General features: G+C 60.6%; 53 protein-coding genes (2 of these 53 only partly in view). 21 read left to right on the forward strand and 32 right to left on the reverse strand.

Going from position 1 to position 56,716, the window contains the following annotated elements:
• On the forward strand, positions 1-661 hold the 3' portion of the coding sequence (locus ACO6TG_RS15265) for a zinc-dependent alcohol dehydrogenase family protein (RefSeq protein WP_422373980.1). The gene continues 380 nt to the left of window position 1, outside the view; the window shows 661 of its 1,041 coding nt (coding positions 381-1,041); the start codon falls outside the window, past its left edge; the stop codon is at positions 659-661.
• Positions 662-688: 27 nt separating this feature from the next.
• On the opposite strand, the gene ACO6TG_RS15270 is transcribed toward ACO6TG_RS15265, so the two are convergent.
• From ACO6TG_RS15270 to ACO6TG_RS15295, 6 genes are all read right to left on the reverse strand, one after another.
• A complete protein-coding gene (locus ACO6TG_RS15270; RefSeq protein WP_422373981.1) occupies positions 689-1,666 on the reverse strand; it encodes an ADP-ribosylglycohydrolase family protein in 978 nt (325 codons plus the stop codon).
• Positions 1,667-1,747: 81 nt separating this feature from the next.
• Positions 1,748-3,274: a YifB family Mg chelatase-like AAA ATPase gene (locus tag ACO6TG_RS15275; protein ID WP_422373982.1), complete on the reverse strand. Its 1,527-nt coding sequence runs from the start codon at positions 3,272-3,274 to the stop codon at positions 1,748-1,750.
• Between the two features lie 116 nt (positions 3,275-3,390).
• Positions 3,391-3,858, reverse strand: coding sequence for a GNAT family N-acetyltransferase (locus tag ACO6TG_RS15280; RefSeq protein ID WP_422373983.1), 468 nt, complete (start codon positions 3,856-3,858; stop codon positions 3,391-3,393).
• A 77-nt stretch (positions 3,859-3,935) separates the two neighbouring features.
• A complete protein-coding gene (locus ACO6TG_RS15285; RefSeq protein ID WP_422373984.1) occupies positions 3,936-4,166 on the reverse strand; it encodes a hypothetical protein in 231 nt (76 codons plus the stop codon).
• Between the two features lie 112 nt (positions 4,167-4,278).
• Positions 4,279-5,472, reverse strand: coding sequence for an MFS transporter (locus ACO6TG_RS15290; protein ID WP_422373985.1), 1,194 nt, complete (start codon positions 5,470-5,472; stop codon positions 4,279-4,281).
• Positions 5,432-6,475 carry a hypothetical protein gene (locus ACO6TG_RS15295; protein ID WP_422373986.1) on the reverse strand — a complete coding sequence of 348 codons (1,044 nt, stop codon included), beginning with the start codon at positions 6,473-6,475 and terminating at the stop codon, positions 5,432-5,434. Before ACO6TG_RS15295 ends, ACO6TG_RS15290 begins: the two co-directional genes overlap by 41 nt.
• Before the next feature lie 159 nt (positions 6,476-6,634).
• Between ACO6TG_RS15295 and ACO6TG_RS15300 the strand changes: the two genes are divergently transcribed.
• A complete protein-coding gene (locus ACO6TG_RS15300; RefSeq protein WP_422373987.1) occupies positions 6,635-7,543 on the forward strand; it encodes a LysR family transcriptional regulator in 909 nt (302 codons plus the stop codon).
• Between the two features lie 67 nt (positions 7,544-7,610).
• On the opposite strand, the gene ACO6TG_RS15305 is transcribed toward ACO6TG_RS15300, so the two are convergent.
• Both ACO6TG_RS15305 and ACO6TG_RS15310 read right to left on the reverse strand, forming a co-directional pair.
• Complete coding sequence (locus ACO6TG_RS15305; RefSeq protein ID WP_422373988.1) at positions 7,611-8,846, reverse strand: ABC transporter substrate-binding protein; 1,236 nt, start codon at positions 8,844-8,846, stop codon at positions 7,611-7,613.
• A gap of 334 nt (positions 8,847-9,180) precedes the next feature.
• Positions 9,181-9,981, reverse strand: a complete 801-nt coding sequence (locus tag ACO6TG_RS15310) for a LytTR family DNA-binding domain-containing protein (RefSeq protein WP_422373989.1) — start codon at positions 9,979-9,981, stop codon at positions 9,181-9,183.
• A gap of 80 nt (positions 9,982-10,061) precedes the next feature.
• On the opposite strand from ACO6TG_RS15310, the gene ACO6TG_RS15315 reads away from it, so the two are divergent.
• Complete coding sequence (locus tag ACO6TG_RS15315; RefSeq protein ID WP_422373990.1) at positions 10,062-11,165, forward strand: linear amide C-N hydrolase; 1,104 nt, start codon at positions 10,062-10,064, stop codon at positions 11,163-11,165.
• Positions 11,166-11,232: 67 nt separating this feature from the next.
• Positions 11,233-12,054, forward strand: coding sequence for a cyclase family protein (locus tag ACO6TG_RS15320; RefSeq protein WP_422373991.1), 822 nt, complete (start codon positions 11,233-11,235; stop codon positions 12,052-12,054).
• Here ACO6TG_RS15320 and ACO6TG_RS15325 read toward each other — a convergent pair.
• From ACO6TG_RS15325 to ACO6TG_RS15345, 5 genes are all read right to left on the reverse strand, one after another.
• Positions 12,038-12,505, reverse strand: coding sequence for a GNAT family N-acetyltransferase (locus ACO6TG_RS15325; RefSeq protein ID WP_422373992.1), 468 nt, complete (start codon positions 12,503-12,505; stop codon positions 12,038-12,040). The two genes, ACO6TG_RS15320 and ACO6TG_RS15325, sit on opposite strands and share 17 nt — an antisense overlap.
• Before the next feature lie 81 nt (positions 12,506-12,586).
• A complete protein-coding gene (gene polA / locus ACO6TG_RS15330; protein ID WP_422373993.1) occupies positions 12,587-15,571 on the reverse strand; it encodes a DNA polymerase I in 2,985 nt (994 codons plus the stop codon).
• A gap of 104 nt (positions 15,572-15,675) precedes the next feature.
• Positions 15,676-16,143 carry a RidA family protein gene (locus ACO6TG_RS15335; protein WP_422373994.1) on the reverse strand — a complete coding sequence of 156 codons (468 nt, stop codon included), beginning with the start codon at positions 16,141-16,143 and terminating at the stop codon, positions 15,676-15,678.
• A 113-nt stretch (positions 16,144-16,256) separates the two neighbouring features.
• Positions 16,257-17,288: an acyltransferase family protein gene (locus tag ACO6TG_RS15340; RefSeq protein ID WP_422373995.1), complete on the reverse strand. Its 1,032-nt coding sequence runs from the start codon at positions 17,286-17,288 to the stop codon at positions 16,257-16,259.
• A 124-nt stretch (positions 17,289-17,412) separates the two neighbouring features.
• Positions 17,413-17,925, reverse strand: a complete 513-nt coding sequence (locus tag ACO6TG_RS15345; RefSeq protein ID WP_422373996.1) for an FxsA family protein — start codon at positions 17,923-17,925, stop codon at positions 17,413-17,415.
• Positions 17,926-18,168: 243 nt separating this feature from the next.
• Between ACO6TG_RS15345 and ACO6TG_RS15350 the strand changes: the two genes are divergently transcribed.
• From ACO6TG_RS15350 to trpS, 7 genes are all read left to right on the forward strand, one after another.
• Positions 18,169-18,897 carry a Tim44/TimA family putative adaptor protein gene (locus tag ACO6TG_RS15350; protein ID WP_094073150.1) on the forward strand — a complete coding sequence of 243 codons (729 nt, stop codon included), beginning with the start codon at positions 18,169-18,171 and terminating at the stop codon, positions 18,895-18,897.
• Between the two features lie 2 nt (positions 18,898-18,899).
• Entirely contained in the window at positions 18,900-20,126 is a 1,227-nt protein-coding gene (locus ACO6TG_RS15355) for a murein transglycosylase A (protein WP_422373997.1), read from the forward strand.
• Position 20,127: 1 nt separating this feature from the next.
• Positions 20,128-20,697: a Smr/MutS family protein gene (locus ACO6TG_RS15360; protein WP_422373998.1), complete on the forward strand. Its 570-nt coding sequence runs from the start codon at positions 20,128-20,130 to the stop codon at positions 20,695-20,697.
• Between the two features lie 4 nt (positions 20,698-20,701).
• Complete coding sequence (locus tag ACO6TG_RS15365) at positions 20,702-21,073, forward strand: helix-turn-helix domain-containing protein (protein WP_422373999.1); 372 nt, start codon at positions 20,702-20,704, stop codon at positions 21,071-21,073.
• Positions 21,074-21,350: 277 nt separating this feature from the next.
• The gene (locus ACO6TG_RS15370; RefSeq protein WP_422374000.1) at positions 21,351-24,185 is read left to right on the forward strand and encodes a [protein-PII] uridylyltransferase; all 2,835 of its coding nucleotides are present in this window, start codon (positions 21,351-21,353) and stop codon (positions 24,183-24,185) included.
• Positions 24,186-24,216: 31 nt separating this feature from the next.
• Positions 24,217-25,779 (forward strand): murein biosynthesis integral membrane protein MurJ, encoded by a 1,563-nt coding sequence (murJ, locus tag ACO6TG_RS15375; RefSeq protein ID WP_422374001.1) that lies wholly within the window; start codon positions 24,217-24,219, stop codon positions 25,777-25,779.
• 120 nt (positions 25,780-25,899) lie between these two features.
• Positions 25,900-26,979, forward strand: a complete 1,080-nt coding sequence (gene trpS / locus ACO6TG_RS15380) for a tryptophan--tRNA ligase (protein WP_422374002.1) — start codon at positions 25,900-25,902, stop codon at positions 26,977-26,979.
• Between the two features lie 228 nt (positions 26,980-27,207).
• On the opposite strand, the gene ACO6TG_RS15385 is transcribed toward trpS, so the two are convergent.
• The 10 genes from ACO6TG_RS15385 to modA form a co-directional block, all read right to left on the reverse strand.
• On the reverse strand, positions 27,208-28,809 hold the full coding sequence (locus tag ACO6TG_RS15385) for a TRAP transporter large permease (RefSeq protein ID WP_422374003.1): 1,602 nt from the start codon (positions 28,807-28,809) through the stop codon (positions 27,208-27,210).
• A 6-nt stretch (positions 28,810-28,815) separates the two neighbouring features.
• Positions 28,816-29,523, reverse strand: a complete 708-nt coding sequence (locus ACO6TG_RS15390) for a TRAP transporter small permease (protein WP_422374004.1) — start codon at positions 29,521-29,523, stop codon at positions 28,816-28,818.
• A 99-nt stretch (positions 29,524-29,622) separates the two neighbouring features.
• Entirely contained in the window at positions 29,623-30,627 is a 1,005-nt protein-coding gene (locus ACO6TG_RS15395; protein WP_094073157.1) for a DctP family TRAP transporter solute-binding subunit, read from the reverse strand.
• Positions 30,628-30,881: 254 nt separating this feature from the next.
• Positions 30,882-31,796 (reverse strand): RNA polymerase sigma factor SigJ, encoded by a 915-nt coding sequence (gene sigJ, locus ACO6TG_RS15400; protein ID WP_422374005.1) that lies wholly within the window; start codon positions 31,794-31,796, stop codon positions 30,882-30,884.
• Between the two features lie 15 nt (positions 31,797-31,811).
• Entirely contained in the window at positions 31,812-32,243 is a 432-nt protein-coding gene (locus tag ACO6TG_RS15405; RefSeq protein ID WP_422374006.1) for a carboxymuconolactone decarboxylase family protein, read from the reverse strand.
• A gap of 155 nt (positions 32,244-32,398) precedes the next feature.
• On the reverse strand, positions 32,399-33,733 hold the full coding sequence (locus ACO6TG_RS15410) for a sigma-54-dependent transcriptional regulator (RefSeq protein ID WP_422374007.1): 1,335 nt from the start codon (positions 33,731-33,733) through the stop codon (positions 32,399-32,401).
• Positions 33,734-33,743: 10 nt separating this feature from the next.
• A complete protein-coding gene (locus tag ACO6TG_RS15415) occupies positions 33,744-35,528 on the reverse strand; it encodes a sensor histidine kinase (protein ID WP_422374008.1) in 1,785 nt (594 codons plus the stop codon).
• A 47-nt stretch (positions 35,529-35,575) separates the two neighbouring features.
• A complete protein-coding gene (gene modC / locus ACO6TG_RS15420) occupies positions 35,576-36,688 on the reverse strand; it encodes a molybdenum ABC transporter ATP-binding protein (RefSeq protein ID WP_422374009.1) in 1,113 nt (370 codons plus the stop codon).
• Positions 36,681-37,388 carry a molybdate ABC transporter permease subunit gene (gene modB, locus ACO6TG_RS15425; RefSeq protein WP_422374010.1) on the reverse strand — a complete coding sequence of 236 codons (708 nt, stop codon included), beginning with the start codon at positions 37,386-37,388 and terminating at the stop codon, positions 36,681-36,683. Before modB ends, modC begins: the two co-directional genes overlap by 8 nt.
• Before the next feature lie 49 nt (positions 37,389-37,437).
• On the reverse strand, positions 37,438-38,196 hold the full coding sequence (gene modA, locus ACO6TG_RS15430) for a molybdate ABC transporter substrate-binding protein (RefSeq protein WP_422374011.1): 759 nt from the start codon (positions 38,194-38,196) through the stop codon (positions 37,438-37,440).
• Between the two features lie 172 nt (positions 38,197-38,368).
• Here modA and ACO6TG_RS15435 point away from each other — a divergent pair, with 172 nt between their 5' ends.
• Both ACO6TG_RS15435 and ACO6TG_RS15440 read left to right on the forward strand, forming a co-directional pair.
• Positions 38,369-38,782 carry a GNAT family N-acetyltransferase gene (locus ACO6TG_RS15435; protein WP_422374012.1) on the forward strand — a complete coding sequence of 138 codons (414 nt, stop codon included), beginning with the start codon at positions 38,369-38,371 and terminating at the stop codon, positions 38,780-38,782.
• A gap of 81 nt (positions 38,783-38,863) precedes the next feature.
• On the forward strand, positions 38,864-39,331 hold the full coding sequence (locus ACO6TG_RS15440; protein ID WP_422374013.1) for a DUF1203 domain-containing protein: 468 nt from the start codon (positions 38,864-38,866) through the stop codon (positions 39,329-39,331).
• Between the two features lie 109 nt (positions 39,332-39,440).
• On the opposite strand, the gene ACO6TG_RS15445 is transcribed toward ACO6TG_RS15440, so the two are convergent.
• Entirely contained in the window at positions 39,441-40,088 is a 648-nt protein-coding gene (locus ACO6TG_RS15445; RefSeq protein ID WP_422374014.1) for an MSMEG_1061 family FMN-dependent PPOX-type flavoprotein, read from the reverse strand.
• A 247-nt stretch (positions 40,089-40,335) separates the two neighbouring features.
• On the opposite strand from ACO6TG_RS15445, the gene ACO6TG_RS15450 reads away from it, so the two are divergent.
• Positions 40,336-41,181: an isocitrate lyase/PEP mutase family protein gene (locus tag ACO6TG_RS15450; protein ID WP_422374015.1), complete on the forward strand. Its 846-nt coding sequence runs from the start codon at positions 40,336-40,338 to the stop codon at positions 41,179-41,181.
• Between the two features lie 4 nt (positions 41,182-41,185).
• On the opposite strand, the gene ACO6TG_RS15455 is transcribed toward ACO6TG_RS15450, so the two are convergent.
• The 3 genes from ACO6TG_RS15455 to ACO6TG_RS15465 all read right to left on the reverse strand — a co-directional run bounded on the left by ACO6TG_RS15455 (position 41,186) and on the right by ACO6TG_RS15465 (position 44,702).
• The gene (locus ACO6TG_RS15455; RefSeq protein WP_422374016.1) at positions 41,186-42,079 is read right to left on the reverse strand and encodes an AEC family transporter; all 894 of its coding nucleotides are present in this window, start codon (positions 42,077-42,079) and stop codon (positions 41,186-41,188) included.
• Positions 42,080-42,222: 143 nt separating this feature from the next.
• Entirely contained in the window at positions 42,223-43,317 is a 1,095-nt protein-coding gene (rsgA, locus tag ACO6TG_RS15460; RefSeq protein ID WP_422374017.1) for a ribosome small subunit-dependent GTPase A, read from the reverse strand.
• A 185-nt stretch (positions 43,318-43,502) separates the two neighbouring features.
• A complete protein-coding gene (locus ACO6TG_RS15465; protein WP_422374018.1) occupies positions 43,503-44,702 on the reverse strand; it encodes a citrate/2-methylcitrate synthase in 1,200 nt (399 codons plus the stop codon).
• A gap of 50 nt (positions 44,703-44,752) precedes the next feature.
• Between ACO6TG_RS15465 and ACO6TG_RS15470 the strand changes: the two genes are divergently transcribed.
• Entirely contained in the window at positions 44,753-45,862 is a 1,110-nt protein-coding gene (locus tag ACO6TG_RS15470; RefSeq protein ID WP_422374019.1) for a citrate synthase/methylcitrate synthase, read from the forward strand.
• A gap of 180 nt (positions 45,863-46,042) precedes the next feature.
• Here ACO6TG_RS15470 and ACO6TG_RS15475 read toward each other — a convergent pair whose 3' ends face one another.
• Entirely contained in the window at positions 46,043-46,792 is a 750-nt protein-coding gene (locus ACO6TG_RS15475) for a tellurite resistance TerB family protein (RefSeq protein ID WP_422374020.1), read from the reverse strand.
• A gap of 142 nt (positions 46,793-46,934) precedes the next feature.
• Between ACO6TG_RS15475 and ACO6TG_RS15480 the strand changes: the two genes are divergently transcribed.
• Positions 46,935-47,489, forward strand: a complete 555-nt coding sequence (locus ACO6TG_RS15480) for a hypothetical protein (RefSeq protein ID WP_422374021.1) — start codon at positions 46,935-46,937, stop codon at positions 47,487-47,489.
• Between the two features lie 47 nt (positions 47,490-47,536).
• Here the strand turns inward: ACO6TG_RS15480 and ACO6TG_RS15485 are convergent, their stop codons facing one another.
• Positions 47,537-48,004, reverse strand: a complete 468-nt coding sequence (locus tag ACO6TG_RS15485; protein WP_422374022.1) for an Lrp/AsnC family transcriptional regulator — start codon at positions 48,002-48,004, stop codon at positions 47,537-47,539.
• A gap of 127 nt (positions 48,005-48,131) precedes the next feature.
• Between ACO6TG_RS15485 and hppD the strand changes: the two genes are divergently transcribed.
• Positions 48,132-49,244: a 4-hydroxyphenylpyruvate dioxygenase gene (gene hppD, locus ACO6TG_RS15490; protein ID WP_422374023.1), complete on the forward strand. Its 1,113-nt coding sequence runs from the start codon at positions 48,132-48,134 to the stop codon at positions 49,242-49,244.
• A 570-nt stretch (positions 49,245-49,814) separates the two neighbouring features.
• On the opposite strand, the gene gshB is transcribed toward hppD, so the two are convergent.
• The 3 genes from gshB to hrcA all read right to left on the reverse strand — a co-directional run bounded on the left by gshB (position 49,815) and on the right by hrcA (position 52,995).
• Complete coding sequence (gene gshB, locus ACO6TG_RS15495) at positions 49,815-50,759, reverse strand: glutathione synthase (protein WP_422374024.1); 945 nt, start codon at positions 50,757-50,759, stop codon at positions 49,815-49,817.
• Between the two features lie 327 nt (positions 50,760-51,086).
• On the reverse strand, positions 51,087-51,890 hold the full coding sequence (locus tag ACO6TG_RS15500; RefSeq protein WP_422374025.1) for a HesA/MoeB/ThiF family protein: 804 nt from the start codon (positions 51,888-51,890) through the stop codon (positions 51,087-51,089).
• Positions 51,891-51,945: 55 nt separating this feature from the next.
• Positions 51,946-52,995, reverse strand: a complete 1,050-nt coding sequence (hrcA, locus tag ACO6TG_RS15505; RefSeq protein WP_094073178.1) for a heat-inducible transcriptional repressor HrcA — start codon at positions 52,993-52,995, stop codon at positions 51,946-51,948.
• 195 nt (positions 52,996-53,190) lie between these two features.
• Between hrcA and rph the strand changes: the two genes are divergently transcribed.
• The 4 genes from rph to phaZ form a co-directional block, all read left to right on the forward strand.
• Positions 53,191-53,904: a ribonuclease PH gene (gene rph, locus ACO6TG_RS15510; RefSeq protein ID WP_094073179.1), complete on the forward strand. Its 714-nt coding sequence runs from the start codon at positions 53,191-53,193 to the stop codon at positions 53,902-53,904.
• A 12-nt stretch (positions 53,905-53,916) separates the two neighbouring features.
• Positions 53,917-54,558: an RdgB/HAM1 family non-canonical purine NTP pyrophosphatase gene (gene rdgB, locus ACO6TG_RS15515; protein ID WP_422374026.1), complete on the forward strand. Its 642-nt coding sequence runs from the start codon at positions 53,917-53,919 to the stop codon at positions 54,556-54,558.
• Between the two features lies 1 nt (position 54,559).
• Positions 54,560-55,723 (forward strand): radical SAM family heme chaperone HemW, encoded by a 1,164-nt coding sequence (hemW, locus tag ACO6TG_RS15520; RefSeq protein WP_422374027.1) that lies wholly within the window; start codon positions 54,560-54,562, stop codon positions 55,721-55,723.
• A 322-nt stretch (positions 55,724-56,045) separates the two neighbouring features.
• On the forward strand, positions 56,046-56,716 hold the start of the coding sequence (phaZ, locus tag ACO6TG_RS15525; RefSeq protein ID WP_422378889.1) for a polyhydroxyalkanoate depolymerase. The gene runs 862 nt beyond the window's last position; 671 of the gene's 1,533 nt are visible here — the first part of the coding sequence; it begins with the start codon at positions 56,046-56,048; its stop codon lies off the right edge, out of view.

Consider the following 56,716-nt stretch of genomic DNA (forward strand, 5'->3'; position numbering starts at 1 on the left):
GGACCTCAATCTGGTCGCGTTGCCGGAGGGAATGAGTTTTGCAACGGCCGCAAGCCTCGGTTGCCGCTTTGCAACGTCTTTCCGCGGCGTGGTCGATCAGGGCCGGGCCTCCGCTGGTGAATGGGTCGCCGTTCACGGCTGTGGTGGCGTTGGCCTGTCGGCCATCATGATCGCCAACGCGGTTGGTGCCAATGTCATCGCTATTGATATTGCTGATGACAAACTGGCGCTTGCAAAGGACCTGGGGGCGGTCGCCACCCTCAACGCCGCGTCGATCCAGGATGTGGCCGAGGCTGTCATGGAGGTGACCGGTGGCGGCGCTCATCTGTCGATCGACGCGCTGGGTCACCCGACAACCTGTTTCAACTCCATCCAGAACCTCCGCCGCCGCGGCCGTCATGTCCAAATCGGACTGATGCTGGCTGACCAGGCAACGCCAGAAGTGCCGATGGCCAAGGTGATCGGCTGGGAACTGGAAATCCTCGGCAGCCACGGCATGCAGGCCCACCGGTATGGGGCTATGCTCGACATGGTCAGAACCAGGAAACTGAAACCCGACCGTCTTGTTGGCCGGGAAATCAGCCTGGAGGAGTCGATTGCGGCGCTGACCGAGATGCACCGGTTCGAAGGTGTGGGGGCGACGGTGGTGACGCGGTTTTAGGCGGGCTGCCTTGTGGTGAGTTGCCTGCTAGGCCGAAGCAGCCCGGATGCCTACCAGTCTGTCGGCAAGATCAAGTGCATCAACAGGCCAGTATTCCTCCGGTCTGGGATGTGCGGTGGCGCTGTTTTCATCGGGCCGGCACGACAGGACGGCATCGCGCCATTGCGCCGGAATGCTGCCCTCTCCCTGCAACGATCCCAGCAAGGCGCCCGCAATTGCCGCATTTGTGTCGGTATCGCCACCGCTGCCAACGGTCCAGACAACCACGTCCTCCAGTGCGCCACCTGACAGCAGATGAAAAAACGCGTTCTGAAAGGCCGTCAGCACCCAGCCCATCTGATTTTGAAAGTCCTCGGGCGGGCCGCGACGAGCCGCTTCCAGGCGATCCCGAACCGGAGCTGCGCCTGACCGGTATTTCGAACCTGACGCCGCATGCTCATGGGCGGCCTGCCACATATCCGCACTGTCACCACCTGCAATGCCGATCGCAATCGCGGCGGCATAGGCCGCATTTGCAGACTGGCAGACCGGATGAGGATGGGTCAGAAGAGCATCCTTCGCTGCGATCCTGGCGGCCAGTCCGGGATCAGCGTTTGCAAAGATGCCTGCCGGGCTGATGCGCATCAAGGCACCGTTGGCCTGGCTTCCCGAGGTTGCACGGCGCCCGGCCGAGATAGCCTCAAGGCCGCTAGAGGTGGTGTAGCCGATATCAAAGGGGTCTGACTGCAACCAGCGCACATAGGCGTCAGCGACAAGCCTGGTGTCAAACCTGCCGGCCGCCACCAGACTGCGCGCCAACGCGAGCGCCATCTCGCTGTCATCGGTTGGCTGTCCGGCAATCAGGTTCCAGGTCCCGCCATCCTTGAGTGTCCGGACACCATCCGGATAACGGTCAGCAATTTCGTAGGAATCCTTGAACTCCACCGCAGATCCGAGGGCATCACCGGTGAGTTGGCCAAGGAGACAGCCCCTGGCGCGTTCCTTGATTTGATCATCGACGCTCAAGTTGGACACTTTCTGAAAGTTCAATCCGAGAGGAGGACTTCATACCGTCGATGACGGATCTCCTCCATCAAAAACAAAGTCTTACGCCGCGCGCCGGGTCATGTCCTGCCCCCGATAGCTCATGGCCTCCGCCAGATGAATGCGCCCGACCTGCTCCAGACCGTCGAGATCGGCAAGGGTGCGGGCCAGTTTCAGAACCCGGTGATAGCCGCGGGCGCTCAAGGCGAGGCGTTCGGCGATGTCGCGCAGAAACGCAAGACCCTTGTCGTCCGGCTGGGTGATTGTCTCGACAGCGGAAGCCGGTGTCTGGGCGTTGGTGCGGCAGGCAAGGCCCAGTTTGAAGAACCGGTCTTCCTGGATCTTGCGCGCGGCGGCGACACGTTTCGCAACATCGGCGGAGCTTTCACTGGCCGCCGGACCGATCAGGTCCGCTGCGGTGACGGCCGGCACCTCGATCCGGACATCGATCCTGTCGAGCAGCGGGCCGGAGACCCGGGCCTGATAATCGGTGACGCAGCGCTCACCGCGCCGGCACTGGTGGCCCGGGGTTCCCGCATGACCACAGCGGCAGGGGTTCATGGCCGCAACCAGCTGGATCCGTGCCGGGTAGGTCACCCGGTGATTGGCCCGGGCGATCACGGCTTCACCCGATTCCAGTGGCTGGCGCAGACTGTCGAGCACCTGCGGATTGAACTCGGGCAACTCGTCGAGAAACAGCACGCCGTTATGGGCAAGGGAAACCTCACCCGGGCGGGCCTTCAGACCGCCGCCCACCAGCGCGGCCATGGAGGCGGAGTGATGCGGTGCCCGGAACGGCCGCCGGTCGGTCAGCTTGCCTTCTGCCAGTTCCCCGGCGAGTGAAGCGATCATCGAGACTTCCAGAAGCTCGCGCGGGGTGAGGGGCGGCAGGATCGAGGGCAAGCGGCTCGCCAGCATGGACTTGCCGGAACCGGGCGGTCCGGTCATCAGGAGGTTGTGGCCACCTGCCGCGGCGATTTCCAGCGCGCGCCGGGCGGTCTCCTGGCCCTTGACCTCGGCAAGATCCGGCAAGGGACCGGGATCACCCTGCAGGCGCGCCACCGGGCGGGTGAGCACTTGCGTGCCCTTGAAATGGTTGGCGAGCTGGATCAGCGAGCGCGGCGCCAGAATGTCCATGTCCGCGTCGGCCCAGGCGGCTTCGCTGCCGCTGGCTTGCGGACAGATCAGGCCCTTGCCGAGCGCCGTTGCCCCCATTGCGGCGGGCAGGACACCGGCGACCGGTGCCAGCGTACCGTCAAGACCGAGTTCTCCAAGAACCGCATATCCGTCCAGGAATTCTGCCGGAATGGCGCCGATGGCGGCCATGATGCCAAGTGCGATCGGCAGGTCATAATGGGAGCCTTCCTTGGGCAAGTCCGCAGGTGCCAGATTGACGGTGACCCGTTTGGCCGGCAGGGCCAGTCCGGAGGCCGACAGGGCCGCCCGCACCCGTTCCCGGCTTTCAGCGACCGCCTTGTCCGGCAGGCCGACCACATTGAAGGCAACGGCACCGGGGCCGACATGAACCTGAACATCCACGGGCACGGCTTCGATGCCCTGAAACGCGACCGTTGTGACCCGGCTGACCATGATTGCCCTCTACCAGAAGATGCAGGTCAGGCAAGCATATATTTATGATACGAGCAAGAACAAAGATGGAACGATGTGATTGCCGCTGCTCGTTTCAGACGAGATGCGCCAACTGTTCAACTCGGCACGAGGGTCAGGCACTTGCCCGTTGCCGTTGGCAGATCCCGCCAGGTTCGAAAGCCCATGGCGGAATAATAGCCGCGACCAGACAGATTGGATTTGCCGATGGTCGCGTCGATTTTGGTCAGGCCGGCCTGCTTTGCTGCATCGAGTGTCCGGGTAAACAGTAGCTTGCCGATGCCGGTGCGGCCAGAGCACAGTTTGACATAGGTTCCGATAATGCCCCACCCCGCCGGGACATCGTAGTCGTTTGCCGGCCTGGCGATTTTCAGGGACTGGAACCCTTTCAGACCGCCGTCTGGGGCGACCGCGACAGTGCAGGCAACCGAATCCGGGTGCTCGACATAATGTGCCAGCACGTGCCCTGGATCTCCCGGGCGATCGCTTTGCCAGGAGTGCAGAATTTCAGAGAGAATATGGCTCATGGCCATGGCGTCGGCAGACACAGCCGGACGGACAATCATCGCGAGAACAACACACCAGTTTGGAACGCCCGTCGGACGACGAAGCGGAGAACAATAAAGTTACTTTGCGCCTTGCTTTACGACACCAGAACGCGCAGGTCACGTTTGCGCTCAAAGGGCCTGTCGGCGTGGGCGAGCACTTTGTCGAGATAGGCGGGAACCTCGAAATCCTCGGACGGCGACAGCCTGTTGGCCTCCAGCCAGTCCGACACCAGCTCGAGCAGCCGGTCCGGGTCTTTTTCAAACATGGCCCGGCACAATTCCATGTCGAGATGGCTGCCTCTGGCGGCGGTTTGGGCGATAATCATGGATCCGTTCACAATTCTTCAATCAATCAGAGCGTGCTGCAACCATGCATGCAATTTTTGGGAAATGCCAGCAAATAGCGGTTATGTGGGTAAATCCCACCATAACCACCTGTTATGCCGGAGCCGGTCTTCCACTCGCCGTGTTCACCAGGGCCAGTGCGCAGCAGATCAGCCCGGCGCCGAAAAACAGCATGGATTGCCCGGTGACCGGTATCAGGAAACCGCTCAGCACCGGCCCGGCGCCCTGCCCCAGTGAGATCAGAAAGAAGGTGAACCCGAAGCCGATGGAGGGTGCGGCCCGGAAGATCCGCATGCTCCACATGCCGAACAGGGCCGTCATGACGATGAAACCTGCACCAAAACAGGCCGCGGACAAAAACATGCCGAGTGTGCTGGCGGCCAGCAGCGGCAACGTGCCAATGGCGCCGCCGACGAGAAACGCCAGGAGCTTGTATGCCCGGCCAAGACCCCATCGGTTAACCAGCCCGCCGGCAAAACAGCCCGTGACGCCCGCAATTCCGAGCACGATCCAGAACAGGATGGCGTCACGCGGGTTGCCGGTCAGCGTTGTGAGGAGATCGACAGCATAGGTCCAGTAAACGGCCGTCACGATGCCGAACAGGAAGGAGGAAATGAAGAGGGCCCGGGCAGAGCGCTCCAGCAGGATCCAGAGCGAAACTTTTCTGGGGCCGGTTTCCAGATGGGGGCTCCGCCGCGGCAACGTAAAGCCGTTCCAGAAAGTGATAACAAGCGCCAGGCCGGCAAAAACCAGCCAGGCCAGTCGCCAGTCGCCACCGGCATAAAGCGCAAGGGGGCCGGCAAAGGCGACCCCGAAACCCGTGCCGGAATTGATCCAGGCATAGACCACGTTCTGGCGGCTTTGCTCCGTGTGTCGCACGATCACATCGGAAAAAGGCGGATAGGCAAGGCCCGGGCTCGTACCGGCGATGAAGACGCCGAGCGCCAGAAAGGCCGGAGTGGGCGACCAGGCGATCAGCGCCATGCCAGCCGCGGCGGCACAACCACCCAGCAGAATGGGCAGGCGCGGCTCGAACATGGTCGACAACCACGAACCGGCAAAGGTCGCCGCCAGATATCCCAGATAGGAAAGGCCTGCGATCAGACCGACCAGTTCCGGCGTTAATCCGAATTCGAGACGGATATCCGGCAGAAACAGGCCGAAGCAGTACCGCGCGAGCCCGTAGGTGACGGCGACAATGGCAAGGCCCGCGGCGGTCAGTCCCCGGGTCTGCCGCTGGTTCATCTCATATCCGGCGGGAGAGCTGGAAGTGAAGTGTTTGGTCATCCGTTGCGCTCTCGCCGATGATCGTGAAACGGCCACTCTCCTCACGGTAGTGACGGTACTGCTCGAGAGTGAGTTTCAGGCAGAAGTTGGAGACATGCAAGTTTCTTGCATTGATTGAACCGGCAAATTCCTCTGCCAGGATAGCCACTTGCGCAGTTTGCCCGTCGCGAAAGGAAACCGGCAGCAAAAAGAAACGGTTAAGTGTCGGCAAATTGCGGTCGACAGCCTGCTCGAAGGCAATACGGGAAAAACGTTGCATCGCCGGATGGGCATAGAAACTCGAAATCCTGTCGACCTGTCCCGTCTGGTGAAGCTGGCTCTCCGACAGCAGCAGGTCTCCCGGACGAGCGATTCCGGCAAGCCAGTCGTTGACGACGAACGGATCATCGTTGCCTTCCTGAAAACCCAGCATGGTGATCAGCGCTGCAGGGGCTGCTTCACCAATGATATCCGCAAGGTGCACATCCTCGAAGGAGGCCGTCACAAAGGTCAGCTCCGTGCCGGGCAGGATCAATTCAAGCGCGGCTTTCATCGGGTCGGCTGACTTCGGATTGATATCAACAGCGACATAACGGTCTATGGTGACACCCATGCGGATCAGGGTCTTGAGGATGAAGCCCGTTTTCACGGGTTCAGGACCAAGTTCGACATAAGTCAGGCGTCTGCCGGAAAAATCCTTTGCGACGCGGGCGCAGCTGTCTTCAAGCGCGTCCCGGAAAGACCGCCCGTCCTCCCTCAGCCGGCCAAGAGTATCTGACGCGATCCCGCCTTCATTGAGCTGCCGCATCAGATGAAACACTTCGTCCAGATGATCCGTTGACGTCTCTCTGGACCCGGCATTGGTGTATTTCACCCGATTGTCCTGGGTCAGGATGCGATCAAGACTGAATTCGGTATGTGCGGCGATGGCCAGGTGAACTTTTTGCTGCAAGGAGATTTTTGAGAAAACCGGCTGCTGGTCGGGCCGTTGCACCGGCTGGTCAAAGGAAAACGCTAACGTCATGGCGGATACCCGTTTTGACAAGGAGACTCCCGGATTACGGGATTTTTCACTCTTTCCTAAATTTATAATTGAAGCGCATCATAATGGAACGTTATGCTTGCCGCGCGCTGGAGGGCAGGACAATCCAACAGGAGACAGCGCTGGAACGGAGGCAGGGACGTGACAATCGGCCGTTTTAACATTGAGTTGCTGGAAGCCTTTGTCGCTGTTGCCGAAGCCGGCAATGTCACGCATGCGGGAACCAAGCTCAACCGGACACAGCCCTGTGTCAGCACACAGTTGCGCCGGCTGGAAGACCGGGTCGGCAAGCCGCTGATCGAGCGCAATGCGCGTACCATGAACCTCACCCCGGCCGGCCGGATCCTGTATCAGCACGCAACAGAAATCCTGCGGTCACATGAAGAGGCGCGGCTGCGCCTGTCGGCGCCGGAACTCACCGGAACCGTGCATGTCGGCCTGCCGGAGTGGTATGCCACAGGCCAGTTGCAGTCGATCTTCTGCAATTTCGTGCGCATTCATCCGAATGTGAAACTGGAAATGACGGTTGCCGACAGTGCCACCTTGCACGAGATGCTTACCAACAACGAGATCAACCTGGCCATTGCGCTCGTCACCGGATCCAAGACATTGCCGGACGGCGTGGTGGAAGAACCGCTTCATTGGGCGGTTAGTGACGATTGCCAGCTGACCGACCCGTTGCCGCTGATCCTGTTCCCCGAGCCCTGCCCGTTCCGGGAGATCGCCTTCAGCGCGCTCGCCCGCGCCGGACGTCAGTGGTATGAGCGGATCACGACGACCAGTGTCGCGGCGGCACAGGTCGCGGTCCTGTCTGGAGCCGGCATCTGCTGTCTGCCCTCCGGCGCAATCCAGGAAGGTGTGAAACTGCTCAAGGAGCAGGACGGTTTCCCGAAACTGCCGGCCACCCAACTTGCCATCTACACCCAGTCGACCTCCCAGTCGCCGATCGTTGACTACCTGGAAGAGCATCTCAACGACCTGCTTCAGAATGCGATCGCGCCGCGATCTGCCCTTGCAGGCAAGAAATCGCCGGACCTGAGGGTGGTCTGAAGCACCTGACCGCTCAGCGCGGGCCTGCATCTTGAAAATGGAGTTTGAGCCAGCAGGGAGCCGGAGCTCAGTCGATCACGGTTAGGTCGGACGGCTCGGAAAGAGCTGCCGTGGTGCTTTCCCGGTAGAATTGCCGTCTCGCGGCTTCCAACTCTGCCAGCGTCGCGTCAATGTCGCCCGTTTCCATGAAGTCCGTGAAGACGACAGTTGCCTTGTCCGCCATCCCCTTCGGCGTGTCCCGATCGAAAAACTGGGCGACGCTGTCGGCGGCTTGAAGCAGCTTGGAACCTTCCTCGATAAACGGGTCGCTGGCGATGGCGGAAAACCTGTTGGTCGGAATGGTTTTCAGGCGCGTGTTCATCTCTTCCTGGATGTCGGCGCGGGCCATGAAGGCAAGAAACTTGCGGGCCGCTTCCTTGTTGTTGCTCCGGGCGGGAATAATGAAAATATCGGTCGGTGCGTCTTCGGCCCGCGGAACATCGTTGATTTTCGGGAACGGAAAGAAACGGAAATCGGACTGGTACCGAGGCGGCATTTCACCGGTGACAAAGTTGCCGAACAGGCCGGTCCCTGCCATGTCACGGTAAAGATAGGGCAGCGGGTCGCGCCAGTTCATTGTCCGGTGGGTGGCAGCCTCGATAAAGCACTCAGCATCGAGAAGCTGTTTCCAGTGTTCGAAGACGACCCGAACCCTGGTGTCCTTGAAGCTGATTTCTCCGCGCGTCAGGGAGCGATGAAAATCGATGCCGTTGATGCGCAGATCGAGGTAATCGAACCAGGCCGCCGATGGCCAGTGGTAGCGGGTCCCGATGACAATCGGTTCCAGTCCGGCCGACCGCAATTTCGAGCACATGGAAAGCAGATCATCCCAGTCTCGCGGAGGCCGGATCCCCAGGGACTGGAAAACGCTGTTCTTGTAGTAAAAGCCCCAGTGATAGAAGCTGTAAGGCACCCCGTAGACCTCTCGGTCATACGCAACGGTTTCCTGGATTGCAGGTGTGAAAGTTGCCTCAAGACCGTTGTCGACCCAGAAATCCGTGATCGGCTCGACCCAGCCTTTCCGTACATACTGAAAAAGGCGCTCGCCACCCTGCCACTGAATGACATCCGGGGTATCGGTGCCTTCAAACCAGCCATTGAGGCTTTGTTTGTAATCCGCGTCGTGTTTGACGGTCCACTTGATGTCTATGCCGGTCTCGGCTTCGAAACGCTGCCCGTATTCAAAGAACACCGTGCGGCCGTAGCCTCCACCGATAAGCGACACGTTCAGCTGTTCCGCATCTGCCGGAAGAGATGCCAACATACAAAAAGTCGCAAGTAGAGCCGCGCGCACTGCCAAGGTGCTGTCCTCCGCAAAACCGGTTTTATATCTGGGATGCGCCACAAATAGGCATTATTTAAATCAGGTCAAGTTAATCTGGGAAAAACATGGCAGATATGCAATTTCTTCAAAGGTAAATTTTGATCTCGTACTCAATACCGGGTCGAAGAAGGCTTGAAATGATTTTATGAAAACAAAGTATCGATAATTTTAACCAGGCTCTTGCCAAAAAGCGCCGTAAAGTAACTCTTACGAACGGCGCCTGCAGGTGACCCGGGCTGTCGCTTTTCGATCAGGAGCGTATTTGCCGGCGCTTTTATTGCTCCTGCATCAGTGCCTGTTTTACGGCGGCGCTGAAGGTGCGTCCTATGGGCACAAAGGTGCCGCCGTTGAGCACGAGGCCCGCCCGTTGATCCTTGCGCATGCGCCCGGCAACGGCATGCAGCGCCACCCAATGAGAGCGGTGGCATTGCAGGCCCGGTTCCAGCGATGCTTCGGCGATTGCATCCCGGAAGCGCATGGCGATCAGGGCTTTTCCATTTTCCGTGACCACCTCTACGTAGTGATCCTGCGCGCTCAATCGCAGAATGCGGCCGCGCATGGCCACCGGAAGGCGGTCGAGCAGCAAGGGCCTGGCGTCGCGTTGCTCTTTCCCCTCGGACGTGTCCGCGACCGAAGAAGGCGCCGCCAGGTGAAACAGGACGGCAATACTGCCGAGAACGGCAACACATTGCAGATATAGAACCGGCAGATGACCCGAAAGCGGGTTGAAGCCGAAGGTCAAGCTTATCAGGGCTACCATCAGGCAGACCGGCACGGCCGCGAGAAAGGCGATTGCAGCCAGTTCGAGCCAGACGGGAACACCCTGTCTGCGCAAAGCGCGTTCCAGGCCGGATGTCGCGGCGTGGCCGATGCCGGCAGTGCCGAGGACAATCGCTGCCCAATAGACCAGCCTCTGCACGGGTGGAAAGATGTCATAGGTGCCAAAAGGACCGACCAATCCGGCCAGGCCAGCGAGCGTTGCGAGCAACAGGACGCTTTGCCGCGACAGAAAGGGGGCGATCAGGTCCAGCAGCATCTGGCGAACAAGTCTGTTGTTGGCGAATGTTTGCTGCACTTGGCGAAATCCTCCTTGGAACCGCTGGACCCACGGCACATGTCTGAACTTCAGATTAGCGTATGACATACGAGGAAACCATGGATGTTCCAGTTCGGCGGCTCAAACAACGGGTCCGCGCCCTTGCGGTGTTTTGCCTTGCCATTGCTGTCCCGGTAACCCAGGGCATGGCCTGTTCCACCGTCGCCTTTCCGGCGCAGACCACGCCCCTGCTCAGTTACAATTTCGATTTTGCCGAAACCGGCGCGGGCTATCTCATCTTGAATCCGGCAGAGATCCGGCGTCAGTCCGTTTTGGAGGCGGCGCCGGCGAAATGGGTGGCCCGTTTCGGCAGCCTCACCGTCAATCAGATCGGGCCCGGCATGCCGACGGCCGGCATGAATAGTGCGGGTCTGGTGGTTACGCTCATGTGGAACGAGGCGGCTGTCTACGGCGGTCCTCAGGCTGCGCCGGCCCTGAGCGAGCTTGAATTCATCCAGTATCTGCTCGACACGTCCGGGTCGGTGGAGGAGGCGCTGGCGTCGCTGGACAGGATCCGCATCAAGGGATTGGTGCCGATCCACTATTTCCTGTTTGACGGCACGGGTGAGGCGGCGGTCGTGACGCCCACGGCAGACGGATTGTCCGTAAACACCGGCGCCGGCTTGCCGGTTCCGGCGCTGACAAATTCCGGTTACGACGTGTCGTTTGCTCACCTCGATCAATACCGGGGATTTGGCGGGGATATGCCCATTCCCGAACGCCAGCGGTCCGGTGAGGACAACAGTCTCGACCGCTTTGCGATCGCCGCCAATGCCATCCGGTACGCCAGAAAAGGCATCACGTCCGCGGAAGCCTTTGGTGTTCTGAACAGGCTGGCCAATCCGGAGACGCGCTGGCAGCTGGTTTTCGAGCCTCAGGCACAGGTGATCAGTCTCCGTGTTCCGCAAATGGCAAAAACCTACGTGTTTGATCTGGCAGGTCAGGACCTTGCCTGCAGGGGTCAACCGGTTGCCGCCGATTTGAGAGATCTGCCGGCTGACCTGAACCTTGAGAATCTGCAGCCGCTCGACCCTGACCAGCTTGCCGGCAGTCTGGAGGAGGTTTTCACGTCCATGCGTCAGACGGCCCATCTGGGCCAACGCGAGATCGCAGGCGGCATCGCGGCCGGGTTGATCGCAGCGGCGAGCTGCATGCCTGAGTAATTCTGCTAGGATTGGCAAGGCCCGGCTCCGAAACGGGCCTGTGCCTTGTCAATTGGAGGGAATTCTCATGTGCGATTTCTGCGTCATCCAGTCCGTCAAGCAACGCATGCTGTCCAGGCGGGACTTCTTCAGGGCAACCGCCGTCGGCGCCGGTGTCGCGACCGCTGCCTCCCTCACCGGCGCCATGCCGGCCATGGCCCAGGCGCCGACAAAGATTTCGGACATGACCCACGAGATGCACCCGACCTTCCCGACCTTCGGCGGTGGTCAGCAATTTGAAATGAGCCGGATCTTCGACATCGCCAAGGACGGCTACAATCTGTTCGAGTTGCGCGTCAACGAACACACCGGCACGCACCTGGATGCGCCACTGCACTTTTCGGCCGATGGTCAGTCCGTTGCCGAAATTCCCGTCGAGAACCTGGTCGCGCCGCTCTGCATTGTCGATATCAAGGCAAAGGCGGCTCAAAACCCGGATGCCCAGATCACCCCGGACGATCTGAAGGCCTGGATTGCGGCCCATGGCGACATCCCGGAAGGCGCCTGCGTGGCCATGAATTCGGGCTGGGATGCGCATGTGAACAGCGACAAATTCCGCAACGCCGATGCGGACGGGGTCATGCATTTCCCGGGCTTTCACGTGGAAGCCACGCAAATGCTGATGGAAGAGGCCAACGTGGTTGGCATCGCCGTCGACAGCCTGTCGCTGGATCATGGCATCTCAAAGGATTTCGCCGTTCACTATAGCTGGCTGCCCAGCAACCGCTGGGGCCTGGAATGCATCGCCAATCTCGATGCCCTGCCCGCCAGCGGTGCCACCTTGATCGTCGGAGCGCCAAAGAACCGCGGCGGCACGGGAGGGCCGTCCAGGGTTATGGCAATGGTGTAAGGCGCTTTCGGGAACCGGTATTTCCCGGTGTTGACAAGGCGTATTTCAGGACGTTCGGATCCGGATGCGGCTGCCGGGTCATGCCGCAGGCCTGCATCACGCGCTCCGAGCGCCAATTGTCCTTGAAGCAGGTCGCCGCAATCGTCACTGCGCCGAGATCGGTGGCCAGGTCGATGATCAGCCTTGCCGCTTCCAGGCCAAGGCCCTTGCCCCACTGATCAGGTTCGAGGAAATATCCGATTTCCACTGTTCCGGGCGAGATCCAGGTAAACCCCGCATCGCCTATGACGACGCTGTCCACACTCGTTTCGACGGCCAGGAAGTACTCCTTCCGGGGGTGAAGGCGCTGTCTGGCGATGAGCGATGCCAGATAAGTCCCGGTCTCCGAAAGGCTTTCGGTTCCCCAGGTCAGGTGCCGCATGACCTCGGCATTGCCGATCCAGCGATGCATGGCTTTTGCATCGTCATGGCGCCACTCCCGCAGGCAAAGGCGCGCGCCATGTCTTTGTGCCGGAAACAGGGCGAGGCTCCCTTAGTGTGCCTCGTCCCAATTGTCCGCCGCCCTTGCATCGACCTGCAGCGGTACGGAGAGTTTCAGCGCCGGATCGCAGGCATTTTCCATGACGTCCCGGATCACCGGAATGGTGGCATCCACTTCGCCCTCCGGGACTTCGAAAATCAGTTCGTCATGCACCTGCAACAGCATTTGCGCAGTGAGTTTGGACGCCGTCAGCCGGTCCTCCATGCGCACCATGGCGCGGCGCAGGATGTCGGAGGCCGAGCCCTGGATCGGGGCATTGATCGCCGCCCGCTCATAGAAGGCCCGCATATTCGGGTTCTTTGTGTTCACGTCCGGATAATGCGCCTTGCGGCCGAAGATGGTGGTGACGTAGCCGTTCGCATGCACCTGTTTCTTGGTCGCTTCCATATAGTCCTTGATGCCGGGGAAGCGCTCGAAATAGGTCTTGATGTAATCGCCCGCCTCACCGCGTGCGATGCCGAGCTGATTGGCCAGGCCAAAGGCCGAGATGCCATAGATGATACCGAAATTGATCGCCTTGGCGCGGCGGCGCACCATCGGGTCCATGCCCTCGATCGGCGTGCCGAACATTTCGCTGGCCGTCATGGCGTGAATGTCGAGCCCGTCGTCAAAGGCCTTCTTGAGCTGTGGAATATCGGCCATATGGGCGAGCACGCGCAACTCGATCTGGCTGTAGTCGGCCGAGATCAGCTTGTGGCCTTTTTCCGCAACAAAGGCCTTGCGGATTTTTCGGCCCGCTTCGGTCCTGACAGGAATGTTCTGCAGGTTCGGTTCGGATGACGACAGGCGCCCGGTGGTGGTCGCTGCCAGCGCATAGGACGTATGGACCCGGCCTGTGGTTGGGTTGATGTAGCCGGGAAGTGCATCCGAATAGGTCGACTTCAGCTTGGAGAGCTGACGCCAGGCAACGATCTTCGACGGCAGTTCATGGCCTTCGGCGGCGAGGTCTTCCAGCACCTGGGCAGAGGTCGACCAGGCACCGGTCTTGGTTTTCTTGCCGCCAGGAAGGCCCATTTTGCCGAAGAGAATGTCGCCGAGCTGCTTCGGCGAGCCGATGTTGAAGTTTTCGCCGGCAAGCTCGTAGATTTCAGATTCCTGCGCCGCCATGCCCTGCGCGAAATCGCCGGACAGCCGCGACAGCATCTGCCGGTCGACGGAAATACCACGCTTTTCCATGCGCGCCAGTACCGGCACCATCGGCCGTTCCAGGGTTTCATAGACAGTCGCCATCCGGTCGCTCGCCAATCGCGGCTTCAGGATCAACCACAGGCGCAGGGTGACGTCGGCATCCTCGGCGGCATAGGCGGTGGCTTTGTCTATGGCCACCTTGTCGAAGGTGATCATCGACTTTCCGGAGCCGCAAACCTCCTTGAACGGGATTGGCTTGTGGTCGAGCCAGCGTTCGGACAATTCGTCCATGCCGTTGCCGCCCTTGCCGGCGTCGACCGTGTAGGACAGCAGCATCGTGTCGTCGAACGGGCTGATATCGATGCCGTAGCGGGTCATCACCAGCCAGTCATATTTGAGGTTCTGCGCGATTTTCAGAACTGCGCGGTCCTCCAGCATCGGCTTCAGCACGTCCAGCGCGTCTTTCAATGGCAGCTGACCTTCCACCAGACCGCCGCCGCCCAGGAGGTCGCCTTCTCCATCGACATGGGCAAGCGGCACATAACAGGCCTTGCCGGGCTCGGTGGACAGCGACAGGCCAACGAGGTCGGCCTGCATGGCGTCGAGCGATGTGGTTTCCGTGTCGAAGGCGACATAGCCCTTCTCGAAGGCTGCGTCGCACCATTCCTGAAGGCGCTCGAGGCTGGTCACGGTTTCATAGGCGCTGGAATCGACCGGGATCGCCCGGATGCTCTCCGCGCGGGCATCGGCAACGGTCTGCGGCACCATCATGCCGTCCGGACTGTCTCCAGCCTCACCAGTCCCGCCCGGGGAGGCCGGCGCTGTGCTGCTCGGCGCGCGTTCCATCAGGCGTCCCTTGTGGTCGGGCACATCCCAGCCGGGCACCTGGAAGTCTGTTGCCTCGACCGCGGCGAGATCAGCACCGGTCTCCTCGGCAATACGTTTGGTGAGCGTGCTGAAGCCCATGGCCTTCAGAAAACCGACCGCTTTCGGTCCATCCATTTCCGTGACAGACAGGTCGCCGACCGGGACCTCCACCGGGACGTCCTGTTTCAGTGTCACCAGTTCCTTGGAAACGCGGGCCTGCTCGGCAAATTCGATCAGGTTTTCCCGGCGCTTCTTCTGCTTGATAGTCTCTGCCTGATCGAGCAGTGTTTCCAGATCGCCGAATTCGTTGATCAGAAGCGCAGCGGTCTTCAGACCGATGCCAGGCACGCCGGGCACGTTGTCCACGCTGTCGCCGGCCAGCGACTGGACCTCAATGACCTTGTCCGGCCCGACGCCGAATTTTTCAAAGACTTCGGGCTCACCGAAAATCTTGTTCTTCATCGTGTCGATCATGCCGACCTTGGGCCCGATCAGCTGCATCAGGTCCTTGTCGCCGGAGACGATGGTGACACGGGCGCCCTGCTCTGCGGCCTGGCGCGCATAGGTCGCGATCAGGTCGTCGGCTTCAAAGCCTGCCTGTTCGATGCAATGCACGGAAAAGGCACGGGTCGCCTCCCGGATCAGGCCGAATTGCGGCACCAGATCTTCGGGCGGGTCCGGACGGTGCGCCTTGTATTCGGGGTAGATGTCATTCCGGAAGGTCTTGGCGGAATGATCGAAGATCACGGCAAAATGTGTCGGCTCGTCGCCCTCTTCCGGAGTCAGACCTTCCTGAAGCAGCTTCCACAGCATGTTGCAGAAGCCGGAAACGGCCCCCACCGGCAACCCGTCCGGCTTGCGCGTCAGCGGTGGCAGCGCGTGGTAAGCGCGGAAAATGAAGGTGGAACCGTCGACCAGGATCAGGTGGTCGTCGGTGGTGAGGGCGGGGGAGGAATCTTGCGTCGACATGGCGCGGATCATGCCCGCACAAGCCTTGTGAGGGAAGGGGTAAAATGAGAACAATTTTGCTGAGCGTCACGGCTCAGAATGACCCTGTTACTGATTGTGCCTGAGCTTACGTTCGCTCAATCTGTGATCCTGAATATGGCTTCGATCTCGACGCTTGCATTGGCAGGCAGGCTGCTGCTGCCGACAGCAAAGCGCACGTGACCCGCCTTGTCCGGCCCAAGGATCTCGGCAAACAGATCAGACGCGCCATTCAGAACTTTGGGATGCTGCGAGAAGCCGGCTTCCGAGTTGATGAACCCACCCAGTTTGATGAGCCGTTCGATACGATCAAGATCTCCCAATGCAGCGCGGGCACGGGCGAGGAGGTTGATGGCACAAAATCGTGCCGCTTCGTAACCGTGTTCGACCGAATAATCCGCGCCGATCTGCCCCGTGATCGGCTTGCCGTCCAGACCGACAGAGATTTGACCCGAAATGTGCAGATGGGATCCGTCGATCAGAAACGGCAGAAAATTGCCAAGCGGCGCCGGCGCGTCGGGCAGGATGATGCCCATCGCCTGGAGTTTGTCTTCAATCTGGCTCATGAATGGCGTCTTCCGGATCGGGATATCGTCGGGCGGGTGAACCGCAGGCTATGCGATTTGCAAAGCCTCCCGCAACCGGCGGACAGTTCCTGTCCGCAGGCTTCAGGCGGAGCTCACTCTGCTGCCTGGGCCTGCCGCTTCTTGCCGAATGTGCCGCTGAGATAGGCCCATTGCGGCCGTCTGAACAGGAACCAGCCGAGATTGGTTTTGACGATCAGCCAGTAGAGGATCATCGGGCTGACGGAGGCCACAATTGTGACGATCAGCGAGGCCGTGCCGATATCGAGGATGCCGAGCTTCAACAGGATGATCCGGCTGACGGCCATCGGGAAGAAGAAGGCGAGATAGATGACGATCGAATTCTCGCCGAAATGACGCAGAAAATCGAGCTGGCCTCCTTTGACGATCAGCGCACTTGTCAAGATGATGGCCCCGGCCCCGGCCGCACCGAGCGCAAGGGCGACCCCGGGCAACCCTGCCCAGCCGAGATAGACCAGGCCGCCATTCACGACACCCCAGCCAAGGAGATAAAGAAGGCTGACGGAGATACGTTCGCGGGCCCAGTCAGCCAGACGGAAGATCTGTGGCGCAAAGATGTAACCTGCGTAGAAATAGACGAAGCGCGAGGCGAATTCGTCGACCAGCAGCCAGCCGGTATGGATCGGTGCCAGCTGCAGAAGCGCAGCGATGGCCAGCATCAGCTGCCAGGGCACACCCCGGTCATGGGCGATCTTGCAGACAAGAAAGAAGATCGGCAGCATATAGATGAACCACAGCGTACCGAAGGGCTGGATGAAGCTGAGGAAATAGAACTCCAGCGCCCCCATGGCGCCCATTTCGCCGGCAAAGACGGGGGCCTTGACCGCGAACTGGATGGTCATCCAGAGCACGTAGAAATAGGCAAAGTGCACGACCTTGCGGTCTAGATAGAGTTTCCAGTCGCGCTGAATGACGTTGGCGAGGAAGAGACCCGAGATAAGGAAGAAATCCGGCATCCGGAAGGGTGCGGCAAAGGCGACCACGGCATGCATCCAGCCTGTTTCCCCGGCGGCGGCTTCGACGCCGAGGACCGAATGCATCATCACGACAAAAATGATGCAGATGCCCTTGGCGGTGTCCACCCAATCGACGCGCTGTGCACTCATTGTCTGCTGCCTTCTCGCCGGTTTCAGACCGGATTTTTCCATAGAACGAGCAGCAGACCTAACCTCAACTGGTAAAATTTACGCATACAGCCAATGTCACGATTTGGTGACCATGGCCCGTAATCTAGGATTTTGCGTTGTCGGAGCCGTCCTGCCAGGGGCTGAGTTGTGCTGGACCGCCGCCTTCGGAGGCAGGATCCTTTTTCTCGGACCAGTCCTCCGCATCCAGATCGACGACGCCTTCCTTGGGCCGCCGCACGCCCTGGCCGCCTTCCACGATCACCACATTGGATTTCGAAATGATGAAGCGCGCCAGAGCTTCACGCACCGGGGGAATGAACAGGAGCAGGCCGATAGCGTCTGTGACAAATCCCGGAATCAGGAGGAAAATGCTGGCCAAAACGATCATGGCGCCCTGCATCACCTCGTTGCCGGGCGACCGACCGGCGTCGAGTTCCTGCTGCATGCGCATCAGCAGCGACAGCCCCTGCTGGCGCAACATGATCGTGCCTGCCACGGCGGTAACCACTGTCAGGAGGATGGTCGGCAGGACGCCGATCAGCCCTCCGATCCAGATAAACACCGCAATTTCGATCAAGGGCAGTAGAAGAATGGCGGCGATAATATAAAGTCCCACGGGACCTCCAGGGTCTGATAAGCTGTCAACTCATGACCTAAGGTAGACATTCAGTCACAAAAATGCGAGCTGCTGCGTTTGGAAAGACAGGGTTGGCAAAGATTCAGTCTTGCTTCAGGGTCTGGATGCTGGTTCAAGAACCCCCTAAATAGGAAGCTGACAGACATTGAAAAATTGCCAGCGCCAATCGAATGAGAGGCTTGTCGCCGCTCACTTGGCTCGGAAGGGTAGCCGGAAGTTACAATGAACGAGATTTTTGACCCGTTGAACCTCCTCCTGATGGGACTTGCGGTCTTCATTCTTTTCAGACTGCGGTCTGTGTTGGGCAAGCGCACGGGCAATGAACGTCCTCCGTTCGACCCCTATTCGAAACCTGAACAGCCCAATGACAGCAACGCTGCCAATGGCCAGGACAATGTGATTCCGCTTCCCAACCAGGGGGCTCAGGATCATGAGCCCGTCGAAAACGGCGTGCAAAGCGGAGAGATTGTCATCGACAAGGTGGCGCCCGCAGGGTCCGCGCTCAACAGCGCGCTGAAGCAGATCCTGTCCGTCGACCGCAGTTTTGAGCCGGAACCGTTCCTGGAAGGAGCCCGTGCCGCCTACGAGATGATCGTCATGGCCTTTGCCGACGGCGACAAGAAGGCGCTCAAGAACCTGCTCTCCAGCGATGTCTATGAAGGCTTTGTAGCTGCCATCGACGACCGGGAAAAACGTGGCGAGACCATTGAATCCACCTTTGTCGGCATTGACAAGGCGGAGATCGTGGAGGCTGCCCTGAAGGGGTCCACGGCGCAGGTGACGGTCAAGATCCATAGTCAGCTGATTTCCGCGACCCGCGACAGCGGCGGCGAAATCGTTGACGGCGATCCGGCCAAGGTCACGGAAGTCGTCGACATCTGGACCTTTGCGCGTGACACCGATTCGCGCGATCCGAACTGGAAACTGGTCGCGACCGAATCTGCAGAATAAGAATGGCACGGATGAGAAGGTTCAAGCGGCCTGGCACCGCCGGCCTTCTTGCCGCCATGCTGAAGGGCGCGGTCATCACCGCGCCGCTTTTCTTTTCAGGAGCCGCTCCTGCCATGGCAACAGGCCTGACGATCCCGGAGCATCTGGAAAAGCGTGCGTTCAAGGACCTTGACGGCTGGCGGTCAGACGACCATCTGGCAGCGCTGAAAAGCCTGATGCGGTTCTGCGGCCGGCCGGAGGCTCTCCGAAAGAGCTCGGCATTTCCGCAGCTTCGCACGGACCATCTGGATCAGCTGTGCAAGGAAGCCGCTGGAACGTCACTGGGATCGCCGGCTGCGGCGCGCCGGTTCTTTGAAGCGCGATTCACGCCTTTCAGGATTGTGCAGCCAGGTTTCATAACCGGCTATTTTGAGCCGGAACTTGCGGCCTCCCGCAACAAGACATCGCAGTATGCCACGCCTCTCCTCCAGAAACCGGACGGTCTGGTGCCGGTGACAGCTGCAAACAGGCCTGACAATTGGCCCGAAGAGCTCAGTCATGGACGTCTGATCGAAGGGATCCTGTCGGAAATGCCGGACCGTGGCGCCATCATGAATGGGGCCCTGGACGAAGAAAATCTCGAACTGGTCTGGCTCGCTGACCCGATCGATGCCTTTTTTGTCCATGTCCAGGGATCTGTTCGCCTGCGGCTGACCGATGGCAGCGTCATGCGGGTCGGCTACGCCGGGAAAACGGGACATCCCTATACCGGTATTGCCCGGCTCCTGGTCAAACGCGGCGAAGGCACGCCGGACGAGTTCACCATGGCCGGCACCAGGGCCTGGCTGAAGGAAAACCCGGACAAGAGGGATGCGCTTTTCAGGGAAAATCGCTCCTACATCTTCTTCCGGGAAGTCACGGATATCGATGCCGGGGACGGACCTGTCGGTGCGGCCGGCTTGCCTCTGACGGCCGGACGCAGCCTTGCCGTCGATCCAGGTCACATTCCCTACGGCGCCCTTGTCTTTGTCGGTTCTGATCTGCCTGATCCTGCCAATGGCACCACTTTCGGGCGGCTGATGGTCGCCGACGACACCGGCTCTGCGATCCGTGGCCCGGCACGCGGTGATGTCTTCGTCGGCTCAGGTGAGGCGGCAGGCACCTATGCAGGTGATATCCGTCACGCTGCCGATTTTACCTTGCTGGTGCCGAATGCGCTTTTGCCAACGGATGACGCGGTGACGGACTGATATGGCGCGGCGGGGGAAAAAGGGGGCATTATCGCCGGAGGACCGGGACCTTTGGGGCAAGGTGGCCCGTACGCTGACCCCGCTCGATGCCGACCGGGCAAAAGACCTGGAGAAGCAGCTTGCGCAGGCTGTCGAGGAAACAGCCGAAAAGCCCGTCGGAAAACCGAAGACGTCAACCGCGATCAAGGCGCCGCCGGCCACCAAACCGCCCAAGGCCCCCTTGCCGCTGCATCAGCTGGAGCACCGCTACCGCCGCAAGGTCGTGCGCGGCGTCAAGGCGATAGATGCCCGTATCGATCTTCACGGTCTTACCCAACACCAGGCGCATGAGCGGCTGAGGGCGTTTTTGTATCGTGCCCAGACACGACGCCATCAGATTGTCCTGGTCATCACCGGCAAAGGCGGTGGGGAAACCCGTGCCTATATGGACGAGCGCGGTGTTTTGCGCAGAATGGTACCGCAGTGGCTGGCGATGCCCGACATGCGTTCCGTGGTTCTGGGCTATGAGGAGGCCCATCCGAGCCACGGCGGCGGTGGCGCCCTTTATGTCCGCATACGCAAAAGAAGGTAGGACCGTGACACCGCTTGGCGCAAAAATCCGGGAACTGAGGGCAAAACGCAATGTGTCGCTGAAAGAAATGGCGGCAGCATTGTCTGTCTCGAGTGCCTATCTGTCGGCGCTGGAACACGGCAAGCGCGGCAAGCCGACCTGGTTCCTTGTGCAGCGGATCATCGCCTATTTCAACGTCATCTGGGATGAGGCAGAGGAAATCCAGCGCTTGGCGGAGCTGTCGGATCCGCGCGTCGTGATCGATACGGCCGGCATGGACCCCAAGGCAACGGAACTTGCCAATCAGCTGGCATTGAAGGTCGGCGGCCTGTCCGAGGAGTCCCTTGCCACTCTCCTGCACCAGCTGCGCGTTGCAGCGGTAAAGGATGATGTTTGAAGACCAGCTGTTTCCAACCATCGGTACCGCGAACAGCACGCTCCAGCCGTTCCGTTCGTCATTGCCGGGCTTGATCCGGCAATCCATGCCATTGTCTTGCCCGTGGCGTTAGCTGAACTTGTTGAGACGGCCCGGCATGACGAAAAGAAACGGCCCTTCCTCGCGGACAGTTCAGAACCCGGCGTCAGGGATGCAAAGGATTTACCTGTCCTTCAACCGCGAACCCTATATAACCTTGCTTCAAGACTGCGCTCCACGAACGGAACTCTTGACCAGCATGAAACTCGCCCAGGAAGACCTCGCCGGACTGATCGATTCAGATGACCTGAGACAACGTTTGTCCGCCCTGACCGCGGTAAATGACGGCGACGGGTCGGATATGAAAGTCCGGGCTGCTGTCCTTGCGGAGCTGAAAAAAGAGGTCAAGTCCACCCGGGACAAGGTTCGGGCAAAGCTGGATGAGGATGGCCGCGGACTGGTCTGCGCCGCACGCCTTTCCTATGTCCAGGACGAACTGATCCGCGTGATCTACGATTTCGCCCTGCGTCATGTCTACCGGATCACCAATCCATCGGCTGCAGAGCGCATGGCCATTGCCGCGGTGGGCGGCTACGGCCGCGGCACTCTGGGGCCGGGTTCGGACATCGATCTTCTGTTTGTACTGCCCTACAAGCAGACCCCCTGGGGCGAGCAGGTCGTGGAGTATATCCTCTACATGCTCTGGGATCTGGGCTTCAAGGTCGGTCATGCCACCCGCAACATCGACGAATGTCTGCGGCTTTCTCGGGCGGACATGACCATACGCACGTCGATCCTCGAGGCCCGTTTCATCTGGGGTGACGAACCCCTTTATGAGGAACTGGTGCAGCGCTTCGACAAGGAAGTGGTGGAAGGCACCAGTTCGGAATTCATAGCCGCCAAACTTCTGGAGCGGGATGAGCGCCATCAGCGCCAGGGCATGTCGCGCTATCTGGTCGAGCCGAACATCAAGGAAGGCAAGGGCGGGCTGCGTGACCTCAACACGCTGTTCTGGATCGCGAAGTATCATTATCGCGTCGAACGTCAGGGCGAGCTGGTCAAGAAGGGTGTTCTGACCCGGTCCGAATATGCCCGCTTCAAGAAATCGGAAGACTTTCTCTGGGCGGCACGCTGTCACCTGCATTTCCTGACCGGTCGGCCGGAAGAGCGCCTGTCCTTCGAGGTCCAGCGCGAGATCGCGATCCGGCTCGGCTACACCCAGCATCCGGGCATGAAGGATGTCGAGCGGTTCATGAAACACTACTTTCTCGTGGCCAAGGATGTCGGCGATCTCACCCGCATCATCTGCGCCGCTCTGGAGGAAGAACATGTCAAGGAACCGCGCGGCAAAGGCCTGAGCGGCATGATGCGCCGTCTGCGCAGCGGCCGTCTTTCGGCAACTGCCAAGCCTGTGGAGGGCGCGTCGGGTTTCGTGGTGGAAAACAACCGCCTCAACGCGGTTTCAGACACGGTGTTCGAAACCGACCCCACCAATCTGCTCCGCGTGTTCCAGATCGCCGACAAGAACGACTACAACCTGCACCCGAACCTGACCCGGCTGATGCGTCACTCGCTGAAGCTGGTGGATGCCGACCTGCGCGCCGATCCGGAAGCCAATCGCTTGTTTCTGTCGATTCTCACGTCCCGGAACACGCCGGAGAAGGTGCTGCGCAAGATGAACGAAACCGGGCTTCTGGGCCGGTTTGTGCCGGAGTTCGGCAAGGTCGTGGCGATGATGCAGTTCAACATGTATCACCACTACACGGTCGACGAACATCTGATCCGCTCGATCGGCGTGCTGGCGGAGATCGAGCGGGGCAATTCAGGCGATGACCACCCGCTTGCAACCGACCTGATCCTGACGCTGCAGAACCGCAAGGTGCTTTATGTCGCCATGTTCCTGCACGACATCGCCAAGGGCCGGCCGGAAGACCACTCGATTGCCGGCGCCCGGGTTGCCCGCAAGCTGTGTCCGCGTTTCGGGCTGAACGATGCGGAAACGGAGACGGTTGCCTGGCTGATCGAACGCCACCTGGACATGAGCACCATTGCCCAGTCACGCGACCTGACGGACCGGAAAACCATCACGGATTTCGCCAACACGGTTCAGTCCCTGGAACGGTTGAAACTGCTTCTGATCCTGACGGTGGCCGACATCCGGGCGGTCGGGCCCGGGGTTTTCAACGGCTGGAAAGGCCAGCTGCTGCGCACGCTCTTTTATGCCACCGAACCGCATCTGTCCGGCGGTCATTCCAAGCTCTCCCACAGCCAGGCAATCGACAAGGCCAAGGCAGAACTTGCCGAAAAGCTCGGCCACTGGAAGCAGAAGGACCGCAACGCCTATCTCAAGCGCCATTACCCGGCCTATTGGCTGCGGACCGAACCGGACCGGTTGCTGGCCCATGCCGAATTGCTGCATGCCGCGGACGCGGAAAAGAAATACCTGGCTCACCAGGTCACCCCGCGCGCCTTTGAAGGTGTCACGGAGCTGACGTTGATGGCGCCGGACCATCCGCGGCTGCTCTCGATCATTGCCGGCGCCTGCTACACGACCGGCGCCAATATCGTCGATGCGCAGATCGACACGACCACAGACGGATTTGCGCTCGACACGATTTTCATCGGCCGGGAATTGCCGGACGATATGGATGAACAGCGGCGTGGTGACCGGATTGCCCGTCTGATCGAGACCACCTTGCGCGGCGACGAAAAGCTGCCCGAGCCGGTCGCCAAGAAAAGCGCCGTGAAGGGGCGCATGAAGGCGTTCAAGGTCGCGACCGAAGTTCTGGTCAACAACGCCCTGTCCGACGATTACACGGTTCTGGAGATTTCAGGTCTCGACCGGCCGGGCCTGCTCTACGACCTGACCCGGTCGATTGCGACGCTCAATCTCAACATCGGCTCCGCCCATATCTCGACCTTCGGGGAAAAAGTGGTCGACGTTTTTTATGTGACCGATCTCACCGGTCAGAAAATTGCCAATATCGGCCGTCAGGAAATCATCCGGGAACGCCTGTCCGATGCGGTCGAAGGCCATGTCGAGCTCGATCCCGCCGCCCCTGCCACGCGTAAAGTCCAGCGTCAGGCCTCCTGATGACCCAGATCGACCTTGGAATCCCGACCGCATGAGTCTCGTGCGCAACTTTGCAACTGTTGGCGGCGCGACTTTGCTCAGCCGCCTGCTCGGTTTTGTGCGCGACGTCCTGCTGGCGGCAGCCGTCGGCGCCGGTCCGGTGGCCGATGCCTTTGTCGTCGCGTTCCGTCTGCCCAATCTGTTTCGGCGCATTTTTGCCGAAGGCGCTTTCAACTCCGCCTTTATTCCTCTGTTCGGCCGGGCGGTCGAGGAACAGGGTGATGAAGGGGCAAAGCGGTTTGCCGCCGAGATCGGTGCGGCGCTTGTGTTTTGCCTTCTGGCATTGACGGCATTTGCCCAGATCTTCATGCCATTGATCGTCTGGGCCCTGTCACCCGGCTATGTCGAGGACCCGGCAAAATACGATCTTACCGTCCTGATGACGCGGATCACGTTCCCCTATCTGATTTTCATGTCCCTTCTGGCCTTTATCGGCGGCATCCTGAACACCTATCGCCGCTTTGCCGCCGCAGCGTTTGCACCGGTCATGCTGAATGTCGTGATGAGCCTCGTTCTGGGCGGAGTCCTCATTGGCGGCGTGGAGCCTGGCCAGACTCTCGGCATCATTCTGGCCGTCGGCGTATCGGTCGGCGGCATGGTCCAGCTGCTGGTCGTGATCATCGACCTGAGGCGGCTCGGGTTCCGTATTCCGGTCTACCGGCCGCGCTATACCAAGTCTGCAAAACGCCTCCTTGCGCTTGGCATTCCGGGCGTGGTTGCCGGAGGCGTCACCCAGATCAACATCACGGTCGGAACGATCATCGCCTCGCTCCAGGACGGCGCGAACGCCCTGCTTTATTATGCGGACCGGCTGTATCAGCTGCCGCTCGGCGTGATCGGCATCGCCATTGGCGTGGTTCTGCTTCCCAGTCTCACGCGCCAGCTGCGGGCAGGGGAAACGGAGGCTTACCAGCACAGTCTCAACCGGGCGCTGGAATTCTCGCTGGTCTTGACCCTGCCGGCAGCTGTGGCCCTTGCCGTTATTCCGCACGAGATCGTCTCCGTCCTGTTCCAGCGGGTCCGTTTCGACGCGACGGCGGTGGACGGTACGGCGGCAGCGCTGATGGCCTTTGCACTCGGCCTGCCGGCCTTCGTGCTCAACAAGGTGTTTTCACCCGGCTATTTTGCGCGCGAGGACACCAAGACACCGATGCAGTTCGCCATAGTCGGCATGGTGGTCAATGTCGGCCTGTCCATCCTTCTGTTCCCTGTGCTGAAACATGTGGGCATTGCGCTCGCCACAACGGTTGCCGGATGGGTGAACACCGCGCTGTTGATCATCGTCCTGTGGCGGCGCGGTCATTTTGCTCCGGATTTCGGCCTGCTTCGCCGGCTCGTTCTGGTCTTCCTGGCGAGCCTCCTGATGGGCGTCAGCGTCCATTTCGCGGCGCTCTATCTGGCGCCCTACCTGAGTGATGCCTGGCTGTCTGTGCGGGTGTTCAGTCTTCTGGGGCTGGTTCTTATAGGCATGGTGACCTTTGCCGTATTCACCCAGCTGAGCGGCGGCTCCGATCTCTTGCGCATGGCGAAAGCGTTGACGCGGCGCAACACCTGAAAATGAAACGCTAATCTCCGCCGTTTCCTGCTTGCATCGGGCCGGGTGCGGGCTTAAACCCGGCGCGCCCAAAGATTCACAGCGCCCTTCCAACCGGCCGCACCAATAAAGGGATTGAAAATGGCGGAGTTCCAGCCCCGTGTCTTCTCCGGCGTCCAGCCGACCGGCAACCTCCATCTTGGCAACTATCTGGGCGCGGTCTCGCGCTGGGTGCCGTTGCAGGACCAGATGCCGACCATCTTCTGCGTCGTCGACAGCCACGCCATCACCGCCGGCTTTCCGGACCCGCATGAGCTTGCCAACGCCACGCGGGAAGTGACCGCGGCCTATATGGCGGCCGGCATCGATCCCAAGAAGTCGATCATCTTCAACCAGTCCCAGGTGCGCGAGCATGCGGAACTGGCCTGGATCTTCAACTGTGTCGCACGCATGGGCTGGCTCAACCGCATGACCCAGTTCAAGGAAAAGGCCGGCAAGAACAAGGAAAACGCCTCCGTTGGCCTGTTCGCCTATCCGAACCTGATGGCGGCTGACATTCTCGCCTATCGCGGCACGCATGTTCCTGTCGGTGATGACCAGAAGCAGCATCTGGAACTGACGCGCGACATCGCGGCCAAGTTCAACAACGATTTTGCCGACCGCATCAAGGAGCTGGGCATCGGCGTTCCGAACCCGACACCGTCTCCTGAGCTGCCGGAACATCTCTATTTCCCGATGACCGAGCCGATGATTGCCGGCCCGGCCACCCGGATCATGTCGCTGCGCGACGGCACCAAGAAGATGTCCAAGTCCGACCCGTCGGACCTGTCGCGCATCAATCTGACCGATGATGCCGAGACCATCGCCAAGAAAATCAAGAAGGCGAAGACCGATCCGGATGCCCTGCCGAGCGAGACCGACGGTCTGGACGGCCGTCCGGAAGCGGACAACCTGGTCGGGATTTATGCAGCGTTGAGCGGCGCCAGCAAGGCCGATGTCCTGAAGGACTTCGGCGGTCAGCAGTTCTCGGCTTTCAAGCCGGCGCTGTCTGATCTGGCCGTTGAAAAGCTCTCGCCGATGACCGACGAGATGCGCCGGTTGCAGCAGGACAAGACCGAGATCGATGCGGTTCTTAAGGTCGGCGCCGAAAAGGCGTCCGAGATCGCCGAACCGGTCCTGAGGGACGTTCGCAAGATCATCGGGTTTCTGGACGTGCGCTAAGGCAGACAGCCCGCATAGAACTGAAAAAGCCCGGCCGTCGTGCCGGGCTTTTTGTTGATCGCGTCCTGTTGTCAGGCCGGGGGCTGCGCTGCTGTTCCGCTCCGGGGTAGCCTCCTGCGAACTTGTCGGCGGCCGGCACCTGAAACTTTGCAAATGCACCGGGAACTTCGGACCAAAAGAAACGGCGGCTCCGGGGAGCCGCCGCAAGGTGCTGGTAGGTAACGTCTTTTATTGGGTTATGATCTCCGGCCCCATGAAGTAATAGGGCAGGAAGGTCGACAGGGCCGGCACATAGGTCACCAGGATCAGGAACAGGAGCAGCACCAGGACGAACGGTGCGGCGGCCTTGACCACCTGGACCAGGCTCATGCCCGTGATCCCCGATGTCACGAACAGGTTCAGCCCGATCGGCGGCGTGATCATGCCGATTTCCATGTTCACCACCATCAGGATGCCCAGATGGATCGGGTCGACGCCGAGCTCAATGCCGATCGGGAACACCACCGGGGCAACGATCAGGAGCAGCCCGGACGGTTCCATGAACTGGCCGCCGATCAGCAGGATGATGTTGACCGCGATCAGGAAGGTGAACCAGTTGAAGCCGGCCTCGACCATCCAGTCGGTGATCACCTGCGGGATCTGTTCCGCCGTCAGCGTGTGCGCAAAGAGCAGCGCGTTGACGATGATGAACATCAGCATGATCGTGGTCTTGCCGGAATCCGACAGCACCTTCTTGGTGTCCCTGTGGAACAGCGCCGGAAAGAAATTCCAGCCGATCAAACCAAGATTTCGGCCCCAGACCTTGCCGCCAACCGCATAGGTGGCCGGCAGGGCGGCGGGTGAAATGCCGTGGCGCAGCAGCGGATACCCGATCAGGGCGGCCAGCAGAATGGCGGCGCTGTCGATCCCGAAGAATGCGGTCCGGTTGGTGAAGGCAAAGGCGAGAGCCGACCAGACGAACATGGCGATGATCGCGTAGGTGATGGTCTTGAAGCCGGCAAGACCCAGCTCGCCATCTGTTTCGCTGACCCAGCCGACGCCTGAAAGCGGGCCCATGTCGCGATAGACAAACAGCGCGATCAGACCGGCATAGACGGCGGCAACGGCTGCAGCTTCCGTCGGCGTGAAGACACCGCCATAGATGCCGCCCAGGATGATGACCATCAGGAACAGTCCGACGGCTGCCTGCGAGACCGAGCTCCAGAGTTCCTTCCATCCGGCCCAGGGCTGCGCCGGCAGCTTCTTGACGCGCGCCATGATGTAGATCGCGGTCATGAGCATCAGGCCGGCAATGATGCCGGGGATGACCCCTGCAAAGAACATGCGGCCGACGGAGACGTTTGTTGCCGCGGCATAGACCACCATCACGATGGAGGGCGGGATCAGGATGCCGAGCGTGCCCGCATTGGCGATGACACCGGCCGCGAATTCCTTGGTGTAGCCAGCATGGCGCATGCCGGCGATGGCAATGGTACCGATGGCAACCACGGTGGCGGGCGAGGAGCCGGACAGGGCCGCAAACAGCATGCAAGCGAACACCGCGGCGATGGCGAGTCCCCCGCGGATCCAGCCAACGGCGTCGATCGAGAAGCGGATGATGCGCCGGGCAACGCCGCCGGTCGACATGAAGCTCGAAGCCAGGATGAAGAACGGGATCGCCAGCAGTGTGAAGTTCTGCGAGGCGTTGAACAGCTGCACCGCCACGGAGCTCATGGAATCATGGCTGAACAGCGCGATATAGAGGACGGCCGAAAGGCCAAGCGAAACGGCAATCGGAACCCCGAGGAACAGAAAGCCGAAGACGAAGATAAACAGAAATGCGGTTTCCATCGGGCCTTAGTCCTTCAAGACGTCTTTGTTCTCGGCAACCAGCTCCTCCGCCTCGTGGGCGGCGATGATGGCTTCCTTCTTGCCGGTCAGGATGAGGAGGAACCCCTGAAGGGCGCGATAGGCCAGAAGAGCAAGGCCGATGGGCAGGATGATGTAGGGCATCCAGCGCGGCACACGTTCCTTGACGCCGAACCACTCCTGGATGAAGCCCGGCCATTTCAGGTCCTCCATGCCGATGGGCACCTTGTAGAACTTGGCGAAATAGGCATAGGCACCACCGGTCGAGCCCTTGTTTTCCAGCGCGAGCAAGCCGCCGAACCAGGTGGCATCGAACAGCAGCACGGCATAAAGAAGCGTCAGTGCAGCTCCGAGCAGCGCCGCCAGACGGTACATGGGTGCGGGCAGAAGCTTGATGACTGCGTCAACGCCGAGATGGGCACCGATCTTGATGCCGTAGCTCATGCCGAACAGGATCAGCCAGGCAAACAGCACGCGGGTGAATTCCAATGCAGCCCCCCAGCCGGAGTTGAAACCGTACCGGGCAACGACCTGGGAAAAGGTCACGAGCGTCATCAGGGCCAGAATGATGGCGATGATGTTCTCATCCAGCGACGCGATGGTCTTTGGCGACACCCTGTCCAGAACGACGTAGAGGCAGAAGAAAACGGCGGTGAGCAAGAGTGGCCAATAGTAGGCCAGGAACTCCGAACCCATGGTCCCCCCCATAGTGAAGCGCTCTTAAACGAGCTTGTTCATGGTATGAGGAAGAAGGCCACAGGGCCTTCTTCCATGTTGTATGTGTCGGGAGTGGGATCAGCTGGCCTTGTTGGAGGCGACAGCAGCGTCGATCACGTCCTGGCCGATGTCGTCGCGGAACTTGTCCCAGACCGGCTTCATGGTTTCGACCCACTCGTTACGCTGTTCCGGCGTCAGGGTGCGGACTTCACCACCAGCTTCGATGATCTTCTGTTTGTTGGCTTCGTTGATGTCGGTCGAACGGGCGTTGTACTCGTCGGTGACTTCGTTGAAGATCGTCAGGAACTGGTCACGCACGTCGCCATCCAGGCTGTCGAGCCATTCCTGGGAGGTTACGGCCAGGTAGGTCAGCAGCTGGTGGTTGGTTTCGGTGGTGCCGTCCTGCACTTCGAAGAACTTCTGGGTGTAGATGTTGGACCAGGTGTTTTCCTGTCCATCCACAACACCGGTCTGCAGCGCGCCATAGACTTCCTTGAACGCCAGTTTCTGGGCGTTGGCGCCCATGGCTTCGATCATGGCCACGGCCACGTCGGAGGTCTGCACACGGAATTTCAGGCCGGCTGCGTCGCTCGGCACCAGCAGCGGCTTGTTGGCGGAGAACTGCTTCAGACCGTTGAAGACATAGCCAAGGCCGACAAAGCCGTAATCGGACATGGCGCCCAGCAGTTCCTGACCCTTTTCACCCTTGGTGAAGGTGGTGACCGCATCCATGTTGGTGAACAGGAACGGCAGGTCGAAGACGCGGTATTTCAGCGTGTAGGATTCGAACTTGGACAGAGACGGCGCTGCGAGCTGGACGTCGCCGAGCAGCAGAGCTTCCATCACCTTGTTGTCGTCGAACAGCTGCGAAGACGGGAACACCTGCATGCAGGCCTTGCCGTCCATTTCCGTGTTGATGCGGTTCGCCAGTGCGGTGGCCATTTCCCCTTTCGGGTGACCCTGGGCTGCAACCACGTGGCTGAATTTGATGATGACTTCACCGTCGCCGCAGTCATCTGCATATGCGGACGGGGCAAAGGCAAAGGAAGCCGCAGCTGCAGCGGCAAGTACAAACTTTTTCATCTGATGTCCTCCCAGACATTTCGAATTGACGGCCGGGTTGGCCGGACAGCGCGGTGGCTGGTCGGCACATCATTGGCAATCCGCGTGCCAAGTGCCGCCTGCTTCTTGAAAAGCGCCGGTTTCTGCAGGTTAACAAAGTCTGAATTCGCGCGCGTCTTGGGAGGAACCCATAGGATATGGGTGGAGTCTGACACATGGCGGATAGGCGATGTGTCGAAATCGACACATCGATGATCAAGAAACGACCCGCACGTCTATTGCCAGAGGGCTCCGCTTTCCGGATCGTGGCGCAAGGGTCTTGCCAGTTGCCTGAGCTTGTCGGGATTGCGGACGACAAGGATGCGATCGATCCGGCCGTCTTCGTCATAACCGAAGGTCAGGGCGGTCACGACGCGCATTTCCTCCAGGACAACCAGTCCGCGCAGCCCGTTGATAAAACAGGGCAGGACCGGGGCACCGCCCCACAGGCGGCGGATAATCTGGGCCACATATTTGGCGACTTCGTCGCGACCCTCGAGCACACGGCCGAGCGCAGCCACCTTTCCACCGCCGTCGGAGTGGAACTGCACTGTTTCCGACAGCAAGCCGCTGAGCTGGTCCGTCGAGCCACTTTCCACCGCGTTCAGGAAGGCCGACAGCATCTGCTGCTGGTGATCGGGCGTCGGCACGAAGCGCGTCGCCGGATTCTGGATGTGTCTGCCGGCCCGTGACACCAGCTGGCGGCAGGCGGTCTCGCTGAGGTCCAGTGCCTGTGCGACATCTTCATAGGGTTTGCCGAAGACTTCCCGCAGCAGGTAGGCCGCGCGTTCCTTCGGGCTGAGCCGTTCCAGCAGCAGCAAAAAGGCCGTTGTCAGCGACTGGGCCCGCTCCAGGTCGATTTCGGGGTCTGACCCGGCGTCGACCTGAAGCGGTTCGGGGATCCACGGGCCGACATAGTCGACCCGTTTCCTGTGCGCCGCCTTGAGCGCGTCCAGACAGCAATTGGAGCAAACCTTTGTCAGAAAGGCTTCCCGATTGGCAATCGAGGCTTTTTCCGTTCCCTGCCATTTCAGAAACGTGTCCTGAACCGCGTCCTCGGCATCTGCCATGGAGCCGAGCATGCGGTAGGCCAGCCCCAGAAGGCGCGGGCGCATGGTTTCGAATGTATCGCTGTCCGGACCTGTCATCATGAAGACCGCCTTCCGTCAGTGGTTGGACACCTGAACCCGGTTCCAGAGGTTGATCATGGCAACGGCAGCTGTGATCGCGCTGATCTCGGCGTCGCTGAAGTGATTGCGCAGATCGGACCTGAGCCACTCGTAGTCCGTTTTCGGGTCAAGACTGGTCAGTGCCTCGGTCCAGGCGAAGGCTGCCTTTTCTGCCGCTGTGAAATCATCGACATGCCGCCAGACCACCACGCGCTGCAGCCGCTCCTGGGTCTCGCCGTCGGTCAGGGCTTCCTCTGTGTGCATCTTGACGCAATAGGCGCACTGGTTGATCTGCGAGGCGCGCAGATCGATCAGGTGCCGCAGTTTCGGCTCCAGTTCCGCCTTGCCGATCGCACCGCTTGCGGCAACGAAGCATTTCACGATGTCCGGGACGTTCTGGTAGTGATTGATGGCCGTTGAAGTTGTCATGTGTGTCTTCCGTCATTGGTTGCAATATGGGGACACAGGGATGACGAGCGAAGGCTCTCGTCTGTGACATGCGGGACGATTTTTTCTCACCGTTTGTCCTCCAGGCTGTAGCGGGAGGACAACTGAGACCTTTGTGAAGGCTGGAGAGTGCCTCATCAGGCCGGCAGGGCCTCTTCCTTGCCGAGACCGTATTTGCGCATCTTTTCATAGAGCGCCTTGCGGGAGAGGCCGAGGGTCTCGTAGGTCGGTTTGATGGCGCCGTCATTGCGCTTCAGTTCCGCAGCGATCAGGGCCCGTTCATAGGCTGCGACCTGCTCGAAGAGCGTGTTACCCGCATCTCCCGTTGGCTCGGTGACCTCTTCCACGCCAAGCACGAAACGGTCGGCGACATTGCGTAATTCGCGCACATTGCCGGGCCAGTCGCGGGCCATCAGGCCGGCCAGGTAGTCTTCACCGATATCGGGGATTTCGCGCCGGTAGCGCGCACGGGCTTCAACGGCCAGATGCCGGAACAGGAGCGGTATGTCCTGCAGCCGGTCGCGCAGCGGCGGTATCGACACATTGACGACGTTCAGCCTGTAAAAGAGATCGAGGCGGAACCGCCCTTCCTTGCCGGCCGCCTCAAGGTCTTCCTTGGTGGCGGCGATAAATCGAACGTCCAGTTCGATAGCCTTGTTGGATCCGAGCCGCTCGATGGTCCGGGTCTCGATCACGCGCAGCAGCTTGACCTGCAGTTCCAGGGGCATGGATTCGATTTCGTCCAGAAACACCGTGCCGCCATGGGCGTGTTCCAGTTTGCCGATGCGCTGGCCGCTGGCGCCGGTGAAGGCGCCCTTTTCGTGCCCGAACAGCTCCGATTCGATGATTTCGGCAGGCAATGCGCCGCAATTGAGTGCGACAAACGGCTTGTCGGCGCGCGGGCCTTCATCATGCAGCGCCCTGGCAACGACTTCCTTGCCGGAGCCGGTTTCGCCGAGGATCAGGACATCAGCGTCGGTTGTCGCCAGCGCCGTGACATTGCGGCGAAGCAGGTCCATGGCGGGTGTCCGCCCGACGAGGCGGCTTTCCAGGCCGGTCCGGTCGGCCAGTTCCTCGCGCAGCTTTCGGTTTTCCAGAACCAGCCGGCGCTTGTCGAGAGCGCGTTCCACGACGGAGGCCAGATGGGAAACGGAAAACGGTTTTTCCAGAAAGTCATAGGCACCGGCCCGCATGGCCTCGACCGCCAGCGGCACGTCGCCATGGCCGGTGATAAGCACGACCGGCAGGGCCGGATCGATCTCGAAGGCCTTTTTCATCACCTGGAAACCGTCGGTGCCCGGCATGCGGATGTCGGTCACCAGCACGCCGTAGAAATCCCGGTTGACCTTTTCCAGGGCGTCTTCCGGCGCCCCTGTCGCAAAAACGTCCTGGCCGGAGAGCTCCAGTCCCTGGCTCAGGGATCCGCGCAGATCCTCCTCGTCGTCAATCAAAAGGACGGTTGCGTGATCCATGAGGGCCTTTCTATTCGGCTGCCAGGGCGGTTTCGTCGGCAATGGGCAGGCGCATGGTGAACCGCGCGCCGCCTCCATCGAGGTTGGTCGCTTTCAGCGAACCGGAAAAGTCATGGACGATTTTATAGGCGATCGACAAGCCCAGTCCGAGCCCGGCGCCGACATCCTTGGTGGTAAAGAAGGGATCGAAGATCTGGGGCAGGACATCAGCATCAATGCCGGGGCCGTTGTCGCTGACGGTCAGCACGGCTTCCTGGTTGTCGCGTTTCAGGGTCAGCGTCACATGTGGCAGCGGACTGCCGCTGACAGCATCGACGGCATTCGACAGGAGGTTGATGACCACCTGCTCCAGGCGGATGCGCCCGCCTTTGACGATGATGTCGGCGTCGGGCAGGTCCAGCGACAGATCCACTTTCTTCTGCTTGATCTGCGGCTGCAGCAGGAGCGTTGCCTCGTCGATCACCTGGCGCAGCGACACCGGCTTGATGTCGGTGCCCGACTTGCGGGTGAAGCCTTTCAGCGTCTTGGCGATCTCGGCCATGCGGGTAACCATACCCTCGATGCGGCCGAGATTGGTTTTTGCTTCGCCCGCGCGCCCGCGTTCGATCAGCATGCCGGCGATTTCCGCATCCGAGCGGATGGCTGCGAGGGGCTGGTTGTATTCATGGCTGAGCGCGGCCGACATGCGCCCCAGTGTTGCCAGCTTGGCGGCCTGGACCAGTTCGGCCTGGGTCAGGCGCAGGTTGGCCTCGGCCTGTTCGCGCTCGCGGACCTCGCGTTCCAGATGGGCATTGGCCTTCCTCAAATCCGAGGTACGGCTTTGAACCCGGCGTTCCAGTCGAAGTGCGGCTGCCCGCGTGCGCCGCTCCTGGCGCACAAATTCGGCGCGCCGCGCAATCAGGATGGCCAGACCCCCGGCCATGATCACGCAGACAAGCAAGGCAACGAGCATTGCCCAGCCCGATCTCTGGCGTGCATCGGTGATGTCGACCAGGGACCGAACCTGCCAGCCCAGAACAGCGACATCCTCGTTCAGCTGCATGTGATGGTCGCCGCTTGGCGCCGCAGGCAGGAGCAGTTCGACACCTTCGAACAGCGACAGGTCGGCGATATCGCGCCCGAGGTTGAGCTCGGACACCAGTTTGCCCCGCCATTCGGGCACGTTGGAGACGACAACCCGGCCGGATGTGTCGAGTGCAAAAATCGTGTCCTTGCTGAGTGCCCAGGCCTGTTCGACGTCATCCAGGCTGACGCGGACAGCCAGAACGCCGGCAATCTCGTTGCCCTGCCTGAGGGGCGAAGCGAAGACGTAGTTCGACGCACGGACCGGGGTCCCGGGCAGCAACTGCCGGCCAAGCTGTCCCTGGAGGGCGAGGTCGAATGCCTGCCGGATCTGGTCGGCGCCACCGATCGACCCTGCCGGAACACCGGCCTGGCTGGAGACGACGACATTGCCGGTTGCATCCATCAGCCAGATTTCCTCTGCACCCGACATCCCGGCGGCAATGGCCGTGATGCCCGGGTCCTGGAGCGGCCGGTCTTCGTTCAGAAGATCGCTGATATCCGGACCGCGCGCCAACAGGGGCGACAGCAGACGGAACTTGTCTAGCAGGCGTTCCAGCACGGCGGTCTGCACGGCCAGATTGGCACGCGCGCCGGTTTCCAGCTCCGCCAGCGTGATCCTGAGACTGCCAAAACCCGTCAGCCAAAGGATCAGCAGGGTCGCGAGCAGGAGCGACGCACCGATGCCGATTTTGAGCTTGCGCCAGGTCTGACGCAGGGGTTTGCGTATCATGGCGCCAGTATACCGATGCCAAGGCATCCGTGAACCCGCACGAGCGCTTACAGCTCTTTGCGGGAAACGTCTGTGCGTGCGGGCGCGCGCTGGCGACGGTCAATCGCGACACTCTTGATCAGCACCGTCACGTTTCGACCCTTGTGCAGATCGAGTTCGGCGACCGACGCCCGGGTGATGCGCGCCCGCAACGTCTGACCTTGAACGTTACACAGAAGTTCAGCATAGGGGCCGGTTTCGCTTGATATGCTGGTGATGGTTGCGTCAAACGCGTTGCGGATCGACAGGCCCTCCGGCGGATAGAGGGCGAGAGCGACATCCCTTGCGCGGATGCGCAATCGGACTGCATCGCCGACATCCGCCGCCATATCCGGGATCTGGAGCACGGCGCCACCGATATCGACATGGGTCAGGCCCCAGTCTGGATCGACCGATGCGACAACGCCTTCCAGCAGAGCGCCTGCTTCGTGCCGGCCGGTTGCCTTGCCGAGATCCGTTCTCGCCAGCATATCGGCGACCGGACCAAAAGCGGGCGTCTGTCCGTCCGACAGGATCACCAGCGTGTTGGAAAGTCGCGCAACTTCCTCGATGGAGTGGCTGACATAAAGGATCGGAATGCCGGCTTCCACACACAGCCGGTCGAGATAGGGCAGGATGTCGTTGCGCCGCGCCTGGTCCAGATTGGCCAGCGGTTCATCCATGATCAGAAGCCTGGGGTCGGACAGCAGCGCCCGCCCGATGGCGACGCGTTGCCGCTCGCCGCCCGAGAGCGTGCGCGGCATGCGCCGCAGAAGCTGGCCGAGGCCGAGCAGATCTGTGACTTCCTGAAAATCGCGCGTGGAGCTTCTTCGGCCGGCCCACCGGGCGTAGGTCATGTTGGCTTTCACGCTCAAATGCGGAAACAGGCGGGCATCCTGAAAGACATGGCCGATCCGGCGCGCCTGCACCGGCAGATTGATGTTCTTCTCCGCGTCGAACAGTACGGTGCCGTTGACTGCGATACGGCCGCTCAGGGGAGTGATCAGTCCGGCAATCATGTTGGTCAGCGATGTCTTGCCGGCGCCGGACTGGCCGAACAGAGACGTCACGCCTCCGGAGCTCTGGAACGATGCCTGCAGCGGCATCCGGCCGACCTGGCCCTTGATGTCGACGTCAAGCATGGCCGGCTCCCATGCGGTTTCGCAGCCGGCGAACCAGCAGTTCGGACGCGATCAGCGCTGCGAAGGCAACGAAGACAGCAATCAGGGTCAGACGGAAGGCGGCCAGGTCACCGCTTGGGGTCTGGGTCGCCGTATAAAGTGCCAGTGCCAATGTGCGGGTTTCCCCCGGGATATTGGACACAAAGGTGATGGTGGCGCCAAATTCGCCCATTGCTTTGGCAAAGCCGAGGATGGCACCGCCGAGAATACCTGGCAGGGCAAGCGGCAGCGTGACGGTGACAAACGCGATCAGCCGATGGGCGCCGAGCGATTTCGCCGCTTCCTCCAGTTTGGGATCAACCGCTTCGAAGGAGATCCGGATCGGCCGCACCATCAGTGGAAAGGCCATGACACCGGCCGCAAGCGCCGCACCGGTCCAGTTGAAAGCGAAGGTGAACCCGAACGTATTGTCCAGGAAGGCACCGATCGCGCCCTTGCGGCCAAACGTCAGAAGTAGAACATAACCGGTGACGACGGGAGGCAGAACCAGCGGCAGATGCACGAGGGCGTTCAGCAGACCATGGCCGGGAAAACTGAACCTGGCCAGCACATAGGCCATCAGGACGGCCAGCGGCAGTGCCACGCACAGCGCGGCGGCAGCGACCTTGAGCGTCAAAAGAAGCGCTTGCCATTCACTTGGCTGAAGGGTGAAAAAATCCACGTTTGCTCAGTCTGTCGGTTCCGGTCGCAGGCAGATGTTGACTTGCCTGTCAGTCGTTATCGACCACAAAGCCGAAAGAGCGCAAGATCTGCTTTGCCTCCGGGCCTTTCAGAAAGGCCGTGAAGGCGGAGGCCGATGGATTGGCGTGGCCGGTTGTCAGGCCGGCCAGGTACCGGATCGGAGGATGGCTGTCCGGCGGCAAGCGGAACAGGACGGCAACACCCGGTTCGATCCGGGCATCTGTCACGTAGACAAGGCCGAGCGGCGTGTCTCCGCGGGCAACGGAGGCCAGTGCAACGCGCACATTTTCCATTGGCGCAAGCGATCCCGCAACTGCCGGCCAGAGACCCAGGCCGGTCAGGGCCTCCCTGCCATAGCGGCCGGCCGGGACCGTCTCCGGGTCGGCCATGGCCAGGCGATGACCGCCGAGAAAGGTCGCAAGGCCTTCCGGAGTAGCAGTCAGCGGACCGGCTTTTTGCTGGCCGACCAGAACAAGGGCATTCGAGGCAATGTCGCGAACCGTGTCCTTGCTGACCGCGCCGGCGTCAACAACGTAATCCATCCAGTCCGCGTCGGCCGAAACGAACACGTCTGCCGGCGCGCCCGCCTCGATTTGCCGCGCAAGAGTCCCGGTTCCGGCAAAGGAGAAGATCGGCGCGGTGCCGGTTTTTTCACCGTAGGCGTCCCCGATGGCTTCCATCGCTTCGCGCATGCTTGCAGCGGCAAACACGGTGAGCGGCTGATCGGCCCGGGTTGGTGTCAGGCTCGACAGGACAAGGAGGAAAGCAAGAGCGAGAGTTCTGAGCATGGGGACATGTTTCTTGACACGGAAATTTTACCTAAGCCCTTCCCGTCGCGGCTTCAATAGCTCTGGCCGTGGTTTCGCTCGCTTCCGGACGGCTCGGGTGGTCATTGACCTTTTCATTGCGCAACCGCCTGTGTCATGAACCCTCCTTTCTTCCGAGCGAGCCGAGACAACGATGATGATTGAATTGAAAGAGCAAACCCCGGACCCAGACACGTATCTGGCCCTGCGCAGCGGCGCCGGGCTCGGCGGTTACGAGCGGGATGCGGCGGAAAAAGGTCTGAAGAACAGTGTCCACGCCGTCATGCTGTTTGACGGAGACAAGCCGATCGGCATGGGCCGGCTGATCGGAGATGGCGGCCTCTTTCTGCAGGTAACGGACATTGCCGTCCTGCCGGACTATCAGGGGCGGGGGCTCGGAAAGCGGATCATGGCAGCCCTGACGCAGTTCATCGAAACGGAACTGCCTCAAAGTGCCTATGTTAGTCTCATCGCCGACGTGCCGGCAAACCGGCTCTATGAGCAATTCGGCTTCAAGGAGACCGCACCACGTTCGGTCGGCATGTCCCGGCGGGCCAACCTGAAATAAACCGTCATCGGCTCGCAAATCGGGTCGTGACGGCCCGTGCTGCTGCCTATGGTCTCCTCAGACAGATTGAGGAGACCAGACATGTTCCAGATCCAACCCCTGCCCGCTTCCGAGTTTTCGCATCTTTACGGACTGAGCGATGCCGAACTCGCCGCCAAAAACATCCAGGTGCATTATTCCGATGGCGGTTTCCCGTGCCGGGTGTCGCTTGAAGACGTTGCCGAAGGCACGCGCGTCTTTCTGATGAACTTCGAACATCAGTCGGGCGAATCGCCCTACCGCTCACGCCACGCGATCTTCGTTGCCGATGGCGCCGAGGAGCGCCATCCGGAGGCAGATACGGTGCCGGAGGTCATTGCCTGCCGTCTGCTGTCGGTCCGGGCCTTCAACCGGGCGCACGAAATTGTCGATGCGGAGGTGATCGAGGGCCGCGAGGTGGACAATCAGATCAGGACGTTTTTTGAAAACCCGCAGGTCGACTACATCCACCTGCACTTTGCGCGTCGTGGCTGTTTTGCGGCCAAGGTGACACGAACGGCGTGGAGCTGACGCTTTTCGAAATGCGTGAAACAATTCGTGCCGAAACGAGCGCTCACCACCAAGCCGGAAGACTGCCGGTATTAGCCCAGCCGGCTCTCGAGCGTCACGGTACGTGGGTTCAATAAAGCTTGAGCAATCCTTCGGAGGTCGCTTCTTCCAGAAGCGCCTCCGGACTTTGTGTCAGCTGGCCGTGTTTGATCATGGCATCGCCAATGTCACCGAGATCGTCAGCGTTCTGCCAGCTTTCGGGCTGCCAGATCTTCGACCGGATCATTGCCTTGGGACAATGCATGAAGGCGCGTGTGACGTGCACGACGAGCGCCATGGCGGGCAGTTTGCCATCGACCGGCATCGTTTCCATCAGCTTCGGATCCTTGACGATCCTTGCTTCTCCGGAGATGCGCAAGGTTTCGCCCTTTCCCGGGATCAGGAAAATCAGGCCGATCCGCGGGTCTTTCAGCAGATTGTGGTAGCTGTCCAGGCGGCGGTTTCCCGGCCGGTCGGGAATGGCCAGCAATGTGTCGCTGAGGACCCTCACGAAGCCCGCCGGGTCGCCCTTGGGACTGACGTCGATCACACTGTCCGGATTGGCGGTGGCAATCATCATGAACGGCGCGCGGGCGATAAAGGACCGGCAAAGGTCATCCAGGGCGCTGATTTCCTTGACCAGCACTTTTTCCGGGGCGGTGCCCGCATGAGCTTCCAACTCCGCCACCGTTTCGATCGTGTCAGTGAATTCGGAGAAGGGTGAACTGTTCTCTTGCATCCTGTCCTCGGGGTGTTTGCCTGACGCGGTTCAATATCCGGATCTCGTGATCCGACTGTCGCGTTTCAAGATCGTGCTGGCAAGCGGGCGAAGCTCCCACCGGTCGAGGCTATTTGCAATCGGTGCCTGATTTCCGGCTAAACTGGTTCTTACCGCGTGTCAGAACAATGCTCATTATCACAGCGACTTCGACCTTTAAACTTAAGGGCGATGCGTTATTCTGTTGCTACTATAGGGAGATCTGACCATGTCAACTGCTGCCGACCGCCGTGCCGCATTCAAGGCGCTTCACCAGAAGGGACGTGCCTTTCTGATGCCCAATCCGTTCGACATCGGGACGGCGCGTATTCTCGACGGACTGCGTTTCGATGCCCTGGCAACCTCCAGCGCCGGGTATGCCTGGACCCGGGGTGTCCGGGATGCCGAGGGACTGATCGGCCGGGACGATGCCCTGGCCCATGCCGCCGAAATCATCAGCGCCACCAGTCTGCCGGTAAACGGGGATCTGGAAAACGGCTTTGGCGACAGCCCGGACGACGTAGTGGCGACGGTAAAGGGTGCCATCGAGGTGGGCCTGGCGGGCTGCTCCATCGAGGATTACAGCCAGGATCCCAAGCATCCCTATTATGATCTCGATCTTGCCGTGGAACGGATCAAGGCCGCCGTTGATGCCAAGAATGCTCTGGCGGCTGACTTTGTGCTGACTGCGCGCAGCGAGGGGCCGGTACATTCCGAGTATGAACTTGACGAGACGATCAAGCGGCTCAACGCCTTTGCAGCGGCTGGCGCCGATTGTGTTTATGCACCGCAGCTGAAGAACCGGGAGCAGATTGCAAAGGTGCTGGAGGCTGTGGAAGCGCCGATGAACATCCTCGCAGGCCGCAAGAATTTCCACCTCACGCGCAAGGAGCTGGGCGACATGGGTGTCGCCCGTGTCTCGATCGGCGCGGGTCTTGCCAAGATTGCCTTCGACGCCTTCATCGCAGCGGCCGAAGACATGAGACTAGGTGGCGCGTTCGGCTGTTTCGACCGTGCAGAAACCATGCCTGAAGGGACGACCGACTTTCAGTCCTTCCTGAAGGCAAGGCTCTAGGGCCCTAGCCTGTTGCCCAGTAGGTCAGTACGACCGGCAGCGTGACAAGCGTCAAAACCGTAGAAACGAAGATGAAGCCCGCGACACCGGGGGCTTCATCCGGCCGATGCTGCGACACGGCGAGATAGGTCGCCACCGAGGGCGGCATGAAGCAGAGCAGGATAATGACACTCTCGATCTTCGGATCGAGCGTCAGCAGCCGGGAGAGCGCAAAGGCAGCGACACAGGAAATCGCGATATGAGCCACGGACAGGATGGCGGCGGTGCCGATGCCGCCCAACTTCAACGTGGCGAGGCTGTGGCCGAGTGTCAGGAGCATGATCGGGATGGCAAGTCCTGCCAGAATGCCGAGGCTTTGATCGACCGGCTCGGGCAGTTTCAAACCCGTGCCCATCAGCACCAGCGCGAGGGCCACGGCATAAATGACCGGCTGGCGCGCCAGGGCCGCAAAATTGGGTTCCCCCATCGGCAGAGCCAGACCGATGGTGAAGATCGCCACCAGCACCACGACGATAAAGCCGATGGCAACCGCAGCCCCTTCCGCGCCGAAGGCGAGTGTTGAAACCGGCAGACCGATATTGCCCACATTGGCCAGCATCATCGGTGACAGATAGGCCTTGATCGGCAGGCGCAGCAGCTTCAGGACACCAAAGCCGAGAACGGCAAAGACTGCAATCATGGCACAGGCGGCCGCAAGCACAGTCAGGAACGTGTCCAGCTGGACGTGTTCCTTGGCAAGATGTGACAGGATCAGGGCCGGGTAACCCACATTCGACACCAGCGAGCCGAGAAGCTTCCGGTCGAAAGGCGCCTTTGCCATGGCAAGGCCGTAACCGAGCAGGACACACAGGAACACCGGCAGCATGACATTGACGACATGTCCGAAGATTTCAGTCATGCGATATGCCCTCCTTGGGGGCCGGCAGCTGAACCGGTCAATCGGATCGCTGCGGTTGGAAGACAACTAAAGCGCAACCACCCCGCGACAGGCAAGGTCGCGGGGCGGCTGACATCCGGGGTGGGCACTTTCCGGACGCTGGTTCAGTCCCGGCCCCATTTCTCCTGTTTCTTGTCCTTCATGATGCCGCGGACCATCTTGCCGAAAGCCTTGTCCTTGGACCTGCGCTCGGCAAGGCTGGCGGAGTTGAAGGCTTCTTCCGCTTTCAGTTTCCGCCACCGGTTGAGCCTGGTTTCCTCCAGCTGACCGGATTCAATGGCCTTTCGAACCGCGCAGCCCGGCTCCGTTTCGTGCCGGCAATCCTTGAAGCGGCAGTTGGCTGCCAGCTCCGTCAGATCCGAGAACAGGTCCTCGATCCCGGCAGCCGCATCGGTGAGCTGCAGTTCGCGCATGCCCGGCGTGTCGAGCACGAGACATCCGCCCGGCACCTGGTGAAGCTGCCGGCGCGTGGTCGTGTGACGGCCCTTGGCGTCATCTTCGCGGATCGCCTGTGTAGCGATCGCCTCGGTTCCGGCAAGCGCGTTGGTGAGCGTCGATTTGCCCACCCCGGAAGACCCGAGAAAGGCAACGGTCTGGCCGGGCCGGCACCAGTCCGCCAGCTTGTCCCTGGGCTCCTGCCCGCGGGCATCCAGCGTGACAACCGGTAGTCCGGCCGAGATCGACCGCGCCTGCTGGGCAAAGTCTTGCGGATCGTTGGAGAGGTCGGATTTGGTGAGCAGGATCACAGGCGCGATCTCTGCTTCAAGACACAGCGCGACATACCGCTCCAGCCGGGCGATGTTGAAATCCTGGTTACAGGAGGAAACCAGAAAGGCCGTCTCGATATTGGCGGCAATCAGCTGGACCTGCCGGTCGGTGCCCGGTGCGCGCCGTTTCAAAAGGCTCTTGCGCTCCAGCACACGGCTGGCCCAGGGTTGTTCGCGGTTCAGGAGAAGCCAGTCGCCGACCGTCGCCTCCAGGCGTGGAGGAATGGTGTCGTCGATGTCGTCGCCGATCACGTGCAGCGCGTTGCGGTGAACTTCAACGACCCGCACCGGGGGTGTACCGGCAAGCTCTTCCGAACTGAGCTGCTGGGCGAAAAAGGCCTGCCAGCCGAGTGTTTCAAGGATCGAGGGCGCTCGGTCCTGTGCCTTCGGTGTTTTGGCCGAAGGGAAAAATTCCGAATAGTTTCGTGGCATTGGATGTCTCGTGACTTAAACACACGTCATCGGGCGCCTGGAAGGGCACCTGGTTCATGGGGTTTAAGGCTCTCCGGTCAAAAAGAGCCGGATCACGCAATCTCTGACATCAAATCTCCATTGGGCACCGAATGTGGCGCCCTTTTCAGGTAGCCGTTGCGATGCTGTTTTGCAAGGGCAGGGCCCTATTGCGGCCGCTCACCGACATAGGCCGCCCGCGGCCGGATCTGCTCGGGCGTCGCGTATTGCTCGAGCGCATGGGCAATCCAGCCGGTCATCCGGCCCGCACAGAAGATGATCTTGCCGGCATCCTTCGGCAGTCCGTAGGTCTTCTGGATGGCGGCGAGCGCCAGATCGACATTCGGCGCGACGCCGAAGAGATCGCGCGCAACGCCGATCAGGCCGGGCAGACGCTTGACGAAGGCGTGCTCAGGTTCGCTCCGGCACAGCACGTCCAAAAGGCACTCCGCCCTTGGATCCCGCTCGCCATAGATCGAATGGCCGAAACCGGGCAGCGGCTCGCCGCGGCTGAGGCGGTCCGACAATACGGTTTCGATATCCGTTTCCGGCGAGATTTCAGACAGCCAGGCCGTCGCTCGGTCGGACGCCGCGCCATGGCGCGGGCCGGCAAAGGCACCGAGGCCGGAAATCAGCGCGGCATGAAGCGGCGCGCGTGTGGAAGCGGCGCACCGGGTGGCGAAGGCGCTGGTATTGAGTTCGTGATCGGCGCAGAGCACAAGGGCGGCCCGGATCACGTTCTTGGCCGGGGAAGATGCGCCGAATGCCTTGGCGATCTGGGTATGCACGGGCACATCCACGGGGTCGGCATTGAGCAGTGCGGCAACCGAATAGCGCAGAAGCGCCGCCCCCTTTGTCTGCAACAGTTTCGGGGCCTGGGTGTAGGCGGCCCGGTCCTGGAGCGGCCAGGCGGCAAGTGCCATCATCAGCCGGTCGAGCGGCCCGAGATCGGCCGGTAGATCCGGTGGTGGCAGCGGCGCGGCTTCCGCAAACGGGTCCTGTTCGGAGGCCCACAAAAGCGTCGCGACCGATTCCAGCGTCGATGTTTCAGCAAGCTTTACCGCCCTGCGGCCTCGATAGATCGGCCCGTCCTCGGAAATCAGCGTCAGCTCGGTTTCCAGAACCGGATCGCCGGTCAGGGGCCTCGACCCGGTGTGGTCTTCAGCTGCCTTGCGGCCCTTGAGGCGGCGCACGTCGGCGGCATCGTAACGACGCTTCTTGCCGGGGCCGGCAATGGAGGAAATCAGACCCCGGCTGACATAGGCATAGAGCGTGGCCGGCTGAACACCGAGTTCGGCGGCAGCTTCACGGGCGGACAGGTAGATCGGCTTGTTCATGGATTGATTGTATTTATCAACATTGATCAATGCAATTCGTTCTTTCTATCTGGCGCGGACCAACACAGAAGGAGAGACCCATGACAGAAGCGCCAAGTCCCGCCCGGATGACCCCGGACCCGATTGCCGGTCTGGAAGGGGTTGTTGCCGCCAACACCCGTCTCAGCCACGTTGACGGCGAGGAAGGTGTGTTGATCCTGCGCGGCCGCCTGATCGAGGACCTCGCGGGCAAGATGCCGTTCGAGGCTGCCGTGCAGCATCTGTGGCAGGACCTTGGGGTCTCTGCGGCCTTTTCCCTTCAGCCGGATTTTGCCCGGGCGCGCCAGCAAGCTTTCAAGGTGGTGCCGCTGCTTGAGGGAGCCGACGCCACGCTAACGGTTTACGAACGCATGCAGCTCGGCCTGGCGGCCCTGCCTCTCGGTGATGAGCTGCCGGCGCCTGTCGCCATTGCCGGGGCGCTGCCAGTTTTCCTGGCTGCGTCCCACCGCATCGCCTCGGGCCATCGGCCAATTGCGCCGGATGCCGCGCTGGGAACGGCTGCCGACATTCTGAAGATGCTGACCGGAGCGGTGCCGCCGCAGGAAAGCGCTGACGCGCTGGATCGCTATCTGGTGACCATTCTGGATCATGGGCTCAATGCGTCGACCTTCACCGCCCGGGTGATCGGCTCGACGCAGGCGGATCTGAAACAGGCGGTGCTGGGGGCAATGGGCGCCCTGAGCGGTCCCCTGCATGGCGGCGCTCCGGGCCCCGTTCTTGACATGATCGATGCCATTGGCGCGCCGGAAAATGCCGCAGGCTGGATCGAAAGCGCGCTGGCGCGCAAGGAACGGCTGATGGGCTTCGGCCACCGGATCTATCGCACCCGTGATCCGCGCGCGGATGTGCTGAAGGACGGTTTGCGGGTCCTGGGCGAGGAAAATCCCAAGATCCGGCTGGCGGAAGACATCGAACTGGCCGCACTGGCCGCCCTGAAGGAAGCCAAGCCCGACAGGCCGCTGGACACCAATGTGGAGTTCTATACAGCCGTGCTGCTGGATGCGATCGGCATCGACCGCACGCTGTTCACACCGCTCTTTGCAGTTGGCCGGACCTCGGGCTGGTGCGCTCATGTGCTGGAACAGCAGCAGACCGGCAAATTGATCCGGCCCTCGTCACACTATGTCGGACCGGAACCGGAGACTGTCTGAGGCCCACTCTGAACCAGTAGTCCAGGCAGACTCGATTCGCACGCGAAAGCCCGCGTTTGCTGGGTCCCGGTTTACCGCCTGGCGGCAAACCGGGATGAAAACGGGACATCCACTGCCGTCCCGCGGGCCTGATCGGCCCGCGCAACTTGCAGGAAAAACGGTTTCAGCGAGGCCGGTTCCTTAACCCGCCATTTCCGCTTCGCGGACGGCAAACTCGATCTCGTCGACAAGGCCCGGATCGAGGCCGAGGCGGGCGGCCAGCATCTGCAGATAGGCCTTTTCTGCCGGATGATCCGGATCGATGGCAAGGCGGGAAGCAGCATAAAGTTCAGCTGCTGTTTCCTCGCAGCTGGCGAAGGCGACAACCTTGTCGATATCAAGCGGTGCACGCAGCTCGTCCATCAGGAATGCCTTGGCCTCGCTGTCGAGCCCGGCCTCGTCGATCTTTTCAAAGATGCGATCCTGTTCGTCCCGGTCGATATGACCGTCGGCCTTGGCGGCGGAGATCATGGAGGTCAGCAGGGCGATGGCGAACTGATTTTCGCCACCCGGCTGCTGCGCCGGATCGAAGGCCGTGCCGCGTGGGGCTTCCAGCGGGATCGGTTGGTCCTGCGGATAGTGTGGACGCGGCGCGTTCTGCTGGTTGGCCTTGTGGCCCTGATAGGCCTTGTAGGCGAGACCGGCCACCAGCGCGAGGCCGCCATAGGTGACGGCTTTTTTGCCGATCTTGCGGCCCGACTTGGAGCCGAGCATCAGGCCGGCAAGGCCTCCAAGCGCCAGGCCGCCACCCTGGGACGACAGAAAATCCTTGCCCTGGGAAAGAAGGTCGCCCGACCCGCCCCGCTGTGCGGCCGCACCGCCGCGCTGGTTATACTGACCACCGCCCTGGCCTCCCAGAAACTGATCCAGCAGGGATTTTGCGTCGAACATTCTTGGCTCCTCAAACTTGTGGCCCGCCCGGGCCCGAATTCGCTTTGCCTATCAAATGGGACTTTCTGGTACCGGCGCAAGCATGTGATACAGATGCAGACAGTTTTATGATCCCCTAGCACGTCTGAAAGACATTGCTCGCATGTCGAAAGCCCGTCTCCGCACCTTGAACTGCGCACTGGTCGTCGTCTTTTTCGCCGTTCTCTCATCGGCGTCGCCGGCACATTCATTTTCCGTGCGCGAAGCGCCGGACAGTTATACGAGGATCGACGACGCGGCGCTGAAGGAAGCTCTTCTGACGACCCTTGCCGCCGCCGATGTGAGTACCACGGGCAATTTTCATCAGCTGGCTGTTCCCGGTGAAGCGTTTGATGGCAAGCGCACCAGTCTAACCGTCGAAGCTGAAGGTGCCTTCCTTCACATCGTGCAGGATCGTGGCCTGCCCAGGGGAGATCTCTTTCCAACCTTCGTCCTGAAGCCTCAAGCTGGTGGTGACGCGCTCGACCTGATTCTTAAAACCGAGGCCGGGACAAAGGTCTATTATGCCGACGGGCAACCGGAGAGCGGTTGCCTGTTTTCCGCCAAAAAGGCCTATTCGGATATCTGCCTTGTAGATGTCAGCGGCAACCCGGCACCGGAACTGCCCGGATTGCGGGACGACGTCTGGACGGATCTGATCAGGCTTCTTGGACTTTGAAAGGGCCAACTCGTCTTGTTGTCAGACAGAAACGCTGGATCAGGGCTCTAGTCCAATGGCAACAGATTGTCGTCCTTCAGCGTTTCCATCGCGATCGAGGAGCGCACATTGTTGACCGCTTCCTGGGGCAGTAATTCGTCATTGATGATGCGGCTGAGTGCCTTCAGGTCGGCGACGACAATCTTCAGCATGTAGTCGAGATCGCCGGTCAGCGTGTGGGCTTCCTGTACCTCCGGCATGGCCTTCACCATGTTGCGGAACTTGCGCGCATTCTCCTTGGAATGCGCCCCGAGCGTCACGCCGACAAAGGCGGTCACCGTCAGGCCGAGGGCTTCCGGGTCGAGGGCTGCCCTGTAGCGGCGAATGATGCCGGCTTCTTCCAGCTTGGTGCGCCGGCGCGACACCTGGCTGGCCGACAGGCTGATGATCTCGCCAAGCTCGGCATTGGTCAGGGCGGCATTGTCCTGCAGGGCTGCCAGCAATTTGACATCGAAACCGTCGAGAGCAATGGGCATGCGTGTTCCTGCTGTTCAATGCACACAACGTGCAACATCATACGCGAAAACACGTGAATTGCACACATGCTGCGCGCGGAACCCGGCATCCTGTTCGCAATGAGGATTTGTGAGAGGACAACCAGCCATGGGACCGTTTCCCCATAACGCACCGCCTGCCGAAATCACGCCGGAAAACCCGGCCGGTACGGACGGATTTGAATTTGTCGAATTCGCCCATCCGGAGCCGGAGAAGCTGGACGTGCTCTTTCGCAAGATGGGCTACGTGCCGGTTGCCAAACACAAGACCAAGAACATCACGCTCTACCGCCAGGGCGACGTCACCTATGTGCTGAATGCCGAACCCGGCAGCCACGGCATGAAGTTCGTTGACACGCACGGACCTTGCGCGCCCTCCATGGCCTGGCGCGTGGTGGATGCGCAAAAAGCGTTTGACCATGCGGTTGCCAAAGGCGCGACGCCGTATGAAGGCGACGACAAATCCATGGATGTCCCGGCCATTGTCGGCATCGGCGGTTCACTGCTCTATTTTGTCGACACCTACGGCGAAAAGGGATCGGCCTATTCGAAAGATTTCAACTGGCTGCGGGAATTCGATCCGAAGCCGGAAGGCGTCGGTTTCTATTATCTCGACCACCTGACCCACAACGTCTATCGCGGCAACATGGACAAGTGGTGGGATTTCTACCGGGACCTCTTCAACTTCAAGCAGATCCACTTCTTCGACATTGACGGCCGCATCACGGGCCTGGTCAGCCGGGCAATCACCAGCCCCTGCGGCAAGATCCGCATTCCGCTGAACGAGTCCAAGGACGACACCAGCCAGATCGAGGAATATCTGAAGAAATACAATGGCGAAGGCATCCAGCACATCGCCGTTGGCACGGACGATATCTATGCCAGCACTGACAGGCTGGCCGAGAACGAGCTGAAATTCATGCCCGGCCCGCCGGACACCTATTACGAACGCTCCCACAAGCGGGTCAACGGCCACAGCGAGCCGATCGAGCGCATGAAGCGTCACGGCATCCTGATCGATGGCGAAGGCGTCATTGATGGCGGCATGACCAAGATCCTGCTGCAGATTTTCTCCAAGACCGTGATCGGTCCGATCTTCTTCGAATTCATTCAGCGCAAGGGCGATGAAGGCTTTGGGGAAGGCAATTTCCGCGCCCTGTTTGAATCGATCGAGGAAGATCAGATCCGACGCGGGGTGCTCAAGACTGAAGCCGCCGAGTAATCCCACTTGCCGGTTGCTTTGGAAGGCCGCTTTTCCAAAAGGAGGAGCGGCCTTGATCCTTTTTGGGGTACTGGATTGCCGGAAACGGGGCGCCTCCGCCTTATTCAGCTGTCATCAAAGGCAAGCGCAGCGCCACCTGGGACCCACCCGTTTGCAGAGCAGAAATCTTGACGCCGAAGCTCGCGAGGCATTCATTCCAGGGTTTGCGCAAGCGGCGCGGCGCGTGACCCGGCTTAAGGGCAGCTTGAGCCCGAGTTGGCTGCGATGCCGTGTCCATCCGGCTGAAACGCACGGTAAAACAGCCTTTTCAGCCAGCCTTTTCGCGACAATCCGTAAAAAAGATTACGTTTTCTCGCTTCAGTAACGGATTGAATTGTCTTCGCTTTTCCAGTCCGACAATACGTTGGGTAAGATTCTTCGAACTTATTTTCATCCCGTTAAGGAAGAAGTTTGTGGGGCAAGGGTTTTACTGACAGAGGCTGCCGAGAGGCCCTCTGTTGCATTGTCTAAGCACAAACTTCTTACACCTCCGCACCCCCATGCGGAGGTTTTTTTTGGCCGTTTGTCAGCTCAGCCGTTCCTCTTGGCTTCCAGCACGTCCCAGACCATTTTTGCCACATCCGGACCGCCGAGATTGCGGATGGCGCGGATGCCGGTCGGGGCGGTGACGTTGATTTCCGTCAGCAGGCCGTCAATGACATCGATGCCGACCAGAATGAGGCCTTTTTCCTTCAGCGAAGGACCGAGACGGGCACAGATCTCGCGTTCGCGTTCTGTCAGGTCGCTGTCGGTCGGGGCGCCGCCGCGCACCATGTTGGAGCGGAGATCTCCGGCCGCCGGCACCCGGTTGACCGCGCCGGCGAATTCACCATCGACCAGCAGAATGCGCTTGTCGCCGTGTTTCACATTCGGCAGGAACTGCTGGATCACCCAGGGCTCGCGGAAGGTGGCGGCGAAGAAATCATAGAGCGAGCCGTAGTTGAGATCGTCCTGGGTAATCCGGAAAACGGCCGCGCCGCCATGGCCGAACAGCGGCTTCATGACGATGTCGCCATATTCCTCCCGGAACAGGTCGATCTCCGCCCGGTCCTTGGTGATCAGGGTCGCCGGCATCAGGTCGGGGAATTCCGTGACAAACAGTTTTTCAGGCGCGTTGCGCACCTCGGCCGGATCGTTCACCACCAGCGTGTCCGGATGGATTTTTTCCAGGATATGTGTTGCGGCAATATAGGACAGATCGAACGGCGGGTCCTGGCGCATCAGCACGACGTCCATCTCGCGCATGTTGACGCGCTGGCGCTCGCCTAGTGTGAAATGATTGCCTTTTTCGTCGCGGACTTCAACCGGTTCCAGCCAGCAGAAAACATCGTCGCCGCGCAGGGCCAGACGGTCAGGCGTATAGTGATAGAGCTGATGGCCGCGCGCCTGCGCCTCCAGCATCATCGCAAAGGCGCTGTCGCCGGCAATGTTGATGGTCGAGATATGGTCCATCTGGACCGCAACTTTCAAAGCCATGAGGCAGCTCCCGGCGGGCGGCACGTGTCATGTGCCATTGGGATTGGAACGATTGGTCCAGATATGCGGTGCGGGTCGGCGAATGTCCAGAGGGGGAGACAGGGGTTTTCAAACGCCGTCTGTATCTGACTCTACAGAGCCCTCAACACCTCCTTTGTCATCCCGGTTTGCCACAACGTGGCAAGACCGGGATCCAGTACGCCACGGTGATTGTCTTGTTTTCGATACAGGCGATAGGGGGTACTTGGTCCCGGATCTTCGCTGCGCTGCGTCCGGGATGACAAAACGGAAGCCTTCCCGGACGTCCCGGATGTGACTTGCGATCCCCTACTCCGCTTCCAGAAGCTCCGCCCAGCTCATCGGCGCGTCGCCGTTCAGCGGATTTTTGGGCGAGCGCTTGTAGCGGATGGTTTCCATCCGGAAGGTGCGGGCATCAAACAGGATCATGCGGCCGACCAGGGTCTCGCCGGTCCCGGTGAATTCCTTGATCACTTCCATTGCCTGCATGGCGCCGATAATCCCGGTGAGCGCGCCAAGCACACCAGCCTGCTCGCAGGTCGGCAACAGGCCGTCCCGCGGTTTTTGCGGGAACAGACAGCGATAGGTCGGGTTCTTGGCGCCGTCGGCATCGGCCTCAAAGGGTTTCAGCGTGGTGATCGAGCCGTCGAACTGGCCGACAGCCGCCGTCACCAATGGTTTTTTTGCAAAGAAACAGGCATCGGAAACGAGGTAGCGCGTGTCGAAATTGTCAGACCCATCAACCACCAGATCATAGTCCGAGATCAGCGCCATCGCGTTGTGACCGGCGATCCGGGTCGGATGCGGTTCGACGGTGACATTCGGATTGAGCCGGGCGATAGCTTCGGCCGCACTGGCGACTTTCGGTTCACCGAGCTGATCGGTGTCGTGGATCACCTGGCGCTGCAGGTTGGAAAGCGACACGGTGTCATCGTCGACAACTCCAAGCGTGCCGACACCGGCCGCGGCCAGATACTGCAGCACCGGTGCGCCGAGACCGCCGGCGCCAATTACCAGAACCCGGGCGTTCTTCAGCTTCTGCTGTCCGGCACCACCAATTTCCTGCATGACGATGTGGCGGGCGTAACGTTCCAGTTCGGCTGGGGAGAGCATTCGAGATCCTGTTTGCCTGTGTTCGCTTCTTGTTTGGAAAGGATGGTTGTCTGGCTCAGCCCAGCACCCGGCTGACGAGACGAGCCGTGTAGTCCACCATCGGAATCACCCTTGCATAGTTGAGCCGTGTCGGGCCGATCACGCCGAGAACGCCGACAATGCGCTGGTTGCTGTCCCGGTAGGGGGACACCACCAGCGACGAACCGGACAGTGAAAAGAGATTGTTTTCCGATCCAATGAAGATCCTGACGCCGTCTCCCTTTTCCGCAAGGCCGAGCAGCTGGATCAGGTCCTTCTTGTTTTCCAGGTCGTCGAAGAGAAGACGGATGCGCTCCAGATCTTCGGCAGCTTCTAGGTCGGTCAAAAGGTTGGAACGGCCGCGCACGATCAGCGTACCGGGATCGTTGGCCCCCTCACCGCCCCAAAGCGCCAGACCGGCGTCGATCACCTTCTGGCTGAGCAAGTCGAGCTCTGCCTGATCCGCATCGCGCACCTTTTCCAGGTCGGTGCGGATCTCGGCAAGAGTTTTGCCCTGGATCTGGGCATTGAGATAATTGGTGGCTTCAACAAGCGCGGACGCCGGCAGATTTGGCGGCAGGTTGACCACCCGATTTTCCACCGAACCATCGTCGCTGACCAGCACCACCAGCGCCTTTTGCGGTTCGATCCGCACGAATTCGATATGTTTGAGCCGCATGTCGGTCTTGTGGGTCAGCACCACCCCGGCCCCCATGGAAAGGCCTGACAGCATCTGGCTGGCTTCGGTGAGAACCTGTTCAGCGGAATTGGCCCGTTGCGAGGCCTTCACCTGTACATCGATCTGCTGCCGCTCTTCCTGGGTCAGATCGCCCACTTCCAGAAGCGCGTCGACGAAGAACCTCAGGCCGATTTCGGTCGGCAGCCGGCCGGCACTGGTATGCGGGGCATGCAGGAGGCCCATATGCTCCAGGTCCGACATGACATTGCGCACGGACGCGGGCGACAGCGAAACGCTGAGATTGCGCGAAACATTGCGGGACCCGACCGGCTCGCCGGTCTCCAGGTAAGTTTCGACGATCGAGCGGAAGATTTCTCTAGATCTCTTGTCGAGGTCGCTCAGGCTCAAGGCATGTTCTCCAGGGACGGACCAACTCGGTCATCAACGTGTGTTTCCCTCAAGATATAGGCGCAAATTGGGGCTGACGTGAAGTATCCCGTTGCCAGCTCTTTACGCAGACGGATCTTGAGGTCTACAAGGCCTCAACGAATACGTCGGGGAACCAGTGATTTCCCGAAACCGCAAAGCTCGAAAGGGATATCAATGCGTCCGTCCAAACGCGCCGCCGACGAACTGCGTGCCGTCACCCTGGAACGAGGTGTTTCCAAACATGCCGAGGGCTCCTGCCTGGTCAAGTTCGGCGACACGCATGTTCTGTGTACCGCGAGCCTGGAAGAGCGTGTTCCGCCGTGGCTGCGGGGCCAGAACCGGGGCTGGGTCACCGCCGAATACGGCATGTTGCCGCGCGCGACGGGCGACCGTATGCGCCGCGAGGCCAGCGCCGGCAAGCAATCCGGTCGAACCCAGGAAATCCAGCGCCTGATCGGCCGCTCCCTGCGTGCTGTTGTCAATCTGGAAGCCCTTGGCGAAGCCCAGATCTCCATCGACTGCGACGTCATCCAGGCCGATGGCGGCACACGCACAGCGGCCATCACCGGTGCCTGGGTGGCGCTGCGCGATTGCATTGAATGGATGAAGGCTAGGGACATGGTCAGCGGCGAGGTGCTGAAAGACCATATCGCGGCGATTTCCTGCGGCATCTATGAAGGCAATCCGGTACTCGATCTGGACTATGCCGAAGACAGCACCGCGGAAACCGATGCCAACTTCGTCATGACCGGTTCCGGTGGCATTGTCGAGATCCAGGGCACGGCAGAAGGCGCCCCCTTCTCCGAAGACGAATTCGGTCAGCTTCTTGGTCTTGCCAAGGCCGGGATCGGCCGTCTGGTCGACTTGCAGAAAATGGCCATTCTCTAACGGAGACGACCCATGAGCCTTCGCCAGCTGGAGCCGGGAAAACTTGTCGTGGCCAGCCACAACAAGGGCAAGCTCCGCGAGATCAACGAGTTGTTGCAGCCTTACGGCTTCGACGTGGTGTCCGCTGGCGATCTCGATCTGCCGGAGCCGGAAGAAACCGGCCTGACCTTCGAGGCCAATGCCTCGCTGAAGGCGCAGGCGGCGGCCCGGGCGTCCGGCTTCCCGTCTCTTGCCGATGACAGCGGCTTCTGTGTTGCGGCGCTGGGTGGCGATCCCGGCATTTATTCGGCGCGCTGGGCCGGTCCTGACAAGGACTTTGCCATGGCCATGCGCACCATTGAGGAAAAGCTGCAATCGGCCGGCGCCACCGCGGACGACATGCGCCGCGGCTCCTTCGTGGCGGTTCTGTGCCTCGCCTGGCCGGACGGGCATGAAGAATATTTCCGGGGCGAGGTTGAGGGGCAGGTTGTCTGGCCCCCGCGCGGAACGCAGGGCTTCGGCTACGATCCGATATTTCAGCCCGATGGCCATGACCGCACCTTCGCTGAAATGACCTCGGAGGAAAAACACGGCGGCAGCCCGGGTTTGCCCGCGTTGTCTCACCGTGCCCGGGCGTTTGAGCTGTTCAAGGCCGGCTGTCTGGAAGGGAAGTGATTTGACGACGCAAGGGGCAAACGAAGGCGGATTCGGCATTTATGTGCACTGGCCGTTCTGTGCGGCCAAATGCCCTTATTGCGACTTCAATTCCCATGTTCGTCACCAGCCGGTTGACCAGGCCCGGTTCGCTGCGGCCTTCGAGCGGGAACTCGCCCATTTTGCGGATCTGACCAAAGGCAAGACCGTTCAGTCGGTGTTTCTGGGCGGCGGCACGCCGTCGCTCATGGAGCCGGCGACCGTCGAACGTATTCTTGACGCGATCTCCGGCCACTGGGCGATGGATGCCGATGTCGAGATCTCCATGGAAGCCAATCCGTCCTCGGTCGAGGCGGAACGGTTCCGCGGTTACCGGGCGGCCGGCGTCAACCGGGTGTCGCTTGGCGTTCAGTCCCTGATCGACACCGATCTGAAGCTCCTCGGACGTCTTCATGACGCCCAGACGGCGCGAAAGGCGATCGAAACCGCGCGGGCGACCTTCCCGCGTCTTTCGTTCGACCTGATCTACGCCCGTCCAGGCCAGACGCCTGCAGGATGGGCCGACGAATTGAACGAAGCCATCGCGCTCGCGGCCGATCACCTGTCGCTTTATCAGCTGACCATCGAGGAAGGCACGCCGTTCTATACACTCTATCATGCCGGCAAGCTGAAAATGCCGGACCAGGAGCTTGGCGCTGCTTTCTACGAGCTCACCCAGGAGGTCACGGCCGACGCGGGCCTGCCGGCCTATGAGGTGTCCAACCATGCCCGGCCGGGCGCGGAGTGCCGCCACAATCTGGTCTATTGGCGCTATGGCGATTATGTCGGCGTTGGCCCCGGTGCCCATGGACGGCTGACGGTCGGCGTCAACCGCCTCGCCACCGCAACGGAGCGGCACCCGGAAACCTGGCTGGAAAACGTTGAAAGCCATGGGCACGCCATGATCGAGAATGCCGGCCTGACCGAGGAGGAGCAAGGCGACGAGTTTCTGCTCATGGGCCTGCGGCTCACCGAGGGCATCGACCTGAAACGGTACGAACGATTTTCCCACCGGTCCATCGATCCACGCCGCCTGGCAGCGCTTCTGGAGCATGGCATGGTGGAAAAGATCGGGGAAAATCGGGTTCGGGCGACGCGTGACGGTTTTTTTGTGCTCGACGCAGTCGTGGCGGATCTGGCTGCCTGATGCAGCACCTTTTGCTGCAATAAATAAAGCTACCAAATTGATTTAAATGTCTTATCTGCACTTGTGCGGCGCACAGTGATTTGCTGTCAAACTGTCTTTCTGTGTGTTTTCGAATGGTTTGCCACTGTTTCACATAACAAATAGCAGTATTGCGGCCTGCAACAGGCCTAGCTATCCTGCTGCGATGCAATAGATGGTGCAATAACAAACGAGCTGCAAAAAAATGTTCACAAAATTTGCCGAGGGGGCTGGCAGCAGCTTGTTCAACAAAGGAGATGCGCCTTTGCCGTTCTATCACCTTTATGAGCTCAATCACGCTGCCATGGCGCCGTTCCGGGCGATGGCAGACATGACCCGGCTTTACTTCCAGAATCCGCTCAACCCGTTGACTCATACCAGCTATGGCCGTTCCATCGCCGCAAGCTGTGAGGTTCTGGAACGGACCACACGCAGATATGGCAAACCGGAATTCGGCCTGAAGGAAACCACCGTCAGCGGCGTTCGGGTGCCGGTGCGCGAAACCTGTGTCTGGAACCGGCCGTTCTGCGACCTGATCCGGTTTGAGCGCGGCGTCACTTCGCACCGCAACGACCCGAAAATCCTGATCGTTTCGCCGATGTCCGGTCACTATGCGACCTTGCTGCGCGGCACCGTTGAAGCGCTGATGCCGAACGCGGATGTTTACATCACCGACTGGATCGATGCGCGCATGGTGCCGATCCAGGACGGCAAGTTCGATCTCGACGATTACATCGATTATATTATCTCGATCCTGCATTTCCTGGGGCCGGACACCCATGTGCTCGGCGTCTGCCAGCCGTCCGTTCCGGTTCTGGCAGCAGTTGCCGTCATGGAAGATCGCGATGATCCCTACATTCCGGCCAGCATGACGCTGATGGGTGGCCCGATCGACACGCGGGTCGCACCGACTGCCGTGAACGATCTTGCCGTTTCGAAGGGCATCGACTGGTTCCGCAAGAATGTCATCATGAA

Source organism: Roseibium sp. (assembly GCF_965233565.1).
In the GTDB taxonomy this organism is placed as follows: domain Bacteria; phylum Pseudomonadota; class Alphaproteobacteria; order Rhizobiales; family Stappiaceae; genus Roseibium.

Excerpts from the sequence above, each read along its gene's own strand:
- ACO6TG_RS15275 (WP_422373982.1), bottom strand. The coding sequence starts at position 3,274 with ATGGTCAGCCGGGTCACAACGGTCGCGTTTCAGGGCATCGAAGCCGTG.
- ACO6TG_RS15280 (WP_422373983.1), bottom strand. The coding sequence starts at position 3,858 with ATGATTGTCCGTCCGGCTGTGTCTGCCGACGCCATGGCCATGAGCCAT.
- ACO6TG_RS15285 (WP_422373984.1), bottom strand. The coding sequence starts at position 4,166 with ATGATTATCGCCCAAACCGCCGCCAGAGGCAGCCATCTCGACATGGAA.
- ACO6TG_RS15290 (WP_422373985.1), bottom strand. The coding sequence starts at position 5,472 with ATGACCAAACACTTCACTTCCAGCTCTCCCGCCGGATATGAGATGAAC.
- ACO6TG_RS15295 (WP_422373986.1), bottom strand. The coding sequence starts at position 6,475 with ATGACGTTAGCGTTTTCCTTTGACCAGCCGGTGCAACGGCCCGACCAG.
- ACO6TG_RS15305 (WP_422373988.1), bottom strand. The coding sequence starts at position 8,846 with ATGTTGGCATCTCTTCCGGCAGATGCGGAACAGCTGAACGTGTCGCTT.
- ACO6TG_RS15315 (WP_422373990.1), top strand. The coding sequence starts at position 10,062 with ATGGATGTTCCAGTTCGGCGGCTCAAACAACGGGTCCGCGCCCTTGCG.
- ACO6TG_RS15320 (WP_422373991.1), top strand. The coding sequence starts at position 11,233 with ATGTGCGATTTCTGCGTCATCCAGTCCGTCAAGCAACGCATGCTGTCC.
- ACO6TG_RS15325 (WP_422373992.1), bottom strand. The coding sequence starts at position 12,505 with ATGCATCGCTGGATCGGCAATGCCGAGGTCATGCGGCACCTGACCTGG.
- polA (WP_422373993.1), bottom strand. The coding sequence starts at position 15,571 with ATGATCCGCGCCATGTCGACGCAAGATTCCTCCCCCGCCCTCACCACC.
- ACO6TG_RS15335 (WP_422373994.1), bottom strand. The coding sequence starts at position 16,143 with ATGAGCCAGATTGAAGACAAACTCCAGGCGATGGGCATCATCCTGCCC.
- ACO6TG_RS15340 (WP_422373995.1), bottom strand. The coding sequence starts at position 17,288 with ATGAGTGCACAGCGCGTCGATTGGGTGGACACCGCCAAGGGCATCTGC.
- ACO6TG_RS15350 (WP_094073150.1), top strand. The coding sequence starts at position 18,169 with ATGAACGAGATTTTTGACCCGTTGAACCTCCTCCTGATGGGACTTGCG.
- ACO6TG_RS15355 (WP_422373997.1), top strand. The coding sequence starts at position 18,900 with ATGGCACGGATGAGAAGGTTCAAGCGGCCTGGCACCGCCGGCCTTCTT.
- ACO6TG_RS15360 (WP_422373998.1), top strand. The coding sequence starts at position 20,128 with ATGGCGCGGCGGGGGAAAAAGGGGGCATTATCGCCGGAGGACCGGGAC.
- ACO6TG_RS15370 (WP_422374000.1), top strand. The coding sequence starts at position 21,351 with ATGAAACTCGCCCAGGAAGACCTCGCCGGACTGATCGATTCAGATGAC.
- murJ (WP_422374001.1), top strand. The coding sequence starts at position 24,217 with ATGAGTCTCGTGCGCAACTTTGCAACTGTTGGCGGCGCGACTTTGCTC.
- trpS (WP_422374002.1), top strand. The coding sequence starts at position 25,900 with ATGGCGGAGTTCCAGCCCCGTGTCTTCTCCGGCGTCCAGCCGACCGGC.
- ACO6TG_RS15385 (WP_422374003.1), bottom strand. The coding sequence starts at position 28,809 with ATGGAAACCGCATTTCTGTTTATCTTCGTCTTCGGCTTTCTGTTCCTC.
- ACO6TG_RS15390 (WP_422374004.1), bottom strand. The coding sequence starts at position 29,523 with ATGGGTTCGGAGTTCCTGGCCTACTATTGGCCACTCTTGCTCACCGCC.
- ACO6TG_RS15395 (WP_094073157.1), bottom strand. The coding sequence starts at position 30,627 with ATGAAAAAGTTTGTACTTGCCGCTGCAGCTGCGGCTTCCTTTGCCTTT.
- sigJ (WP_422374005.1), bottom strand. The coding sequence starts at position 31,796 with ATGATGACAGGTCCGGACAGCGATACATTCGAAACCATGCGCCCGCGC.
- ACO6TG_RS15405 (WP_422374006.1), bottom strand. The coding sequence starts at position 32,243 with ATGACAACTTCAACGGCCATCAATCACTACCAGAACGTCCCGGACATC.
- ACO6TG_RS15410 (WP_422374007.1), bottom strand. The coding sequence starts at position 33,733 with ATGGATCACGCAACCGTCCTTTTGATTGACGACGAGGAGGATCTGCGC.
- ACO6TG_RS15415 (WP_422374008.1), bottom strand. The coding sequence starts at position 35,528 with ATGATACGCAAACCCCTGCGTCAGACCTGGCGCAAGCTCAAAATCGGC.
- modC (WP_422374009.1), bottom strand. The coding sequence starts at position 36,688 with ATGCTTGACGTCGACATCAAGGGCCAGGTCGGCCGGATGCCGCTGCAG.
- modA (WP_422374011.1), bottom strand. The coding sequence starts at position 38,196 with ATGCTCAGAACTCTCGCTCTTGCTTTCCTCCTTGTCCTGTCGAGCCTG.
- ACO6TG_RS15435 (WP_422374012.1), top strand. The coding sequence starts at position 38,369 with ATGATGATTGAATTGAAAGAGCAAACCCCGGACCCAGACACGTATCTG.
- ACO6TG_RS15440 (WP_422374013.1), top strand. The coding sequence starts at position 38,864 with ATGTTCCAGATCCAACCCCTGCCCGCTTCCGAGTTTTCGCATCTTTAC.
- ACO6TG_RS15445 (WP_422374014.1), bottom strand. The coding sequence starts at position 40,088 with ATGCAAGAGAACAGTTCACCCTTCTCCGAATTCACTGACACGATCGAA.
- ACO6TG_RS15450 (WP_422374015.1), top strand. The coding sequence starts at position 40,336 with ATGTCAACTGCTGCCGACCGCCGTGCCGCATTCAAGGCGCTTCACCAG.
- ACO6TG_RS15455 (WP_422374016.1), bottom strand. The coding sequence starts at position 42,079 with ATGACTGAAATCTTCGGACATGTCGTCAATGTCATGCTGCCGGTGTTC.
- rsgA (WP_422374017.1), bottom strand. The coding sequence starts at position 43,317 with ATGCCACGAAACTATTCGGAATTTTTCCCTTCGGCCAAAACACCGAAG.
- ACO6TG_RS15470 (WP_422374019.1), top strand. The coding sequence starts at position 44,753 with ATGACAGAAGCGCCAAGTCCCGCCCGGATGACCCCGGACCCGATTGCC.
- ACO6TG_RS15475 (WP_422374020.1), bottom strand. The coding sequence starts at position 46,792 with ATGTTCGACGCAAAATCCCTGCTGGATCAGTTTCTGGGAGGCCAGGGC.
- ACO6TG_RS15480 (WP_422374021.1), top strand. The coding sequence starts at position 46,935 with ATGTCGAAAGCCCGTCTCCGCACCTTGAACTGCGCACTGGTCGTCGTC.
- ACO6TG_RS15485 (WP_422374022.1), bottom strand. The coding sequence starts at position 48,004 with ATGCCCATTGCTCTCGACGGTTTCGATGTCAAATTGCTGGCAGCCCTG.
- hppD (WP_422374023.1), top strand. The coding sequence starts at position 48,132 with ATGGGACCGTTTCCCCATAACGCACCGCCTGCCGAAATCACGCCGGAA.
- gshB (WP_422374024.1), bottom strand. The coding sequence starts at position 50,759 with ATGGCTTTGAAAGTTGCGGTCCAGATGGACCATATCTCGACCATCAAC.
- ACO6TG_RS15500 (WP_422374025.1), bottom strand. The coding sequence starts at position 51,890 with ATGCTCTCCCCAGCCGAACTGGAACGTTACGCCCGCCACATCGTCATG.
- rph (WP_094073179.1), top strand. The coding sequence starts at position 53,191 with ATGCGTCCGTCCAAACGCGCCGCCGACGAACTGCGTGCCGTCACCCTG.
- rdgB (WP_422374026.1), top strand. The coding sequence starts at position 53,917 with ATGAGCCTTCGCCAGCTGGAGCCGGGAAAACTTGTCGTGGCCAGCCAC.